The organism is Mycobacterium scrofulaceum (assembly GCF_002086735.1).
Lineage (GTDB): Bacteria > Actinomycetota > Actinomycetes > Mycobacteriales > Mycobacteriaceae > Mycobacterium > Mycobacterium scrofulaceum.
Genome location: NZ_MVIJ01000016.1, coordinates 57304 through 112447, shown reverse-complemented (window position 1 = coordinate 112447; position 55144 = coordinate 57304). Strand labels below are relative to the sequence as shown.

Sequence of the window (55144 nt, the reverse complement as noted above, 5' to 3'; positions counted from 1 at the left end):
CGCCCGCGGATCGAGGCCGGCCCATGGGAGCGCTCGCCAGACATAAACCATTGCGACTCGGCTCGGCGTGTCGTCGCGGCCGTTTATATGTCGTGGCCGGCGGGCGCCCGGCGGTACCGCGCTTGCAGTACCACTTGGCCCGATTGAGTGGTACCTGCTGCGCCCGGCGGTGCCGCGCTTGCAGTACCACTAGGCTGGCGGGGTGTTTGAATCGCTGTCCGACCGGCTGACCGGTGCCCTTCAGGGACTACGCGGCAAGGGTCGACTGACCGACGCCGACATCGAGGCCACCACCCGCGAGATCCGGCTGGCGCTGCTGGAAGCCGACGTGTCGTTGCCCGTGGTGCGGGCGTTCGTCACCCGCATCAAGGATCGCGCCAAAGGCGCCGAGGTTTCCGGCGCCCTCAACCCGGCGCAGCAGGTCGTCAAGATCGTCAACGAGGAACTCATCGGCATCCTGGGCGGCGAGACCCGCCGGCTGGCCTTCGCCAAGACCCCGCCGACCGTGGTGATGCTCGCGGGCCTGCAGGGTTCCGGTAAGACCTCGCTGGCCGGCAAGCTGGCCGCCTGGCTGCGCGGGCAGGGGCACACCCCGCTGCTGGTGGCGTGCGACCTGCAGCGGCCGGCCGCCGTGAACCAGCTGCAAGTGGTCGGCGAGCGCGCCGGTGTGCCGGTGTTCGCCCCCCATCCGGGCGAGTCCCCCGAATCGGGGCCCGGCGACCCGGTCGCGGTGGCTGCCGCCGGGCTCGCCGAAGCCCGGGCCAAGCACCACGACGTCGTGATCGTCGACACCGCCGGCCGCCTGGGCATCGACGACGAGTTGATGGCGCAGGCGGCGGCCATCCGGAACGCCGTCAATCCCGACGAAGTCCTGTTCGTGCTGGACGCGATGATCGGGCAGGACGCGGTGACCACCGCCGAGGCGTTCCGCGAGGGCGTCGGCTTCACCGGGGTGGTGTTGACCAAGCTGGACGGCGACGCCCGCGGTGGCGCCGCGCTGTCGGTCCGCGAGGTCACCGGCGTCCCAATCCTTTTCGCGTCCACCGGCGAGAAGCTGGAGGACTTCGACGTCTTCCACCCCGACCGGATGGCCAGCCGCATCCTGGGCATGGGCGATGTGCTGAGCCTGATCGAACAGGCCGAGCAGGTCTTCGACGCCGAGCAAGCCGAGGCGGCCGCCGCCAAGATCGGCACCGGCGAGCTGACGCTCGAGGACTTCCTGGAGCAGATGCTCGCCATCCGCAAGATGGGCCCGATCGGCAACCTGCTGGGCATGCTGCCCGGCGCGGGGCAGATGAAGGAGGCGCTGGCCCAGGTCGACGACAGGCAACTCGACCGCCTGCAGGCCATCATCCGCGGCATGACGCCGCAGGAGCGGGCCGACCCGAAGATCATCAACGCCTCCCGGCGGCTGCGCATCGCCAACGGCTCCGGCGTGACGGTGTCCGAGGTCAACCAGCTGGTCGACCGCTTCTTCGAGGCCCGCAAGATGATGTCGTCGATGCTCGGCGGCATGGGCATCCCCGGCATGGGCCGCAAGTCGGCGACTCGAAAGGCCAAGGGCGCCAAAGGCAAGAAGGGAAAGAAGGGCGGCCGTGGGCCGACCCCGCCCAAGGTGCGCAACCCGCTGGGCGCCGCCATGCCGGGAATGCCCGCGGGCTTCCCCGACCTCTCGCACATGCCCGAGGGCCTCAACGAGCTGCCGCCCGGGCTGGCCGACTTCGACCTGTCCAAGCTCAAGTTCCCCGGCAACCAGGGCAAGAAGTCGTGACGATCGCGAGCGTGGTGCCCCCGGGTCGTCACCGTCGGACGTAGCCGCGCCGTGCGGATGCACCTGCGAGGCGTCGGGCTGCCCGACGAGACCCGCACCGAGCTGTGGATCGTCGACGGGCGCATCAGCACCGAGCGCGTGACCGGGGCCGACACCGTCTTCGACGGTGGCTGGATCCTGCCCGGCCTGGTCGACGCCCACTGTCACGTCGGCCTCGGCGATCACGGGGAGATCCCGCTCGACGACGCGATCACCCAAGCCGAAATCGAACGCGACGTCGGCGCGTTGCTGTTGCGCGACTGCGGCTCACCCACCGACACCCGCAGCCTCGACGACCGCGACGACCTGCCGCGGATCATCCGCGCCGGAAAACATCTCGCCAGGCCCAAGCGCTATGCGGCGGGCTTTTCGCGGGAGCTGGAAGACGAGTGGCAACTGCCCGAGGCGGTGGCCGGGGAGGCGCAGCGCGGGGATGGCTGGATCAAGCTGGTCGGCGACTGGATCGACCGCACGGTCGGCGACCTGGCACCGCTGTGGTCCGACGACGTGCTCAAGGCCGCCATCGAGACGGCACACGCCCACGGCGCCCGCGTCACGGCCCACGTCTTCAGTGAGGACGCCCTGCCCGGGCTGATCAACGCCGGCATCGACTGCATCGAACACGGCACCGGGCTCACCGACGAGAACATCGCGCTGATGGTCGAGCACGGGACCGTGCTGGTGCCCACGCTGGTCAACATCGTCGAGAATTTCCCCGGCATCGCCGACGCCGCCGCCGCGAAGTATCCGGCCTATGCCGCCCACATGCGTGACCTGCACGCGCGCGGGCTGGGGCGGATCGCAGCGGCGCGTGAAGCGGGCGTGCCGATCTACGCCGGAAGCGACGCGGGCACCATGGTCGCTCCCGGCCGGATCGCCGACGAGGTCGACGCGCTCAAGCGCATCGGGATGAGCGCGACCGACGCGCTGGGCGCGGCGTGCTGGGACGCGCGTCGCTGGCTGGGCCGGCCCGCGCTCGATGACGGCGCGTCCGCCGACCTGCTGTGCTACTCGGACGACCCGCGGTCCGGCCGGGCCACGCTGCACCGTCCTGACCTGGTGATATTGCGCGGCAGGGTGTTTCGGCCCGCGGCGTAGCTGCACGCCGGACGGGCCGACACGCGCGTCCCAAGAAAAAGATTGCGAGCACTTGCTATCTATGTTACGTTGCGTGTCACACGACGACCTGGAGGCAGAAGTGGCGTACGACGTGATCATTCGCGACGGGCTGTGGTTCGACGGCACCGGCAGCGCACCGCAAACCCGCACGCTGGGCATCCGCGACGGCGTGGTCGCCACGGTGTCGGACGTGCCACTGGACGAGACGGGCTGCCCGGAGGTGATCGACGCGGCCGGCAAGTGGGTCGTGCCGGGGTTTGTCGACGTGCACACCCACTACGACGCCGAGGTGCTGCTGGACCCGGGCCTGGGCGAGTCCGTGCGGCACGGTGTCACCACCGTGCTGCTGGGGAACTGCTCTTTGTCGACGGTCTACGCCGGCTCCGAAGACGCCGCCGACCTCTTCAGCCGGGTCGAGGCCGTGCCGCGCGAATACGTGTACGGGGCCCTGCAGAACAAGACCTGGTCCACCCCTGCGGAATACGTCAAGGCGATCGACGCCTTGCCCCTGGGCCCGAATATCGGCTCGCTGCTTGGTCATTCGGACCTACGGGCCGCGGTGCTGGGGCTCGACCGGGCCACCGACGCCGACGTCTCGCCCACCGACGCCGAACTGACGCGGATGGCGGACCTGCTCGACGAGGCGCTCGAAGCCGGGTTGCTCGGCATGTCGGGAATGGACGCGGCCATCGACAAGCTCGACGGTGAACGCTTCCGGTCGCGGGCGCTGCCGTCCACCTTCGCGACCTGGCGCGAGCGGCGCCGGCTGATCAAGGTGCTGCGCAAGCGCGGCCGCATCCTGCAGAGTGCCCCCAACGTGGCAAAGCCGGCGACCGGGATGCTGTTCTTCCTGGCCAGCAGCCGGATACTCAACTGGGGCAAGGGCGTTCGCATGAGCATGCTGGTGTCCGCCGACGCCAAGTCGATGCCGCTCTCGGTATATGTCTTCGGCCCGGGTGCCCGCCTGCTGAACAAGCTGCTGGGCTCTTCCGTGCGATTCCAGCATCTGCCGGTGCCGTTCGAGTTGTACTCAGACGGGATCGACCTGCCCGTCTTCGAGGAGTTCGGGGCCGGAACGGCGGCCCTGCACTTACGGGACCAGTTGCAGCGCAACGAGTTACTGGCCGACAAGGAATACCGGCGCAAGTTCCGCCGCGAGTTCGACCGCATCAAACTGGGACCGTCGTTGTGGCATCGCGACTTCCACGACGCCGTCATCGTGGAATGCCCCGATGAGTCGTTGATAGGCAAGAGCTTCGGGGCCATCGCCGACGAGCGCAAGCTGCACCCGCTCGACGCTTTCCTGGACGTGCTCGTCGAGAACGGTGAGCGTAATGTCCGCTGGACGACCGTCGTCGCCAACCATCGCCCCAAACTGCTCGACGCGCTCGCCAACGAGGGCAGCGTGCACATGGGCTTCTCCGATGCCGGTGCCCACCTGCGCAACATGGCCTTCTACAACTTTCCGCTGAAGCTGCTCAAGCGCGTCCGCGACGCCCACCGGGCCGGCGCGCCGTTCATGTCGACCGAGCGGGCGGTGCATCGCCTGACCGGCGAGCTGGGGGAGTGGTTCGGCGTCGACGCCGGCACCCTGCGCCAGGGCGACCGCGCGGACTTCGTGGTGATCGACCCGGCCGGCCTCAACGAGGCCGTCGAGGGCTACTACGAGGAGGAGGTGCCGTTCTACGGCGGCCTGCGGCGCATGGTCAATCGCAACGACGACGCCGTCGTCGCGACCGGTGTCGGCGGCGCCGTCGTCTTCCGCGCGGGCCGGTTCCGCGACGGCTACGGCCAGACCGTCAAGTCGGGCCGCTACCTGCGCGCGGGGCAGCGGCACCTCGGCCGGACCGCCCTCAAAATCGGAGCCTGACGTGGCCAGGACCCAGCAGCAGCGCCGCGAGGAGACCGTGGGGCGGCTCCTCGACGCGTGCATCGACACCATCATCGAGGTCGGATACGCCAGGGCGTCGGCGGCCGCGATCACCAAACGCGCGGGGGTCTCCGTGGGTGCCCTGTTCCGGCACTTCGAGACGATGGGCGATTTCATGGCCGCCACCGCGTCCGAAGTGCTGCGTCGTCAGCTCGAGACGTTCACCAAGCGCGTCGCCGAAATCCCGCCCGGTCGGCCGGCGCTGGAAGCCGCCCTGGGCATACTCCGCGACCTCACCACCGCCCCGAGCAACGCCGTGCTCTACGAGCTGCTGGTCGCCGCACGCACTGACGAAAAGCTAAGGGCCACTTTGCAGCACGAGCTGCGCCAGTACTCCACCAAGATCCACGAGGCCGCGCGCACGCTGCCCGGCGCCGAGGGCTTCCCCGAGGAAACGTTCCCGGTCCTGGTGGCGGTGCTCACCAACGTGTTCGACGGGGCCGCGGTGGTGGAGGGGGTGCTTCCGCAGCCGCAGATCACCGAGCAACGGATTCCGATGCTGATGACGCTGCTGTCCGCGGCGGCGCCGGACGCGGGCCTATAGCGAGCCGATGCTGGACTGCGGGTTGAGCGCGAAACCCCAGTCGAACAACGTCGCCGCCTGGTCCCAGTAGCTCGGCCCGCCGGCCTTCACCAGGCCGTACATCATGGCGATGACCAGCCGCCGGCCGCCCCGGGCGGCCGCCCCGACGAAGGTTTTGCGGGCGGCGTCGGTGAACCCGGTCTTGCCGCCGATCGCGCCCGGGTAGCGCTGCAACAGTTCGTCCTGGTTGGTGATGAGGTGGTCGCCGTTATCGCCGGGGAACATCGCCGACGGCTCCGCGGTGATCTGTGCGAACACCGGGTTGGCCATCGCGGCGCGGAAGATGACGGCCAGGTCGTGCGCCGTCGAGGACCCGGATCCACCCGGCCCGTCCAGGCCGGACGGCGTCGCGGCGTGCGTGCTCGTCGCGCCCAGGGAGGCGGCCTTGGCGTTCATCTTGGCGACCGTCGCCTCGGGGCCGCCGAGCATGTGCGCCAGCGTGTTCGCGGCGTCGTTGCCCGAGACCAGCAGCAGGCCGTCGAGCAGTTGGCGCGCGGTGTAGAGGTGGCCCGGTTTGACGCCGACGCAGTTGCACTCCACCTGCGTGTCGGCGGTGTCGGCGACCACGGTGGAGTCCAGGCTCACCTGGTCCAGCGTCACCAACGCGAGCAGCACCTTGATGGTGCTCGCCGGCGGGTGGGCCACATTCTGGTCGCGGCCGGCCAGCACCTGACCGCTGTCCAGGTCGGCGACGATCCAGGTCTGGGCCGGCCCGTCGGGGATCGGCACCGAACCGACCGGCTGCATGCTGTCGGCCCGGGACGCGGGGGCGGTGGCGCCGCACGCACCGACGGTGAGCAGGGCCGCGACTCCGACCCTGAGGGCCATGACCTTGCGCATGAGCCGAAAGTCTAACTTCCGGGCCTTTTCGACGCCGATTTTCGTCTACTGTCCGATGCATGTTGAGCCTGGCCGAGATTTCCGACCGCTTAGAGATCCAGCAGCTGCTGGTGGACTACTCCACCGCCATTGACCAGCGCCGATTCGACGACCTCGACAACGTGTTCACCGAGGATGCGTACATCGACTACACCGCCCTCGGCGGCATCGAGGGCCGCTACCCGGAGGTCAAGAAGTGGCTGTCGGAGGTGCTGCCGAACTTCCCGGTGTACGCCCACATGCTGGGCAACTTCTCGGTGCGCATCGACGGGGACAAGGCCTCCTCGCGGGTAATCTGCTTCAACCCGATGGTGCTCGGCGGCGACAACGATCAGGTGTTGTTCTGCGGTCTGTGGTACGACGACGAGTTCGTCCGCACGCCCGAGGGCTGGCGAATGACCCGCCGGGTGGAGACAAAGGTCTTCCAGAAGGTCATGTAGGCCGGGCGGATCGGCCTCCTTCGCCGCGCTTGCGATCGCCGCGAGCTCGATGGCGGCGACCCGCAGCGCCCGGCTTCGCCGCGCTTGCGATCGCCGCGAGCTCGATGGCGGCGACCCGCAGCGCCCGGCTTCACCGCGCTTGCGATCGCCGCGAGCTCGATGGCGGCGACCCGCAGCGCCCGGCTTCGCCGCGCTTGCGATCGCCGCGATTTCTGGCGCGGCGTCCTGTTCTGGCACAATGGGCTGCTGTCCGCCTGGCGATTACGCATCGCTTCGTGGTCATACACGCGAGGCAAAACCGGATCCGGGCATCCCGCCCCGATCGCCGAATTGCAGCGTGACACACACAGGAGAGTTCGCTTAACCATGGCTGTGAAGATCAAGCTCACCCGGCTTGGCAAGATCCGCAATCCCCAGTACCGCATCGCCGTCGCCGACGCGCGCACCCGGCGCGACGGTCGCTCGATCGAGGTCATCGGCCGCTACCACCCCAAGGAAGACCCGAGCCTCATCGAGATCAACTCCGAGCGGGCCCAGTACTGGCTGTCCGTGGGTGCCCAGCCCACCGAGCCCGTCCTCAAGCTGCTGAAGATCACCGGCGACTGGCAGAAGTTCAAGGGCCTGCCGGGCGCCGAGGGCCGCCTGAAGGTGGCCCCGCCCAAGCCGAGCAAGCTCGAGCTGTTCAACGCGGCGCTGGCCGAGGCCGAGGGCGGCCCGACCACCGAGGCCGCGAAGCCGAAGAAGAAGGCCCCGGCCAAGAAGGCCGCGAAGGCCGCCGAGCCGGAGGCCGCCGCCGAGGCGCCCGCGGAGACCGCCGCCGAGATCGCGCCGGCGGAAACGGCTGCCGAGGGCGGCGAGCAGGCCGCGCCGAGCGAAAGCTGAACCGGCGATGAGCACGGTCGTCGTTGACGCGGTGGAGCACCTGGTCCGCGGAATTGTCGACAACCCCGACGATGTCCGGGTTGACATGGTGACCAGCCGTCGCGGCCGCACTGTCGAGGTCCACGTCCATCCCGACGACCTGGGCAAGGTGATCGGGCGCGGCGGGCGCACCGCGACCGCCCTGCGCACGCTGGTCGCCGGCATCGGCGGCCGCGGTATCCGCGTCGACGTGGTGGACACCGACCAGTAGCGGCCATGGAACTCCGTTGGAGTTGACCGTCGGGCGCGTCGCGAGGGCGCACGGGATCGGCGGCGAGGTCGTCGTCGAGATCCGCACCGACGATCCCGGCGCCCGGTTCGCACCTGGTAACACCCTGCGCGGCAGGGCATCCCGTGGCGGCGGGGAGCGCGACTTCGTCGTCGAGAGTGCGCGCGAACACGGTGGCCGGCTGCTGTTGCGGTTGGCCGGAGTGACCGACCGTGACTCGGCCGACGCGCTGCGCGGCACCGTGTTCGTCGTCGATTCCGACGACCTACCCCCCATCGACGAGCCGGACACCTATTACGACCACCAGCTCGAAGGGCTGCACGTCCGCACCGTTACTGGGCAGGACGTCGGCGTCGTCGCCGAGGTGTTGCACACCGCCGCAGGCGAATTGCTGGCGGTGCGCCGGGGCGACGGCGGGGAAGCGCTGGTGCCGTTCGTCGGCGCGATCGTCACGTCGGTGTCGCTGGCCGACCGCGTCGTGGAGATCGACCCGCCCGAGGGCCTGCTGGACCTGGCATGAGGATCGACGTCGTCACCATCTTCCCGGCCTTCCTCGACCCGCTGCGGCAATCGTTGCCGGGCAAGGCGATTCAATCGGGCCTGGTCGACCTGCGGGTGCACGACCTGCGTCGGTGGACGCACGACGTGCATCGCTCGGTCGACGACGCACCCTACGGTGGGGGTCCCGGCATGGTGATGAAGGCGCCGGTCTGGGGCCAAGCGCTGGACGAAATCTGCTCGGAGCAAACCGTTTTGATCGTCCCCACGCCTGCCGGTACGTTGTTCACCCAGGCCGACGCCCAGCGGTGGAGCGCCGAGCGGCACCTGGTGTTCGCGTGCGGTCGTTATGAAGGCATCGACCAGCGGGTCATCGAGGACGCCGCCCGGCGGATGCGGGTGGAAGAGGTGTCGATCGGCGACTACGTGCTGCCCGGCGGGGAGTCGGCGGCGGTGGTGATGATCGAAGCCGTGGTGCGCCTGATCGAGGGCGTGCTCGGAAATCCGGCGTCACACCGGGAGGACTCCCACTCGCCCGCGCTGGACCGGCTGCTGGAGGGGCCCAGCTACACGCGGCCGCCGACCTGGCGCGGACTCGACGTTCCCGAGGTGCTGTTGTCCGGCGACCACGCGCGCGTCGCCGCCTGGCGCCGTGAGGTCTCGCTGCGGCGCACCCGCGAACGCCGGCCCGAACTCCTGGACGCGCCCGAACGCCCGGATTAGAGCCCGCGCCGCAACGGGTCGACCCGGCCCTCGGGAAAGATCGTCTTGACCGCCCGGGTGATGGTGTCGCGGGCGGTGGCGTCGTCGGAGGGCTGCAGCGACTGCACCACCATGATGTAGCGGCGGTCCGTGCCGATCACGCCGGTCGACAGGTGCATCCAGTCGCTACCGATGCAGCACATCCAGCCCTGCTTCACGGCCACCGGTTCGGCGTAGAGGCCTTCCGGGATGCCGAAGCGCTGCGGGTAGCCGTCGAGCCCGTTCGGCGTGGACTGGGCCAGGTCGTCGACGATCACCTTCGCCTTGTCGGCCGGCAGCCCGCCCGTTCCGTCGAGCAGCATGTCGTAGTAGCGGACCAGGTCGGTCATCGAGCTCATGGTGTTCCACCAGCGGCCGTCGCTGGGCGGGGTGGTCGACGTGAGCCCGTAGCGGGCCGCGACCGCGCTGATGATCGCGTTCTCGCCGCCTTGGGCCCAGAACCTCTCGGCCGCGCCGTCGTCGGACGACTGCAACATGACGTCCAAAGCCTGGCGGTCGTCGGCCGTCAGCGCCGCCTTGCCCTCGGATTCGTGCAGCAGCAGGTCATCGGCGATGAACAGCTTGGCCACCGATGCCGTGCCGATGACCTGGCTGTTGCCGGTGGTCACCAGCTGATGGGTCTTGCGATCGAGGATCGCCACCGACAGCGCGGCGCCGCCGGCGGCCGCCTCGTCGGTCGCCTGCTGGACCCGCGCCTGCAGGCCGACGGGCCCCGCGCTCGTGGGCTGCGCTGCGGCCCGCGTCGGCTTGGCCGCCTCGAGCATCAGGTCGGCCAGCTGCGGGGGCGGTTGGCGCAGGCTGCTCTCGGGCGTGACGTAGACCGGGAAGTTGTAGGCCTTGGCCTGGACCTTCGCCTCGCACCCGGCGGCCACCACCAACGCCACCGCCGCCGTGGCGGTGAGCAAGAACAGCGGCCGAACGCGCATTCCTCTCCTCCGGTGTTCCCAACGTGATCGAGCACTGCTCGGACCGCGCGGTCAGCGCGTTCCGGTCCAGCTCATATGTACCATTCACCAGCGCCTTCGGCTCGCTGCAAACCGCGTCCGATGCTGTGATTTTCTCCGCACGCGTCCCGTCTGGCACAATTGACCAGTTGTCTCCAGCGGTAGCAGGCCGGCAGGGCCGCTGCCCGCCTGCTGCGAGATACGCGCAAGTTGCCCAAAACCATCGGCTTGGCGACCGCCTCACCCCTCGGTGAGGGCTGTTGCCGCAGGCCGCGACCGCAAGGAAGTGTCTTCTTACGATGAACCGCCTGGACTTCGTCGATCAAGCGTCGCTGCGCGACGACATCCCGGTTTTCGGCCCGGGCGACACCATCAACGTGCACGTCAAGGTCATCGAGGGCGCCAAGGAGCGCATCCAGGTGTTCAAGGGCGCGGTGATCCGCCGGCAGGGCGGCGGCATCCGCGAGACGTTCACCGTCCGCAAGGAGAGCTATGGCGTCGGCGTCGAGCGGACCTTCCCGGTGCATTCGCCGAACATCGACCACATCGAGGTGGTCACCCGTGGCGATGTCCGCCGCGCCAAGCTGTACTACCTGCGCGAGCTCCGCGGCAAGAAGGCCAAGATCAAGGAAAAGCGCTGAGCCGGGACGGCCGGGCGGCAGTCCCGGTCGGTTTACAGCGCCACAATCTGCGCTGGCTACTCTGATCTCGTGACCGATCCCACGGACTCATCTGAGCCCCAGTCCGCCCAGTCAGAGCCCAAGGTCTCCACCCGCATCCCGGACACGCCCGACGCCGAGTCGCCGAAGGCGGCCGAACCGGTTCCCGAGCCGGCCGATGCGCCCGAGGCGGGCACCCCGGAGCGCACCAAGCGATCCGCGGTGCGGGAATTCGCGCTGCTGGCGGTCATCGCGGTGGCGCTCTATTACGTCATGTTGACGTTCGTGGCGCGGCCCTACCTGATCCCGTCCGAATCGATGGAGCCGACGCTGCACGGCTGCGCCGGCTGCGTCGGCGACCGGATCATGGTCGACAAGGTCACCTACCGCTTCGAGTCGCCGCGCCCCGGCGACGTCATCGTCTTCAAGGGGCCGCCCAACTGGAACCTCGGCTACAAGTCGATCCGCTCCAACAACACCGCGCTCCGCTGGGCGCAGAACGCGCTGTCCTTCATCGGTTTCGTTCCTCCCGACGAGAACGACCTGGTCAAGCGGGTCATCGCGGTCGGGGGGCAGACGGTGCAGTGCCGGGCCGACACCGGGTTGACCGTCAACGGCAAGCCGCTCAAGGAGCCCTACCTGGACCCGGCCACGATGATGGCCGACCCCGCGGTGTATCCGTGCCTGGGCAGCGAGTTCGGGCCGGTCACCGTCCCGCAGGGCCGGCTGTGGGTGATGGGCGACAACCGGACGCACTCGGCGGACTCCCGCGCCCACTGCACCAGCGTCCCGGCCGAAGCGCTCAAGGGCGTGTTGTGCACGGGCGACCCGGCGTCGGGGACGGTGCCGGTGTCCAACGTGATCGGCAAGGCGAGGTTCATCGTCTGGCCGCCGGGACGGTGGGGTGGCGTGTCTTCGGTGAACCCGCAGCAGCATCAGTAGCCATGGTCACGACGTGGCCGCCGCGGACGGTGATCCGCAAGTCCGCGGGTTTGCGCACCCTGGAGTCGGCGCTGTACCGCAGCGGTCTGGGGCCGGTGGCCGGTGTGGACGAAGTGGGGCGCGGCGCGTGCGCGGGCCCGCTGGTGGTGGCGGCCTGCGTGCTTGGCCCAGGACGGCTGGAAAGCCTTGCGGCGCTTGATGATTCGAAGAAGCTCACCGAGAGTGCCCGGGAGAAGCTGTTCCCGCTGATCCGTCGTTACGCGCTGGCCTACCACGTGGTGTTCATCCCGCCGGCCGAGGTGGACCGCCGCGGCGTGCACGTCGCGAACATCGAAGGCATGCGCCGCGCCGTGGCCGGCCTGTCGCTGCGGCCCGGTTATGTGCTGAGCGACGGATTCCGGGTGCCCGGGCTGCCGGTGCCGTCGCTCCCGGTCATCGGCGGCGACGCGGTGGCGGCCTGCATCGCCGCCGCCAGCGTGCTGGCGAAGGTCAGCCGGGACCGGCTCATGGTGGCGATGGACGCCGACCACCCGGGTTACGGCTTCGCCGAGCACAAGGGTTACAGCACGCCGGCGCACAGCACGGCGCTGACGCAGCTGGGTCCGTGCGCCGAACACCGCCGTTCGTTCATCAACGTCCGTCGCGTGGCCCTAGGCTCGGCAAGGTCGGGAGGCCGGGTGGTGGCCGAATGCAGACCGGACCCTCCGCCCGCGCGCGGCGAATATCGGTGAGGAAAGATGGGGCCAGGATTCCCCGGGCGTAACGCCGGGGCAGTGTTTCTCCGAGAAGGACGTCTGAGCAGATGAGTGCCGAGGATCTCGAAAAGTACGAAACCGAGATGGAGCTCTCGCTGTACCGCGAATACAAGGACATCGTCGGCCAGTTCAGTTATGTCGTGGAAACCGAGCGGCGGTTCTACCTGGCGAACACCGTGGAGATGGTGCCCCGCAACGCAGACGGCGAGGTGTACTTCGAGCTGCGGCTGTCCGACGCCTGGGTGTGGGACATGTACCGGCCGGCGCGGTTCGTCAAGCAGGTCCGGGTCGTGACGTTCAAGGACGTCAACATCGAAGAGGTGGAGAAGCCCGAGCTGCGGCTGCCGGAATAGCCCGAGCTAGCCGTTCTCCTTGTCGTCCGGCGACGGCAGTTCGCCGCGCTTCTCGATGACCTCCCGCGCGACATCGGCCAGCTTGATGTTCAGCGCCTGGGAATGGCTGCGCAGCAGGTCGAACGCCTGCTCCTCGGTTATGTCGTGGAGCAGCATCAGCATGCCGACCGCCTTGCCGATCTCGCGGTTGCTCAGCAGCCCCCGGCGCAGGCTGGTGGCGTCCTCACCCTTGGCGGCCGCGTTGATGGCGACGCTGGCGAACGCGGCCAGCACCGCCGCGCGCCCGGCCGCCTCGGCGTCGAACACGCCTGCGGTATCGCTGAACAGGTTGAGCGCGGCGCCTTTGCGCTTGTCCACCAGCAGCCGGAAGCCCATCGCCCCGCGCACCGGCGTCTCGGCCACCAGGACCTTCGCCAGCTTGGGCCACAGCGACGGCGTCCTCAGGTCCGGGTCGATCTGCGGGGTCTCCTCCTCGATCGCGTCGATGCAGGGGCCGTCGCCGGACCGCCGTTCCAGCTCGTCGATCTGCTGCGCCAGCTGGTCACTCGCGCCAACGGTCACGTAGCGGTCGCCGTCGCGCACCAACAGGCTGGCGTGGTCACATCCGTGGACGACCAGGGTGGCAGCGACGCAGATGGCCGCGTACATCTGGCTGGTGTCCGAGCCCTGGTAGATGATCTCGGCCAGCGCGGCGAACACCGTCCCCGGGTCGGCCTTGTCCCCGCCGGGCGTCGGCCGGCCCGCGGCCGTCGATTCGTCCCCCATGTCGTTGTGCCCCGTTCCCTGCGCAAGCAGTGTGACCCCGCCTTCGATCGCCGTAGATTATCGGCCCTCGGCGCGGGCCTCACACGCTGATCGGTGCGATCGCGGCGAAATCCGGGCGCCTCGGCTGTCAGTCCCCGGACCAGCGGAAACCCTCCGCCGACAATACGGGTATGTGCGGTGTGGCGCTCAGGAATCGCGCCGGTTGGGCCAGCGCCGGTGGTGACGTTTCCCACCAGTGGTTTCGGCGGGCCCCAGGCGGGCTAGAGCCTTGGGGTGGGAATTACCGTCGCGGTGACCGGGCCGACCGGAGAGATCGGCATGTCCGCGGTGACGGCGCTCGAGCGTGAGCCCGCCGTGGACGCCGTCGTCGGGATGGCGCGCAGGCCGTTCGACCCGTCCTCGCGCGGCTGGGTGAAAACGACCTACCAGCAGGGCGACATCCTGGACCGCGAAGCCGTCGACGCCTTGGTGGCGCAGGCCGACGTGGTGATACACCTGGCGTTCATCATCATGGGCTCGCGGGAAGAGAGCGCCCGCATCAACCTGCAGGGGACCCGCAACGTGTTCGAGGCGACGGTCGCCAGCGAGCGGGTGCGGCGCCTGGTGTACACCTCGTCGGTGGCGGCCTACGGCTATCACGCCGACAATCCCAGCCCGTTGACCGAGGACGTCCCGGCGCGGGGCTCCCGCGAGCACTACTACTCGGCGCAGAAGGCGGCGTGCGAGGCGCTGCTCGGCGAGATCACGAAGGAATCCCCCCTGGAGGTGTTCGTGCTGCGGCCGTGCATCGTCGCCGGGCCCAACGCCACCGTCCTGGCGGACGCGATGCCGTGGAACCAGCTGCCCGGCCCGATGCGGGCCGTGGTCAAGGCGGTGCCGATTTTGAAGCCGGTCGTGCCGGACCCGGGCATCCCGTTGCAGCTGGTGCACCACGACGACGTCGCGAGCGCGATCGCGCTGGCGGCCACCACCCCGGCGCCACCCGGGGCGTACAACATCGCCGGTGACGGCGTGGTGACGGTGGGTGACGTGGCCAAGGCCCTGGGCGGCCGCCCGGTGCGGGTGCCGGCCGTCGCCGCCTCGGCGGCGTCGGCGGCGCTGTCGCGGGCGCCGCTGGTCCCGTCCATGCTGGAATGGCTGCACACCGCGCGCACCTCGATGGTCATGGACACCACCAAGGCGCGCACTCAACTCGGCTGGCGGCCGGTGCACTCCTCGGCGGAGACGCTGGCGGCGTTGGCCTCGGCGGTGTGACGCCCCTCGTGCGGCCGACGCGGCCGGTCGGCGACCAGGGTAGTTTGGCTGCGTGAGCTACCAGCGTTCCGCCGCGACCCCGACCCTCGGTGAAATCGCCTAGTGCGCCACGTGACTGCGCGACGGCGGGTGAAGCGTCTCACCGCCGGCAAAGCCATCAGCCGGCCGGAGACGCTGGTCGTCGAAGAACCGCTGGAGATCCGGGTGAACGGCGCCGCGGTCACCGTCACCATGCGGACTCCTGGTGCGGATTTCGAACTGGCGCAAGGCTTTCTGCTCACCGAGGGAATCATCTCCGGTCGCGACGACGTGCTGACGATCCGCTATTGCGGTGGTGCCGTCGACGGAACCAACACCTATAACGTCCTGGACGTGACGCTGGCCGCCAGCGTCGCGCCGCCCAGCCTCGACGTGACCCGTAACTTCTACACCACCTCGTCGTGCGGAGTCTGCGGCAAGGCGTCGCTGGACGCGGTCCGCGTGATCGGCCGATTCACGCCCGGCGCGGACCCCGCGACCGTCGCGGCGGCCACGCTCGAGGCAATGCCCGTCCAATTGCGCTCCGCACAAAAGGTTTTCGACAGCACCGGCGGCCTGCACGCCGCGGCGCTGTTCGGGGTCGACGGCACGATGCTGGCGGTGCGCGAGGACGTCGGCAGGCACAACGCCGTCGACAAGGTGATCGGCTGGGCGCTGGAAGGCCGGGGGGTGCCGCTGGCCGGTACGGTCCTGCTGGTCAGCGGGCGGGCCTCCTTCGAGTTGACGCAGAAAGCGGTGCTGGCCGGCATTCCGGTGCTGGCCGCCGTGTCCGCGCCGTCGTCCCTGGCGGTCTCGCTGGCCGAGGAGTCGGGGATCACCCTGGTGGCGTTCCTGCGGCAGGACTCGATGAACGTCTACACCAGGGCGGATCGGATCGGCTAGTCGGTTACGGCCCCCCGGCCTTACGGCCGGTTGTGCATGAACCCGGCACTGGGGATAACCGCTCCTCGTGGGCCCGCCGGACGGCTGGCGGTGACCGCCTTGTCGGGGGCCTCGCGCACAGTCGCCGGCATGACCACCGAAACGACGATGACCCGGGTGCAGCTCGGCGCGATGGGCGAGGCCCTCGCCGTGGACCACCTGACGAAGATGGGGTTGCGGATCCTGCACCGCAACTGGCGCTGCCGCTACGGCGAACTCGATGTCATCGCCTGCGACGAGGCGACCCGCACGGCGGTGTTCGTCGAGGTGAAGACCCGTACCGGCGACGGCTATGGCGGGCTGGCGTACGCGGTCACCGAGCGCAAGGTCGGCCGCCTGCGCCGACTGGCCGCGTTGTGGCTGGCCGGCCAGGACACGCGCTGGGCGGCGCTGCGCATCGACGTGATCCGGGTGCGGATCGGGCGCCGGCGCACCCCCGAAATCACCCACCTGCAGGGGATCGGCTGATGGCGCTTGGTCGCGCGTTCTCGGTCGCCGTGCGCGGGGTGGACGGACAAATCGTGGAGATCGAAGCCGACATCACCTCCGGGCTGCCCGGCGTGCATCTGGTGGGTCTGCCCGACGCCGCCCTGCAGGAATCGCGCGACCGGGTGCGGGCGGCGGTCGCCAACTGCGGCAACAGCTGGCCGCAGGCGCGGCTCACGCTCGCGCTCTCCCCGGCGACCCTGCCCAAGATGGGCTCCGTCTACGACATTGCGCTGGCCGCGGCCGTCCTGTCGGCGCAGCGCAAGAACCCGTGGGACCGCCTGGAGAAGACGGTCCTGCTGGGCGAGCTGTCGCTGGACGGTCGGGTCCGCCCGGTGCGCGGCGTGCTGCCCGCGGTGCTGGCCGCCAAACGCGACGGCTGGCCGGCCGTCGTCGTCCCGGTGGACAACCTGGCCGAGGCCAGCCTGGTGGACGGCATCGACGTCTGGGGCGTGCGCACGCTGGGGCAGCTGCAGAAGTGGCTGAGCGGGTGCGCCGCCCTGGACGACAGGATCACCGCGACGGCCCCCGCGCCGGAGCCGTCGGTGGATCTGGCCGATGTGGTGGGGCAGACGCAGGCGCGGTTCGCGGTGGAGGTGGCCGCCGCCGGTGCGCACCACCTCATGCTGACCGGTCCGCCGGGTGTCGGCAAAACCATGCTGGCGCAACGTCTTCCGGGCCTGTTGCCGCCGCTGTCTGAGAGCGAGTCACTGGAGGTCACCGCGATCCATTCGGTCGCCGGGCTGTTGTCGGGCGACACGCCGCTGATCACCACGCCCCCGTTCGTCGCGCCGCATCACAGCTCCACCGTGGCGGCGCTCGTCGGCGGCGGCTCGGGCATGGCGCGCCCGGGCGCGATCAGCCGCGCCCACCGGGGCGTGCTCTTCCTCGACGAATGCGCCGAGATCAGCGTCAGTGCGCTGGAGGCATTGCGAACTCCGTTGGAGGACGGCGAGATTCGTCTCGCCCGACGGGACGGGGTGGCCTGTTACCCGGCCCGGTTCCAGCTGGTCCTGGCGGCGAACCTGTGTCCGTGCGCGCCCGCCGATCCGCAGGACTGCATCTGCGCGGCGGCGGTCAAGCGTCGTTATCTGGGCAAGCTGTCCGGGCCGCTGCTCGACCGGGTTGATCTGCGGGTCGAGATGCATTCGGTGCGGGCGGGGGCGTTCTCCGGCGGCGAAGCGGAGTCCACGGCGCGGGTCCGCCACCGGGTGGCGCAGGCCCGGGCGGCCGCCGAGCAGCGGTGGCGCCCGTACGGATTCCGCACCAACGCCGAAGTCAGCGGAGCGCTGTTACGCCGAAAGTTCCGGCCCGGCAACGCCGCGATGACCCCGCTGCAACGAGCGCTCGACCGCGGGCTGCTCAGCATCCGCGGCCTGGACCGCACCCTGCGGGTCGCGTGGAGCCTCACCGACCTGGCCGGCGGGGTATCACCGGGGCCCGAAGAGGTCGGGGCCGCGCTCAGCTTCCGGCAGCCGGGAGCGCAGCGATGACCGCCGGCGGGGGGTCACCAATACGCCCTCGTCAGCCAGTCGTTGTGCCCGCCCCGGACCACGATGGCGGCGGTCACCAGGATGGCGAACGCCCTGGCGAACTGCGCCATCGCCCGGCCGCCTTCGCCGCGCTGTTCCATGTCGCGCAACGCGACCGACGCGAGGACGCCGCTCAGCACGGGAATCGGCAACCCGCACCAGCTGACCAGGCTCAGGGCGAACGACGCGATCGCCCACGGATTCAGCGGGCGGGCGGGCGCGGCGAGCTGCGTCGGCAGGCAGATGATCATTGTTCGCTCCTTCCGTTGCCGGCTGCGCGATGGCGAATGGGACCCGACGACAACACATTCGCGTACGGGGCTAAAGGGATCCTTGGCGAATCCTTGGGGCCGGGGACACCGCGATGCTGACCGCGGTCGACGATCCCGTGCTGCGCGCGTGGGCGTACCTGTCCCGCGTGGCCGAGCCGCCGTGCGCCGAGCTCGCCACCCTGGTGCGGTGCGTCGGCCCGCTGGAGGCGGCCGACCGGGTGCGCCGCGGGCTGGTCGACGGCGACCTCGCGCGGCACACCGAGGCGAGGCGCGAAATCGACTGCGCGGCGGCCGACCTCGAGCTGCTCGCCCACCGCGGCGGACGGCTGATCACGCCCGACGACGACGAGTGGCCGCGGCTGGCGTTTGCCGCGTTCGCGAACGCCTCGGCGAAGGCTCGTGCCGGGGCGCCGATGGTCTTGTGGGCGCAGGGCCCGGCCCGGCTCGACGAGGTGGCCCACCGCGCGGCCGCCGTGGTGGGAACCCGGGCGGCGACGTCATACGGCGAGCAGGTGGCCGAGGACTTGGCGGCCGGGCTGGCGCAACGCGAGGTGGCCGTCGTCTCCGGTGGCGCCTACGGCATCGACGGCGCGGCGCACCGGGCGGTGCTCAACGCCGACGGCATCACCGTGGCCGTCCTCGCCGGCGGCCTCGACGTTCCCTATCCGAGCGGCCACTCGGCGTTGCTGCACCGAGTGGGCCAACACGGTCTGCTGTTCACCGAGTACCCGCCCGGCGTGCGGCCGGCCCGGCACCGGTTCTTGACCCGCAACCGCCTGGTGGCGGCGGTCGCGGGGGCAGCGGTGGTGGTGGAAGCGGGCCTGCGCAGCGGCGCGGCGAACACGGCCGCCTGGGCGCGGGCGCTGGGACGGGTGGTGGCCGCGGTGCCCGGGCCCGTGACGTCGTCCGCGTCGGCCGGGTGTCACGCGCTGCTGCGCAACGGCGCCGAGTTGGTGACCCGGGCCGACCACGTCGTCGAGCTCATCGGCCGCATCGGCGAGCTGGCGGTCGAGGAAGCCCACCCGGCGACGCCGCTCGACGGGCTCAGCGACGCCGAGCGCCGGGTGTATGAGGCGCTGCCCGGCCGCGGCGCGGCCACCGTCGAGCAGCTCGCGATCGCGTCGGGCCTGGCGCCCGAGCGGGTGTTGGGACCGCTCGCGATACTCGAGCTGGCCGGGTTGGTGCAGCGCCAGGAGGGCAGGTGGCGGCTTGTCCGGGTGGTCGGCGACCACGTCGCATCGTCGAAACGCCTCGTATAGTCGACGGGGGTCGGGCGGGGACAGGAGGACAAGTGGCGGGTCGACCTCTGCAACGCTTCGAGGTTGTCGATACCAAGGAACTCACACCGCACATGGTCGCGGTGGTGCTGAGGGCCAACGATTTCGACGCCTTCGTGCCCAGCGAATTCACCGACTCCTACGTCAAGTTGGTGTTCGTCGCGGACGACGTCGACGTCGCGGGCTTGCCCCAGCCGTTGACACTGGACAGCTTCGCCGGCCTGCCGCCGGAGAAGAGGCCGTCCGTCCGGACGATGACCGTCCGCCGCGTCGACGCGGCGGCAGGCGAAATCACGCTGAACATCGTCGTGCACGGCGAGCACGGGACCGCGGGCCAATGGGCCGCGGCGGCCGAGCCCGGCGAGCGGATCTTCTTGATGGGCCCCAGCGGTGCCTACACGCCCGACCCCGCCGCCGACTGGCACCTGCTGGCGGGGGACGAATCCGCGCTGCCCGCCATCGCCGCGGCCCTGGAGGCGTTGCCCCCCGACGCCGTCGGCAAGGCGTTCATCGAGGTGGCGGGCCAGGAAGACGAGATCCCGCTGACCGCGCCCGACGGCGTCGAAGTGCACTGGGTGTACCGCGGGGGCCGCGCCGACCTGGTCCCCGAGGACCGTGCCGGCGACCACGCCCCGCTGATCGAGGCGGTCACCACCACGCCGTGGCTGCCCGGACAGGTGCACGTCTTCATTCACGGCGAGGCGCAAAGCGTCATGCACAACCTGCGGCCCTACATCCGCAAGGAGCGCGGCGTGGACGCCAAGTGGGCGTCGTCCATCTCGGGCTACTGGCGGCGGGGCCGCACCGAAGAGACGTTCCGGCAGTGGAAGAGGGAACTCGCCGAGGCCGAGGCCGGGGCGTCGTAGCCCGTTCGTGGGCCTGACGGCCGGCTGGCATCCTCTACTTCCATGGCGCATTTCGGCGATTACCAGAACGAGATCTACTTCAAGGGTCTGGGTGGGGTCGCGCCCGCGCTGCCGATGGCCTTCGCGGAGCTGGAGGCCCGGGCCGAGCGGGCGATGTCGCCGTCGGTGTGGTCCTACGTCACCGGTGGCGCAGGCGACGAGCGCACTCAACGGGCCAATCGCGAGGCGTTCGACCGCTGGGGTTTGATGCCCCGCATGTTCGTCGGCGCGGCCGAGCGTGACCTGTCGGTCGAAATGTTCGGCCTGACGCTGCCGTCGCCGATGTTCATGGCCCCGATCGGCGTCATCGGCATCTGTGCTCAAGACGGCCACGGCGACCTGGCCACCGCGCGCGCCGCAGCGGCCACCGGTGTCCCGATGGTCGTTTCCACCCTGACCGCCGACCCGCTGGAAGACGTCGCCGCCCTGTTCGGCGACACACCGGGCTTTTTCCAGCTGTACACGCCGAAGAATCGCGAGCTCGCCGCCAGCCTGGTGCACCGGGCCGAGGCCGCCGGCTACCAGGGCATCATCGTCACGCTGGACACCTGGGTTCCCGGGTGGCGCCCGCGCGACCTCAGCACGGCAAACTTTCCGCAGTTGCGGGGGCTGTGCCTGAGCAACTACACGAGCGACCCGGTCTTTCGCGCCGGCCTGCCGCGCCCGCCCGAGGAGGACCCGCAAGGCACCGTGCTGCAGTGGATCACGACCTTCGGCAATCCGTTGACCTGGGACGACCTGCCCTGGCTGCGATCGCTGACCAAGCTGCCGCTCATCGTCAAGGGCATCTGCCATCCCGACGACGCCCGCCGCGCCAAGGACGGGGGCGTCGACGGCATCTACTGCTCGACGCACGGCGGACGCCAGGCCAACGGCGGCCTGCCCGCGCTCGACTGTCTGCCCGGCGTGGTCGAGGCGGCCGACGGGCTTCCGGTGCTGTTCGACTCCGGGGTCCGCAGCGGCGCCGACATCGTCAAGGCGCTCGCGCTGGGCGCCACCGCGGTCGGCATCGGCCGGCCCTACGCGTACGGCCTGGCGCTTGGCGGCGTCGACGGCATCGTGCACGTGCTGCGGATGATGCTGGCCGAGGCGGACCTGATCATGGCCGTCGACGGCTATCCGACCCTGAAAGATCTCACCCCGGACACACTCCGGCGCGTCGACTGAGCCGAACCCGCGGCGCCTGCGAACGTTTGAGGCGTGGAGGCCATCCTCGAGGAGTTCGACGAGTACCTGTCTCTGCAATGCGGCCGCTCGGCGCACACCCGTCGGGCCTACCTCGGCGACCTGCGCTCACTGCTGACGTTTCTCGCAGACCGCGACGCCGGGCTGGACGGATTGAGCCTGCCCCTGCTGCGGTCCTGGCTGTCGGCCTCGGCCGGGGCCGGCGCGGCCCGCACGACCTTGGCCCGTCGCACCTCGGCGGTCAAGGCCTTCACCGCGTGGGCGGCGCGGCGTGGCCTGCTGGCCGGGGACCCGGCCGCCCGGCTGCAGGTGCCGAAGGCGCACCGCACCCTGCCGGCGGTGCTGCGCCAAGACCAGGCGCTCGATGCGATGGCTGCCGCGAAATCCGGTGCGCAGCAAGGCGATCCGATGGCACTGCGGGACCGACTGATCGTCGAGATGCTGTATGCCACCGGCATCCGGGTGAGCGAGCTGTGCGGCCTGGACGTCGACGACGTGGACACCGGCCACCGGCTGGTGCGGGTGCTCGGCAAGGGCAACAAGCAGCGCACCGTGCCGTTCGGGATGCCGGCCGCCGAAGCGCTGCGCGCCTGGCTCGACGACGGACGCCCGGCCCTGGTGACCGCGGAATCGGGCCCGGCCCTGCTGCTGGGCGCGCGGGGGCGGCGGCTCGACGTCCGCCAGGCCCGCACCGTCGTGCACCAGACGGTGTCCGCGGTGGACGGCGCCCCCGACATGGGTCCGCACGGGCTGCGGCACAGCGCGGCGACGCATCTGCTGGAAGGCGGGGCCGACCTGCGGGTCGTGCAGGAATTGCTCGGCCATTCCAGCCTGGCGACCACCCAGCTGTACACCCATGTCGCCGTCTCCCGGTTGCGGGCGGTGCACGAGCAGGCCCACCCGCGGGCGTGAGTGCGCTCACGGCCTTGGGCGTGCGTTGACGGCGCGGAATCCGCGAAATTCCCGCCCTGGACGCACACGGGAAGCCGTCAACGCACACGCGAAGAAGCTCTGACCGCGCACGCAAGGCCCTGGACGCACACTCATTCGTGAAGCGGCTTGAGCCGGATCGGAGTCGACTTCACCAGGCCGAGCGGATCGACATAGTGGGCGCCCGACGCGGGACCCCACATCGCGCCCCAGTGCAGGCACGCGGCGGCCCGGCAGCCGGCATGCCCGGGCTCCAACGAGCCGATCACGGTCCGGGCCGTCACCGGCTGACCCACCCGCACCGCGGCCCGCACCGGCTCGTAGCTGGTGCGCAACCCACCGGGGTGGGCCAGCGACACCACCGGTCGCCCGGCCAGCTGCCCGGCGAACACCACCGTGGCGCTGCCCGCCGCATATACCGGCTGACCGGGCGCGCCGGGCAGGTCCACGCCCCGATGCCCGGGCTTCCAGTCCGGTGAGGGGGCGTCGAATCCACGGCCGACGGCCGGCGCCGGGCGCAACGGCCAATCCAGCCGCGCGTCGTCCGCAACCGCCGGCGCCGCGCCGAGCACCGCCAGGCCCATCAAAAGCCAAAGAACCCGTCGCATCGGCTCAGTTCATTGCCGCGCGGGTGCCGGCACCACTCACGTGCGACCGGTGCTGTGCAAAACCACCTGCTGATTCGGTGTAAACTCCTGGTCGCAGCTCGTTCGCGGGCTGACTTCGCGCGTCTGCCCCGCGTCTCCCGTTCCACTAGGAGTTCGCACCGCATGCCGGGCGGTCCCTTAACTGGGTCCGGCATCGCAGCAGGCGCCAGGGCCCGGCTTCACCCGATGCCGGGCGACAACCGACACACAAAGGCATAAGCATGGCCGTAGTAACCATGAAGCAGCTGCTCGACAGCGGCACCCACTTCGGGCACCAGACCCGCCGCTGGAATCCCAAGATGAAGCGGTTCATCTTCACCGACCGCAACGGCATCTACATCATCGACCTGCAGCAGACGCTGACCTTCATCGACAAGGCGTACGAGTTCGTCAAGGAGACCGTCGCCCACGGCGGCTCGGTGCTGTTCGTCGGCACCAAGAAGCAGGCGCAGGAATCCGTCGCTGCCGAAGCGACCCGCGTCGGCATGCCGTACGTGAACCAGCGCTGGCTGGGCGGCATGCTCACCAACTTCTCCACCGTGCACAAGCGGCTGCAGCGCCTCAAGGAACTCGAGGCGATGGAGCAGACCGGCGGCTTCGAGGGTCGCACCAAGAAGGAAATCCTGATGCTGACCCGGGAGAAGAACAAGCTCGAGCGCAGCCTCGGCGGTATCCGCGACATGGCCAAGGTGCCGTCGGCCATCTGGGTCGTCGACACCAACAAGGAGCACATCGCCGTCGGCGAGGCCCGCAAGCTCGGCATTCCGGTCATCGCGATCCTCGACACCAACTGCGACCCCGACGAGGTCGACTACCCGATCCCGGGCAACGACGACGCGATCCGTTCGGCCGCGCTGCTGACCAAGGTGATCGCCTCCGCGGTCGCCGAGGGCCTGCAGGCCCGCGCCGGGGCCGGCCGCGGCGACGGCAAGCCCGAGGCCGAGGCCGCCGAGCCGCTGCCCGAATGGGAACAGGAACTGCTGGCCTCCGCCGCCGCCAGCGCCCCCGCCGACGCCGCTGCGGGCGCACCCGAATCCACCCCCACGGAAGGCTGATATGGCCAACTTCACCGCCGCCGACGTCAAGAAGCTTCGGGAGCTCACCGGCGCCGGCATGCTTGATTGCAAGAACGCGCTGGCCGAGAGCGACGGCGACTTCGACAAGGCCGTCGAGGCGCTGCGCATCAAGGGTGCCAAGGACGTCGGCAAGCGCGCCGAGCGCGCCACCGCCGAAGGACTGGTCGCGGCCAAGGGCGGCGCGCTGATCGAGCTCAACTCCGAGACGGACTTCGTCGCCAAGAACGCCGAATTCCAGGCCCTGGCCGACCAGATCGTCGACGCCGCGCTCAACGCCCAGGCCACCGACCTCGACGCGCTCAAGGCCGCCAGCGCCGGCGGCAAGACCGTCGAGCAGGCCATCGCGGACCTGTCGGCCAAGATCGGCGAGAAGCTCGAACTGCGCCGGGTCGCCCACTTCGGCGGCACCGTCGAGGCGTACCTGCACAAGCGCGCCGCGGACCTGCCGCCGGCCGTCGGTGTACTGGTCGAGTACGAGGGTTCGGACTCCGAGGCCGCGCACTCCGTCGCGCTGCAGATCGCCGCGCTCAAGGCGCGCTACCTGTCCCGCGAGGACGTTCCGGAGGACGTGGTGGCCAGCGAGCGCCGCATCGCCGAGGAAACGGCCAAGGCTGAGGGCAAGCCGGAGCAGGCGCTGCCCAAGATCGTCGAGGGCCGGCTGAACGGATTCTTCAAGGACGCGGTGCTGCTGGAGCAGCCGTCGGTGTCCGACAGCAAGAAGACGGTCAAGGCCCTGCTCGACGAGGCCGGCGTGACGGTGACGCGGTTCGTGCGCTTCGAGGTGGGCCAGGCCTGAGCCCCGCGCGCGGGCGGGCTAGCGTCGATACATGCGACACGTGCATGCGTTCGGCGACGACGCCCTCGGTGACCTGGATGCGGTCGGCCTCGCCCACGCGATACAGGCCGGCTGGGTCAGCCGCGCGGAGGTCATCGAGGCGGCGATCGCCCGTACCGAAGCCGTCGATCCGGTCCTGAACGGCCTCGCGTACGCGGCCTTCCAGCAGGCCCGCACCGCCGCCGCGGCAACCGGCTTCTTCGACGGCGTCCCGACGTTCGTCAAGGACAACGTCGACGTCGCGGGCCAACCGTCAATGCACGGCAGCGACGCGTGGACGCCGTTCGACGCGCCCGCCGACAGCGAGTTCGCGCGGGTGTACCTGGCCACCGGCCTGACGTCGATCGGTAAGACGCAGCTCTCGGAATTCGGGTTCAGCCCGTCCGCCGAACACCCACGGCTGGGGCCGGTGCGCAACCCGTGGAACACCGACTACACCGCGGGCGCCTCGTCGTCGGGCTCGGGTGCGTTCGTCGCCGCCGGCGTGGTGCCGATCGCCCACGCGAACGACGGCGGCGGCTCCATCCGCATCCCGGCCGCCTGCAACGGGCTGGTCGGGCTCAAGCCGTCGCGCGGGCGGTTGCCGCTGGACCCGACACTGCGCCGGATGCCGGTGGGCATCGTCGCCAACGGTGTGCTGACCCGTTCGGTGCGCGACACCGCGGCGTTCTACCGGGAGGCCGAGCGGATCTGGCGGAATCACAAGCTGGCGCCCATCGGCGACGTCACCGGTCCCGGCAGACAACGGTTGCGGATCGCGGTGGTGACCCGCTCGGTCCAGCGGGACAGCAGTCCGCAGGTGCGGGAGCTGACGCTCAAATCGGCGGGGCTGCTGGAAGAGCTGGGACACCGCGTCGAACACGTCGAGGAGCCCCCGGTGCCGGCCAGCTTCGTCGACGATTTCGTCTTGTATTGGGGCTTCCTCGCCCTGGCCCAGGTGCGCGGCGGCCGGCACATGTTCGGCAAGACGTTCGACCGAGCCCGGCTGGACAGCCTGACGCTCGGACTCGAACGGCACACGGCGCGCAACATCCACCGGCTGCCGTTGGCCATCACGCGGTTGCGCCGGATACGCAGGCGCACCGCGCGGTTCTTCGGCACCTACGACGCGGTGCTCACCCCGACCGTCTCCGACGAGACTCCACGCATCGGGTATCTGGCTCCCACCGACTACCGGCAGGTGCTCGATCGGCTGATCGATTGGGTCTCGTTCACCCCGCTGCAGAACGTCACCGGCGAGCCGGCCATTTCGCTTCCGTTGGCGCAGTCCGCGGAAGGCATGCCGGTGGGCATGATGCTCTCCGCCGACCTCGGCCAGGAGGCGCTGCTGCTCGAGCTGGCCTACGAGCTCGAAGAGGCCCGGCCATGGGCCCGGATCCACACCGTCTGAACTGGTCGGCGACCCGCTTCGCCCGGCTTCGCCGCGCTCGCGATCGCCGCGTGTCGATGGCGGCGACCCGCTTCGCCCGGCTTCGCCGCGCTCGCGATCGCCGCGGCGTCAGTCGGACCCCAGCTTGTCGAGCATCCGCTTGAAATCGCGCTGCTGGGTATCGGTCAGCTTGGCCAGGATGCGGGCATCGGCGGTCCGCACCGCGCCCTCGGCCCGCTTCAGCAGGGCGCGGCCCTGACCGGTCAGGGTGGCGGGCAGTGCGCGCCCGCTGGACACCGATGTCGGACGTGCCACGGCGCCAATGTCTTCCAGCTTGCGCAGCACCGTGTTCATCGCCTGCGGTGTGACGCCCGCCTGCCGGGACAGTTCGGCGCTCGACATTCCCGGGAGCATGGAAAGCATCCGCAGGCACACGAATTCGGGCAGCGTGAGGCCGAGCGGACCCAACACGGCGGAAACCTCCGGCCGCAGCAGGCTGGCCACCCGGTAGAGCAGGTAACCCAATGGGGCGTCTTCGGCCTGAACCATGTCAATCATATTGACATATTCCGGCCGTCCGGGCGCGACTTCGGGGGCAAACCCTGATTGCCGGCCCGGCAAAGGGGTAACCGCCCGCGGTAGTACGTCGGTCGCGATCAGGAGGTTTCCATGCCCAAGACGACGAAAAGCGGCAAGCCGAAGAAGGACGAGTTGCCCAGCACTTTGCGACGTTCCAACGCCAAGGCGCAACGCACGTTTGCGAAGACGCACGATTCGGCCGCGGACGAATACGGCAGCGAAGAACGCGCCCACCGGGTGGCGTATTCCGCCCTCAAGCACAGTTTCGAGAAGGTCGGCGACCATTGGGAGCCCAAGGAACAGAAGGGCCCGTCGGACCAGCGCGCCAAGAGCGGCGGTCCGCGAGCGTCCGGGCCCACCGCCGAGGGTGTGGACGCGAACGCGAGCAAGAAGCACTTGCTTGACGTCGCCCGACGGCTCGACGTCCGGGGCCGGTCCACGATGAATAAGGCGGAGCTGGTCGACGCGATCAAGAAGCACAATCGCCGCGTCCGGAACAGGTGATCGCGCCTCGGCGGAGCTTCTCAGCCCGTCGTGATCGGTTCGTGCGGCGCCGTGAGCAGCCCAAGTCGATCCGCGCCTGCGGACCGTCGGCAAGTGCGTCGTGCCGCCGGCGCGACGGGGGACGCGCGGAACCCCCAATCCTCTTGAGCGCGAACGCCGTTCGTGCCGGGGCATGCGTTGTCATCCCCTCAAACGGACGTGATGCCGGCCGTCGGGGACGGTGAAGGTTCGCCCGGCTCGTTGGCCGTCGCAGCGCACCTCCATAGCGGGCGGCAGCCCTTCCAGCGTCACCTCGGCGGCGCCGTCGGTGGTGATGGTGATCGTGGAACGGGGCAGCGCGGCAAGTCCGGCGCGAGCGATGTCGACGGTCAGCCTCGCGACCCCAGTGAGCTCGAGTGTCAGGTGCGGCCGGGCCCCGGGCGCCCGCCCCGGCTGCCACGTCTGCTCAGCGTATGTGCCCGGCATGGGTCGGAAGCTCAGCACTAATCCGCCGCGTCTCCGTACCCGGTGCGGAGCGTCGGGGCGTGCCAGCGAGCGTGCCTCCACGGTGGCGACAGCGCCCCGGCGCGACGCGGTTTCCGGAGTGGCGGCCAGTCCCGAAATCCACCAATTCCGTTGTGGCCCAAGGCCTAGGTCCGCTCGCTCGAGCTGGGGATACCAACTGAAGCTGATGTGGCCGGGATCGGCTTTGCGCGGTTGGGTCGACATGTGGGCGACCGAGTCCGCGAATTTGCCCTGCACCGCCATGGCCACGTGGTCTTCGAAGGGGTAGAGGGTGAAGTGGTAGCGGTAGCCGAGCCGATGAAGCTTGAGCAGCTGCTGCGCGACGGCGAAGAACGGCACGAATTCGTCGAGCAGACCATGGGCGATCACGAGTGGAAGCCACCGGGCGTTGCGCAACAGCGGCCAGGTTTCGCCCTCGCGTGCGCAGTGCGAATCGGGGTCCACGTCAGCGGGCACGGCGACGCCGGGCAGCAACCGGATGCCGCACGTCGGGGAACCGGCCAGGATGACGGCCTGCGAGAAGACTGCGGGATACGTCAGTCCCAGCCGATAAGCCGCGTAGCCCCCCATCGAATAACCCACGACCACCGTGCGGTTCGGGTCGGTGCCGAGCTGTTCGGCGACACGAGCCCAGACCTCCCACACGTCGAGCTCGCCCTCGTCGAAGTACCAACATGCCGGGCCGCGCCCGAGCGGACTCGCGATCACCGCGTCTCGCTTGTCGCACATCTGGTCGAGCAGGCGGTGATTGACCGCGGCGAACTGGTTCTGGCCCATCGCGATCGAGTGCAGCAAGAGCGTCAGGGGCAGCGATTTCCCGGGCGCGAACGACTTGGGCAGGCACACCGAATACGGTTGCACCCGGCCGAGGAACTGCGGTTCGGTGGCGAGTAAACCGGTCTGAGCCAGTCCCTGGCCCAATTCGATCGAGGAGACGTACCACCGCGTCGACGTGCCGGGCACAACCGGCTCGTCGGTGGTCATGCCAGAGGCAAGGTCGTGCCAGGACACGTTGACCGAGAACTGCGAGATGTCGCCATCTGCCAGCGCCGCCGCCTGCGCCCGTTCCGAGAAGAAGTTGTGGTACGCGGCCTCCTGGTCACACCTGCGGAAGGCGACGTTGTAGACGTTGGGTTGCCCGGACTGCGCCCCGCGCTCACGCGGAACGTCGGCGAATCCGTCACCTGACCCGTTCGCGAGACCGGCCACCATGCGCACCGTCCAGGTTCCCGTCGGCTCGATGAGCGCGCGCGGTATCCGCGCCAGGAATGACCGCGCTTGCATGTCGACCGTGTGGGGGACCGGGATCGCGGTCTGCGCCGACAGGTCCATCAGCTTCGCCCCCGCGCCACCGAGGAGCAGTGCCAAGTCGATCCCCGTGGACCGAAGGCCGGCCCCGGCGGGCCACTGCCTGCAGGCGGCGCTTTCGCGCCCGGTGTCGAAGGCGAACAAACCGAGCGGTATCGAGGGATCGATCAACGTGTTCCAGTCGATCCGCCACCAGGTGTCGCTTTCGGTGAGCCCGATCGCGACGCGAAAGATGTCGGCGCCGTTGCCGGCGGCAGGCCCATCCGGGTAGATGTATGTCCCCTTGGGGGGAACGACCCGCCCCTCGGGCAATTTGACTCTGGTGCCGGCCGCGCCGTGGTCGTCATAGACGAAGTCGGTCCAAAAGAATGCGCCGTGGGCCAGCCGGCCGGTCCCGCAGGTGCGTGGGAAATCCTCGCCGAACGGCCAGCCGGCCGGCGCGGGCAACCGCGGTTCCGGTCGCAGGGCAGCGGGCGGCACGCCCTCCGGCATCCCGTTCTCGACGACCAGGCCCGATTCGGGCGCGTTCGCGCGCACCTCGTCGGTGTTGCCGCCGGCAAAGCGAAGCGCCGTGCGCAGAGGCGACAACGCGATATCGAGTAATGACACGGGTGCCCCTTCCGTCAGTCCGTCAACGAAGGCGCTGGCCATCCCATTCGGCTACTCATCTTGGGGAGCATTACCCGGGGTGCGGCCGTCGTATCCAACTCGGGCCCGGAAGCTCCAATCGATGTGTTCGCGGGTGGCTCCCGTTTGTCGTCCGGCCGTCTGGGTAGTCATGGGCTGGTCGATGCCGAGGCTGTGGGAGGCAGATGCTGGAGCGAACCACCGAGTTCGTCGCCGTCGAACCCGGCGTCGAGCTTTCGGTGCAACGATTCGGCGAAGGCCCCGCCGTTCTCCTCATCGGCGGCCTCGGCATGCCGAGCCTGACATGGGAGATCTGCGGGCTTCCCCAGTCGCTCGTCGACGCGGGATTCCAGGTGATCGCGTACGACGCGCGCGGGCTGGCACCGTCCTCTGCGCCGCCGGCGCCGTACTCGGTGGCCGATCTGGCCGGCGACGCCGCCGCCATCCTCGACCATTTCCAGGTGCGGCAGGCCACGGTCGTCGGTTACTCGATGGGCTGTTACACCGCGCAGATGCTGCTGCGCCACCGGCCCGATGTGGTGCGTGCACTCGTGTTGTTCGCCGGGCTTCAGCCCTCACCGGTGGGGGCGATGGTCGGAGAGATGGAGCTCGCACTGATCGAGCGCTACGGCGAGATGCCGCGCGAGGTGCTGGTGGTGGAGCAGTTGCTGACCACCCTTCACCTCCCGATGCTGCAGGATCCGGCGACCGTGCGGGGTTGGCAGCAGGCGCTGTCGGCGGGCTACGAAAGCGCATGGGCGGGACCCGACGGCTTCAAGGGGCAGCTGACGGCGTCGCAGCAGTGGATCTCGGCCGGCGAACCGACCCGCGAGCATCTCGGCGCGATCGAGGTGCCCACGCTGGTCCTGGCGTTCGAATACGACCTGTTCTTCCCCCCGGCGCTGTGTGAGGAGACGGCTCGACTCATCCCCGCCGCCGAGTTCGTGCAGATCCCGGGCGCCGGTCATGGCGGCATCTTCACCGGACCAGGAGACAGCGTCATCCGCATCACGGGTTTCTGCCGAGCGCACCGCGGCGGTTGATCGTCAGGCCTCGCCGCGAATCGCACGCGCCCGCAAGTCATCCGCAACCGCGATCCTCATCGGTCGGGGCGCCGTCCCACTCGTGGTCATGCATGAAGGCCTCGGGGATGTTGACTCGATAGCGGGCGGCCTCGGCCAGGATGTTTCCCATCGCGATGGGCAACGCGAGGCCGGGCGCGGGATCACGGCGGGTGAAGATGACGCCGTCGGTTTGTAGGTAGTCGCGCACGAATCCGCGGAAGGTGTTGCCCTGCAGGGACGACTCGCGCCATCCGTACATCAGCATGCCGGGTTCCAGCATCTTGCGCGCGCCGGGCTCGGGGACGATGACGTCGTCGTTGACCCCGAAGAAAGCCCTGTCGACCCGGGTTTGCGGATCGAACAACAGGATGCCGCTGGTCGCCCGCGGATTGCACTCGAGGGCAAACAGGCCCCGTCCGGGCACCTCGATGAAATCGAACGCGGCCTGCCCGGTGATCCCGAGCGCTTTGACGCAGTCACGCACCCATGCGGTGATGCCGTCGTGCCGAACGGATTCGAAGGTCAGAGCCGATGTGCCCTCGATCGCGTAGCGGACCGGATAGACGGCGTGGGCCTTCACCTGACCGTGGTGGCACACGGAATACGAGCAATATAGGGCGCCGTCGGCCCATTCCTGCGCGATCCACGGATTGCCCACGTTGAACTTCACGTCACGGGGGAGATGCCCAGGAGTCACTTTGTGGATGTCCTGTGAGCCGCGCGAATAGACGGGCTTGAGCGCGAACGGCTTGTCGAAATCCAACGCCTCGAGTTCCCGCTGGTTGCGCACCAACTTGAAGTCGAGGGTCGGAATGCCCAGCGACTGCAGTGTGGCCTGGAATTCGTATTTGTTCTCCAGCCTGGCCTCGAGGTCGAAGTCGGCAACGAACAACGCGCAACTCTCGTCGAACAGATCGGGAAATCGCTTGATCGTGTTGGCCAGGATCTCGGTGCCCTCGTGGATCGGCACGACGAGGTCTACGCCTTCCTCGTGGGTGATCCGGGCGAGGGCGCGGGTCCACTCGACCGGTTCGTGTCTCGGCCTGGGCGTGCGGAACGTCCTGTTGACCGCCGAAGAGAACCTCGTGATCGGAAAGGGCACCGAGTCCGCGGTCAGCACATTGTGTCCGGCGGCGTCCATCAAGCGGGCCAGGTGCAGTGACAGAAATGACCGGCCGAAGGTGATCAGCACCGTCTTTCGGTTACTTCCGGACATCGGACCTCCCGTCGGGGACAACCGCCGGTTCAAGGGTCGCCAAGTCTTCCTGCGCATGATGCGTCGACGCGGCCTGGTCACCGGTGGCGCCGCCGGCGCCGGGCCAACGAAAGCCTCTGGGCCCGTTCCTCGACGGCCGCAGCAGGACCGCACAGCCCGTCGGCCGGCCTGGCGAAGTACTACCCGCCGTCTCGCGGGAAAAACATGAGAGGACGCCGCCGGCGAGAGGAATCTGCGAGACCCGACGGGGCTTTTTCGTTCGGCGAGGGCGACGCCGGGGCTGACGACCGAAATCCCTTGGCGCTGAATCGCCGCGCCCCGGACGTTTATCCTCAGGCGGGTCGGGCATCCCGACAGCCATGGTTGCGTCCACCACCCCCAGTCAGTTGCGCCAATGCCTCAACGATGTGGACTTTCCGGCGAACAAGCAGGACCTGCTCGACGCCGCCGGTCGCAACGGTTGCGACGATGACACGGTCCGCGCCTTGCGGGGCATTCCCCCCGAGACCTACAACAACGCCGCCCAGGTCGCCGCGTCGGTCACCATCGCCGACGATCGCGACGTCCAGGACGGCGACAAAGCCACCGCGCGTCGCTCCCACACCAAACCGGGACTCGCCGAGAATGCGAAGGACATCCCCGTCCAGAGCCCGATCGTCGACGAGCTGGGCGAGAATCGCGGCTCCTGAGCCGCGGCGTCTGCGGTGCGCCCCAGCCTAGGCCCCCCGGCGCCTGCGCAGGGGATGCTCGGCGTCGATCAACTTTTCGGCCAGCTCAACCACGGGCGTGTTCGATTCCTGGGATAGACGCTTGAGCAGATCAAAAGCGCCGACCGAATCGATCTCGAAGCGCTCCATCAGGATTCCCTTGGCCTGGCCGATGATGTCGCGTGAGGCCAGGGCATCACGAAATTGCCTGGCGCGCTGCAGAATATCCCATGCGACGGCCGCATGGGCGGCAACCGCCAGCCCCGCCCGCAGCGAGTCATCGTCGAATGCAAGGGCGTGCTCGGCGTAGAGGTTGAGGGCGCCCGCCGTCTGGCTGTCCCTGAAGAGCTTGAACGAGAGGACCGAGCGGATCGGGGTGTGCTGCAGCGCTCCCCGCCGGTAACGGGGCCACCGGCCGTCCTTGTCCAGGTCGTCGATCCGAATGGTGTTGTGGTCCCACGCGTCTCCCACGCAGGGTCCTTCACCTGCTTGGTTCTGGATCTCGTCGAGCATGATCGGGTACCGGCCCGTCGCGGCCGGGGTCTCGAGGCATCGGCGGCCGGCAATCGTGATGCCGGCATACCGCGCCCCGGGCACGGCTTCGGCGACATGGAGGATGAGGCCATCGAGCGTCGCCAGACCATCGGGCGGGGTTTTCTGCTGCAACTCCCGAACAAGTTCGGCCAGCCGAAGCAGCTCATAGCACGAGTTCATCGGTTGTCCTTAAAAACGGTTGCACTGAGTGATTGTTTACCACGGTACGAATCTGCCGGACAAGCCAAAAAACGCAGCTGGGACGGCTCAGGGAGGCCATCGCCGTAGTGACACGGCAGGCCGGCTCTGCTATAACGAAGAGGTCAGGTCCGTCTTCAGTCCGCAGGGCGGCCATCCATCACGGGCCGTTGCGGCCTGCCCCTCCTCCTCTCCGAAAGCGTTGCCTTTCAGCCGAATTCGCGCTGAGCCTGTTACGGCAGCGCTAACCGCGAGTGGCTGGTCCTGGCGGCGATCGGCCGGCGCAACGGTTCAGCGCCCAACGCCTTAGGCCGACGGCAGCCGCTCCTGCCGGCCGTGAGTTGGCGCAAAAGCGAAGAGGTCATGGCATGAAGTGGCCGGAGTTCAGCGAGCTGGCACGAAGGCTCGGAATAACCGCGGGAGACAAGGTCGCGCTCATCAATGCTCCGCCGGAATACGCCCACACGATTCCCGGAGTGGACGGGTCAAGCCCCGAGCTCGCCGACGCGGTAATCGGTTTCACCGCGCGGCGTGCGGACTTGGATCAGCTGACCGCCGTGTACGTAGCCGCGCTCGCCGGCCGGCGGGCCTGGATCGGCTACCCCAAACCGGGCCGGTTGGCCACGGACCTGCGTCGCGACGAGCTCGCGCGCGACGTCCGCAGATACGGGGTCCAATCGGTCGAAAGCGTGTCGATCGACCGCATCTGGTCCGGCCTGCTGCTGCATCCACTCGAAACGGCTGAAAGCGCCGTCCAGGCCGACATCGACATGGCATGGCCCGGCGGTTAGCCACTCAAATCAATACTGCAACAAGGAAAGTGAGCCACGATGGCAATAATTCACTGGGCACGTCGAGTGATGGTCGCCGCAGTCGCGGCGGCGGCCCTGCCCGGCTTGGCGGGCGTCGTGGGCTGCGTTGCCCCCGCACGGGCCGCTCAACCGGAGTTCTTGCACGTGCCGTCGCCGTCGATGGGTCACGACATCACGGTCGAGTTTCAGAAGGGCGGAGCGCCGGCCGTGTACCTGCTCGACGGGCTGCGCGCCCGCGACGACCGCAGCGGCTGGGACATCAACACCAACGCGTTCGACCAGTACGCCGGCTCCGGCATATCGGTGGTCATGCCGGTCGGCGGCCGATCGAGCTTCTACACCGATTGGTACGGGCCGGCCACCAACAACGACGGCCCGCCGCAAACATACAAATGGGAAACCTTCCTGACCAACGAGTTGCCCGGGTACCTCGCGAGCAAGGGCGTGCGTCGAACGCGTAACGCCATCGTGGGTATCTCCATGTCGGGATCGTCGGCACTCATCCTGGCGGCCTATCATCCGCAGCAGTTCAGTTACGCGGCTTCCCTTTCGGCATACCTCACGCCCTCGAGCGGTCAGGGGCCGATGTTGATCGGGCTGGCCATGGGCAACGAGGGCGGGTTCAAGCCGCAGGAGATGTGGGGGCCCGACGGCGGTCCGGGCTGGCAGCGCAACGATCCCACCGTCCAGGTCGGCAAACTCGTGGCCAACAACACGCGACTGTGGATCTACAGCGGCAACGGCACACCATCGGAGATCGGCGAGGGCAGCCTGCCCGGCCAGGTGATCGAGCAGACGGTGCTCAACAGCAATGTCGCATTCGAGAACGCCTACAAGGGCGCCGGGGGTCACAACGCGACGTTCAACATCGATCAGAACGGCGTGCACAGCTGGGGCTATTGGGGCGCCCAACTTTCGGCGATGAAGCCGGACATGCAGAACTCACTGGGCGCCGGCGGAGGCTCGGCCTCCTAGAGAACCGGCCGGCCTCCGGTCACGGCCACCCGTGCGCCCGAGATGTAACTCGCGTCGTCGGAGGCCAGCAGCACATAGATGGGGGCGAGCTCGGACGGCTGGCCCGCGCGCCCCAGCGGCGTGTTGTCGCCGAAAGACTCCACGCTCTCCGGCGGCATGGTGGACGGGATCAGCGGCGTCCATATCGGCCCGGGCGCCACGCTGTTCACCCGAATGCCCTTGTCGCCCAGCAGCTGAGCGAGGCTGGCCGAAAAGTTGGCGATGGCGGCCTTGGTCGCCGCGTAGGGGGCCAGCGTGGGATTGGGCGTGTCGGAATTGACCGACGAACTGCCGATGATCGACGACCCCGGGTTCATGTGCGGCACGGCCGCCTTGGCGAGGTGAAAGTATGCGCCGATGTTCAGCCGGAACGTGTAATCCCATTCCTCGTCGCCGATTTCGTCGAGGCTTTTATGCATCATCTGGTAGGCGGCATTGTTGACCAGGATGTCGATGCCGCCGAATTCTTGAACGGCCCGCTCGACGACCGCCCGACAGTGCGCCGGATCCGAAAGGTCACCGGAGACCAGTACGCATTTCCGCCCGGCATCTTCCACGAAACGGGCGACCTCGCGGGCGTCGTCGTCCTCGTTGAGATAGGAGATCAGTACGTCGGCGCCCTCGCGGGCGAAGGCGATCGCGACCGCGCGGCCGATGCCGCTGTCGCCGCCGGTGATGATCGCCCGTTTACCGGTGAGCTTTCCCGCGCCCCGATAGGTGTTTTCGCCGCAGTCGGGAACGGGGTTCATCCGGGACTGCACACCCGGGGCCGCCTGCTGCTGAGGCGCGAAGCCCATGTTTCTCCTCTTTCGTGGTCGCGTCGTTTTCGCGGAAATGCGCCGCGCCGCTAGGAGTCGCGGGGCAGCGGACCGGCCGTCGGTACGTCGGGGTCGTCGTCGGCCGGCGGCTCGGGATCCCGCCATTCCTCCGCGCGACTGGGACGGTTGCCGCGCAGCGTGCCGTCCAATTCGTGCTTGAGTTCGTCGTCCTCGCGCGGACTGTGCTTAGAGCTCCCGCGTTCCACGGACGGCCCCTTTCGTCCTCGTCGCCTTCGTTCCGCTCCGACTACCCACCAGGAGGGGCGCTAATCGCTCGGCCGGCCCCGCCGCGCGGCGGGCCGCAAGAATGGTGCAGGACGTGAATATCGATACAGATGTTAAGAACTGATGCGAAAGTTGCTGCCTGGCAAAGCAACCCCGTTTCGGCAGTTAGCAGAGCAAAAAAGTCGATTCAGGCGGGCACCTATGTTTAGGGTGGCCCACGAATGGCTATTTGCGGCCTGTGTGCGTATTGCCCTTCTGGGGGGCGATTGTTCGACACGAAAGGAATGAACAATGAAGGTCACCAAGAGGGCCATTAAGACAGCCGCCGCTGCCGGGGGTATTGCGGTGGCAAGCGTTTTCGCCGCTTCGTCGGCTGCCGCGGCGCCGCCGCCCAATATTCAGGGCTTCGGCACCAGCGAAAAACTCGTCGACGGGTCGCTGATCACCGACTACACGGTCAGCAACCTGCAGCCGAGCAACGCCACGATTCCCGGCTACACGCCAAAGGGAACGCTGTACCAGGCGGACGTCACCGCCCGGTCGGACGGCGGGCTCGTGACGCCTATGGTCAACGATTTCATCGCCCGGGGGCCCAACGGCCAGAACTACCGGGTCATCGACAAGGTGGGGGCCCCGAACGGCCTCAACCCCGCGCCGATCCCGCAGGGTAGCGAGTCGACCGGAACTCTGTACTTCGACGTGACTGGCGCGCCCCCGAACGGTGTCGTCTACAACGACGGGATGCAGGACATCCTGATCTGGACGTCGAACGTGCCGGCTGGCTCGGCCCCTGGCGCGCCGAACGCCAGCCCGGCGCCGGGTGCTCCGCCCAGCCCGGCCCACACCTAGTAGGTCCTTGCGGATACCTCCCCGCGTCGCGCGTGCGACGCGGGGAGGTCCGCTTTTGGTGGCCGGTTGCTGCATCGTGCGGGCACGAATCGGGTACACCGCATCCATGAGTAATCCAGATCACAGGCCGGCCGACGTGCGTAGGCAGGCGCGACGGAATGCCGAGCAGGCGCGGGCGACCATGGAGGACCGGCGCAGCGGCCAGAGTGGCGGAGTGAGCGGCTGGGTCGCCGAACGGGCCGGCAAATGGGATCTCAGCGGCCAGGACGAGACCACCCTTCAGCGGCAGAAGTATCTGTGGAATGTGTTGGTTGACTATTGGTTTCGTATGGAGATCGACGGCTGGGAGAACATTCCCGCGCCGCCGGCGTTGCTGGTGGGGATTCACTCCGGGGCCCCGTTCGTCTGGGACGCCTGGACCGTCGGCCTGCAGTGGTGGCGCCGCTTCGGGCAGGAACGGCCGCTGCACGGCACGGCCCACGACGCGCTGATGGCGATTCCGGTGATCGGCCGGTACTTCCGTTCCATGGGTGTGCTGCCGGCCGCCCCGGACGCGATCGCCACCGCCCTGGCCGAAGGCCGCGACGTTGCGCTGTGGCCCGGCGGGGAGGTCGACTCACTGCGGCCGTGGACCGAGCGTGACCGGGCCAACCTGGCGGGGCGAAAAGGCTTCGTGAAGATGGCGATCCGGGCCGGCGTGCCTGTGGTGCCCATCGCCACGGTTGGCGGTGCCGACGCCATGCCCGTCCTGATCCGCGGTGACAAATTGTCGAAAGCCCTGCAGCTGGACCGCCTGCTGCGGCTCAAGGTGTTCCCCTTGGCGATCTCACTGCCATGGGGGATCGCGCCGGCGGCGCTTCCGCAGTTGCCGCTGCCGGCCAAGATCAGGACCCGATTCATGCCTGCCGTAGAGCTCGACAACGATCCCGCCCGCGCCGAGGACGAGGCGTACGTCGACCGCAAGTACCGGGAGGTCCAAGACGCCATCCAGGAGGGCATGGACGCGCTCGCGCGCAAGCGCGCCTTCCCGCTCTTCGGCTGATCTAGGCGCTAAGCCGCCGTGCGGCAACAGTTTTCGGAATCATGGTGCAGGCGTGACCGCGTCGGACGAGGCGGGACTCGCCGTCATCGGCGTCAGCGTCGACTCGCTGACGATCCATTCCGGGTGCGGTGGCGTGGCCGCCATGTAGCCCACGCCGCGGACGGTGTCGACCATTGACTGATAACGGGGACCGAGCTTGGCGCGGAGCCGCCGGACGTGGACGTCGACCGAACGGACGCGGCCGTTGCAGTCGTAGCCCCACGCCTCGTGCATCAGGCGGGTGCGGGTGAAGGGCCGACCGGCATGCTGCACAAGGAAACTCAGGAGTTTGAATTCCGTCAGCGTCAGGCCCAGGTCCTCGCCCTCGAGCGACGCGGTGAAACTGGTCGGGTGCAACAGCAAGGCGCCGAATCTCAAGCTGCCGTTGATCGCACTGCGCCGCTGGACGATTGCCCGCCGCAGCCGGTCGTACAGATCGACCGTGTTGGTGCCGGGCGCCATGACGTCGTCGATGTTCCCGTCGCCGTCGGTCAGCCCCCAGTCGGCCGGTGCCACAAGGGCCACCACTGCGGTGGCGGGGGCATCGGTCGCCAGGCGGCGGCAGGCCGCCCGGGCCGCCGCCTGGTCGCGGCGCGCGTCGATGATGGCGACGTCGGCGGAATCGGCCGTCGTCCGGGCGCTATCGGTCAGCGGCACCCGGCGCATGATTCGGGCAAACGGGGTCAGGGGCGGCAGAGCGCGATCGAAGTCGTCCGCGTCGGTCAGCAGTAGAACGTCCAACGACATCTCCCGGAACTTTTGTTGGATCTGCTTTGCCCCCCGGCGCTGGGCACCTCCTGCGGAGATGTCTGCAGCGCACCGCTGATTACCCGTTCGCGGCGCGATCAATCGGACCGGTTATCCGGAAAAGTCGATGGGCCCGGTCCGTTTTCACAGACCGAGCCCATCCTCCCGGCAAGCTACTGATTGGCCTTCTGGCGCTCCTCAGCGGCCTCGGCGCCGCCGCGGGCCGCCTCGGCCTCGGCTTCTTTCTTCGCCGCGTCGCGCTGTGCCTCCGCCTTGTCCTGCTGGGCCTGGCCCTCACGGGTGAGGTCGTCCTGACCAGTCACCGCACCGACGGCCTCCTTTGCCTTGCCCTTGACGTCCTCGACGACGCCCTTGACGGCTTCAGCAGGTCCCGAGTTGTTGTCCGCCATGGATCAGTTCCTCTCGTAGGCGTACCTTGAGCGTTCGCGCTCACTGCCAATCGCCGAGGCGACCGGCCCGGTCAAACGGCGAGGCTGGCCCTTATTCTCAAGACCGTGAATTCCCGCCGCGATGGTGCGGATTCCCCCTGGCGGGCATCGCTCAAACATTCCCCGCTCAACGGACGCGAAGGCGGTGCCGGCGCCGGCGTCACCTGGGCCGAACCCCCCGAAAAGCCCTCCGCTTCGCGGACTCCGCGCATAATGCACCCCGCTGGGGCTGCGTTGTGCTGCGATGAGGCAGGATGTGAAATGCCGTTCCGGATGTTTTCACCCCGGGATGGCACTCTCATGCGAGGAGCCTGATGACGGAGTCCAGGGAGCCCCAAGCCGCCGGTGCGGCGGCTCCGCAGCCGCGGCCCACCGCACCGGAGAACGGATCGACCGCCGGGCAGCCGCGGGCGCGGCCCAGGTATTCCCGGGTGTTGCTGAAGCTGGGCGGCGAGATGTTCGGTGGGGGGCAGGTCGGCCTCGATCCCGACGTCGTCGCGCGCGTCGCACGCCAGATCGCCGAGGTGGTCCGCGACGGCGTCCAGGTGGCGGTCGTGATCGGGGGTGGCAACTTCTTCCGCGGCGCGCAGCTGCAGCAACGCGGCATGGAGCGCACCCGGTCTGACTACATGGGCATGCTGGGCACGGTGATGAACAGCCTCGCGCTGCAGGACTTCCTGGAGAAGGAGGGCATCGTCACCCGCGTCCAAACCGCGATCACCATGGGTCAGGTCGCGGAGCCCTACCTGCCGCTGCGCGCCGTCCGCCACCTGGAGAAGGGACGGGTGGTGATCTTCGGGGCCGGCATGGGCCTGCCGTACTTCTCCACCGACACCACGGCCGCGCAGCGTGCGCTGGAGATCGGCGCCGAGGTGGTCTTGATGGCCAAGGCGGTCGACGGCGTGTTCTCCGCGGATCCGCGGCTGAATCCGCACGCGGAGCTGATCGCCGCGATCAGCCATCGCGAGGTCATCGACCGGGGACTGAGAGTGGCCGATGCGACGGCGTTCAGCCTGTGCATGGACAATGGCATGCCGATCCTGGTGTTCAACCTGCTGACCAATGGCAATATCGCCCGCGCGGTCGCCGGTGAGAAAATCGGGACACTGGTCACCACCTGACGGGAAGAGCGAACGAATGATTCGCGCTGGCGACGATGCAGAACGCAGTGATGTGGGGGTACCTCCCGCTTGCGGGGGAGAGGAGCGGCGCAATGATTGACGAGGCTCTCTTCGACGCGGAAGAGAAGATGGAGAAGGCCGTAGCGGTGGCCCGGGACGACTTGTCGACCATCCGGACCGGCCGCGCCAACCCGGGCATGTTCTCCCGGATCGTCATCGACTACTACGGCGCCACCACCCCCATCACGCAGCTGGCCAGCATCAACGTCCCCGAGGCCCGACTCGTCGTGATCAAGCCCTACGAGACCAGCCAGCTCGGCGCGATCGAAACGGCGATCCGCAACTCCGATCTGGGCGTCAACCCGACCAACGACGGCACCCTCATCCGCGTGGCGGTGCCGCAACTCACCGAGGAGCGGCGCCGGGAGCTGGTCAAACAGGCCAAGGGCAAAGGGGAAGACGCCAAGGTGTCGGTGCGCAACATCCGCCGCAAGGCGATGGAAGAGCTGCATCGCATCCGCAAGGACGGCGAGGCCGGCGAGGACGAGGTCGGCCGCGCAGAGAAGGATCTGGACAAGACCACGCACCAGTACATCACCCAGATCGAAGACCTGGTCAAGCACAAAGAAGGCGAGCTGCTGGAGGTCTGACGGCCGCTCAGCAGCTAAGTTCACCCAGGTCCGTGGCAACCACCGGCGCAGCCAGCCCGCCCGACGAGCCGGCGCGCGAGGGCAGGAACACCGTGCAGCAGCCCGCCAAGAAGACCTCCCGCGCGGGACGCGACCTGCGGGCCGCCATCGCCGTGGGCGCGGGGATCGGCGGCGTGCTGATCGTGACGTTGATCTTCGCGCCGCGCTTCTGGGTTCCCATCGTCGCCCTCGCCATCCTGGTCGCCACGCACGAGGTGGTGCGACGCCTGCGCGAGGCCGGGTACGTCATCCCGCTCATCCCGTTGCTGATCGGTGGCCAGGTGACCCTGTGGCTGACCTGGCCGTTCCACGCCGCCGGCGCCCTGGCCGGCTACGGCGCCACCGTGGTGGTCTGCAACGTCTGGCGGCTGTTCATGCAGGACAACAGCAAGCGGCCCGAGCCGTTCGCCGGGTCACCGTCGGCCAACTACCTGCGCGACGCCTCTGCGACCGTGTTCCTGGCCGCGTGGGTGCCGCTGTTCGCCTCCTTCGGCGCCCTGCTGGTCTACCCCCACGACGGCGCGGGCCGGGTCTTTTGCCTGATGGTCACCGTCGTCGCCTCCGACGTGGGCGGCTACGCCGTGGGGGTCCTGCTCGGCAAGCACCCGATGGTTCCGGCGATCAGCCCGAAGAAGTCGTGGGAGGGTTTCGCCGGTTCGCTGTTCTTCGGCATCACGGCGGCGATCCTGACGGCGACCTATCTGGCCGGCAAGCCGCCCTGGATCGGCGCGTTGCTGGGCGTCATCCTGGTGCTGACCTGCACGCTCGGCGATCTGGTCGAGTCCCAGATCAAGCGTGACCTGGGCATCAAGGACATGGGCCGCCTGCTGCCCGGCCACGGCGGCCTGATGGACCGCCTGGACGGCGTGCTGCCGTCGGCGGTCGCCGCGTGGACGGTGCTGACGCTCGTTCCCTGAGAGGGCCGATACTGGACTGGTCATGGTCCAACAATTGGTTTTCACCGAACCCCGCCCCAGCAGGCCGCCGCGACACCTGGCCGACCTCGACGCGGAAGGCCGCGCCTTGGCCGTCGCCGAGCTGGGGCTGCCGGCGTTCCGCGCCAAGCAACTCGCGCATCAGTACTACGGCCGTCTGATCGCCGATCCCCGCGAGATGACCGATCTACCGGCGGCCGTGCGGGAGCGGGTCGCCGAGGCGATGTTCCCCCGGCTGTTGACCGCGGCAGCCGATGTGGCCTGCGACGCCGGGCAGACCCGAAAGACGTTGTGGCGCGGGACCGATGGGACGACCTTCGAGTCGGTGCTGATGCGCTACCCGCAGCGCAACACCGTGTGCATCTCGTCGCAGGCCGGTTGCGGCATGGCGTGCCCGTTCTGCGCGACCGGGCAGGGGGGCCTGACGCGGAACCTGTCGACCGCGGAAATCGTGGAGCAGGTCCGGTCCGCGGCCGCCGCCCTGCGGGACGATTTCGGTGATCGGCTCTCCAACGTCGTCTTCATGGGGATGGGGGAGCCGCTGGCCAATTACGCCAGGGTGGTGGCTGCGGTGCGGCGCATCACCGAACCCCCGCCGCAAGGGTTCGGCATTTCGGCCCGCTCGGTCACCGTCTCGACGGTTGGGCTGGCCCCGGCCATCCGCAAACTCGCCGACGAACGGCTCGGCGTGACGCTGGCCCTGTCGTTGCACGCGCCCGACGACGAACTGCGCGACACCCTGGTGCCGGTCAACAACCGCTGGAAGATCAGCGAGGCGCTCGACGCGGCCCGGTATTACGCCGACGTCACCGGCCGGCGGGTGTCGGTGGAGTACGCGTTGATCCGCGACGTCAACGACCAGCCGTGGCGCGCCGACCTGCTGGGCAAGCGCCTGCATCGGGCGCTCGGCCCGTTGGTGCACGTCAACCTGATCCCGCTCAACCCGACTCCGGGCAGCGAGTGGGACGCCAGCCCCAAGCCGGTGGAGCGCGACTTCGTGCGGCGGGTCCGGGCGCAGGGCGTGTCGTGCACGGTGCGGGACACCCGCGGTCGCGAGATCAGCGCCGCCTGCGGACAGCTGGCCGCCGAAGGCGGGTAGCTGGAGCGCGGGCGATTGGGCGCCGCCTGCGGACAGCTGGCCGCCGAAGGCGGGTAGCTGGAGCGCAGGCGATTGGGCGGGGCCTGCGGACAGCTGGCCGCCGAAAAGGCGTAGTGGGCGGGTGGGGCCTACCTGATCCAGCCGCGCCGGCGGCCCCACAGGTCGCGGACCAGGACGAACAGCACCACTGCGGCGAACCCGATCAGGTACCAGTTCTCGACGTTGCCGACATGGTTGCCGCGCAGCATGGCGAGCAGGAACCCGAAGACGACCAGGCCGGTGATGTGCCAGGTGCGGTGATTGATCCTGCTCCATCCCCACCGTGCGGACGGCACCTCGGCGACGTCGACGCCGTTGACGTAAGGCTCAACCTCAGTACTGGCCACGCGAATCCCTTTCGTGATCGGGTTGTACGGAGATTCTGGCATACCCGCGGTCGCGACCGGCAGCCATCGCATCGTCTCCGGGCGGGGCACAATGAGTGGGTGACAAACGCGACACCCGGGGGCCGCCTTCGCGTACTGGTGCTGGGCAGCACCGGCTCGATCGGCACCCAGGCGCTGGAGGTCATCGCGGCACACCCCGACCGCTTCGAGGTGGTCGGCCTGGCCGCCGGTGGCGCGAACCTGGAAACGCTGCAACGGCAGCGCGCCGCAACCGGCGTCACCAACATCGCCGTAGCGGACGAACGCGCGGCGCGGATCGTCGACGTCCCTTACCGCGGCCCCGACGCGGTGACCCGCCTGGTCGAGGACACCGAAGCCGACGTCGTCCTCAACGCGCTGGTGGGGGCGCTCGGGCTGCGGCCGACGCTGGCCGCGCTGGCATCGGGCGCCCGGCTGGCGCTGGCCAACAAGGAATCCCTGGTCGCCGGCGGCCCCCTGGTGGTGCGGGCGGCGCGGCCGGGCCAGATCGTGCCCGTCGACTCCGAACACTCCGCGCTGGCCCAATGCCTACGCGGCGGCGCGCCCGGGGAGGTCGCCAAGCTGGTGCTGACCGCATCCGGCGGGCCGTTCCGCGGGTGGTCCGCCGCCCGGCTCGAGGGCGTCACACCGGAACAGGCCGGAGCCCACCCGACGTGGTCGATGGGCCCGATGAACACACTGAACTCGGCGTCGCTGGTCAACAAGGGGCTCGAGCTGATCGAGACGCACCTGCTGTTCGGCATCCCGTACGACCGCATCGAGGTCGTCGTGCACCCACAGTCGATTGTTCACTCGATGGTCACGTTCGTAGACGGCTCGACCATCGCCCAGGCCAGCCCGCCGGACATGAAGTTGCCCATCTCGCTGGCGCTGGGCTGGCCCGATCGGGTCCCGGGCGTGGCGGCGGCGTGCGACTTCAGCACCGCCTCGAGCTGGGAATTCGAGCCGCTGGACAGCGAGGTCTTTCCCGCGGTCGAACTGGCCCGGTATGCCGGCCAGACCGGCGGGTGCATGACCGCCGTCTACAACGCGGCCAACGAAGAGGCGGCGGAGGCGTTCCTGCAACGCCGGATCGGCTTCCCCGTCATCGTCAAAACGGTCGCCGACGTGCTGCACGCCGCAGACCAATGGTCGGTTTCACCCGCTAACGTGGATGAGGTACTAGACGCGCAGCGCTGGGCGCGGGAGCGGGCGCAGCGTGCTCTCGCGGACGCGAGCGCCCACAGAGTCTCCGGAATGGTGTGAGAAAGGTCCTGGCAGCCTGATGATGTTCGTTATCGGCATTGTGCTGTTCGCGCTCGCCATCCTGGTTTCGGTGGCCCTGCACGAGTGCGGCCACATGTGGGTCGCCCGCGCCACCGGCATGAAGGTCCGTCGTTATTTCGTCGGATTCGGGCCGACGCTGTGGTCGACGCGGCGTGGCGAGACCGAGTACGGCCTCAAGGCGGTGCCGCTGGGTGGCTTCTGCGATATCGCCGGGATGACGTCGGTCGAGGAACTGGCGCCCGACGAAGCCGACCGGGCGATGTACAAGCAGGACGTCTGGAAGCGCGTCGCGGTGCTGTTCGCCGGCCCGGCCATGAACTTCGTCATCTGCCTGGTGCTGATCTATGGCATCGCGCTGGTCTGGGGGCTGCCGAACCTGCACCCGCCGACCAGGGCGGTGATCGGCGAAACCGCCTGTGTCGCACCGGAAGTGGCTCCCGGAAAGCTCTCGGAGTGCACCGGCCCCGGTCCGGCCGCGCTGGCCGGCATCCGCGCCGGCGACGTGGTGGTCAAGGTCGGCGATACCCCGGTGTCCACCTTCGACGACATGGCCGCCGCGATCCGCAAGGTGCATGGCACCGTGCCGGTCGTCGTCGAGCGTGGCGGCAAGACGATCACCACCTCCGTCGACGTCACGCCCACCCAGCGCTTCCTGAGCGGTGGGCAGGGCGGTCAGGCGACACCGTCGACGGTCGGCGCGATCGGCGTCGCCGCCGTCAAGCTCGCGCCGACGCACTACGGGGTGCTCTCCGCGGTGCCGGCCACCTTCGCGTTCACCGGCGACCTGACCGGCGAGGTGGGCATGGCGCTGGTCACCATCCCCACCAAGGTGGGGGCGCTGGTGCACGCGATCGGCGGCGGGCAGCGCGACCCGCAGACCCCGATGAGCGTGGTCGGCGCCAGCATCATCGGCGGCGACACCGTCGACCACGGGCTGTGGGTGGCGTTCTGGTTCTTCCTGGCTCAGCTGAACCTCATCCTGGGCGCGATCAACCTGGTGCCGCTGCTGCCCTTCGACGGCGGCCACATCGCGATCGCGGTGTTCGAGAAGATCCGCAACCTCGTCCGGTCCGCCCGCGGCATGGTCGCGGCCGCACCGGTGAACTACCTCAAGTTGATGCCCGCCACGTACGTGGTGCTGGTGTTCGTCGTCGGCTACATGCTGCTGACCGTGACCGCTGATCTGGTCAATCCGATCAGGCTCTTCCAATAGTTAGGGAATCAAGACAGTGACTGTTGGCCTGGGCATGCCGGACGCTCCGGCGCCCACGCTCGCCCCCCGGCGCCCGACGCGCCAACTGATGGTCCGCGACGTCGGGGTGGGTAGCGACTATCCGATTTCGGTGCAATCCATGTGCACCACCAAGACCCACGACGTCAACACGACGCTGCAGCAGATCGCGGAACTGACCGCCGCCGGCTGCGACATCGTCCGGGTGGCCTGCCCGCGTCAGGAGGACGCCGACGCGCTCGCCGAGATCGCGCGGCACAGCCAGATCCCGGTGATCGCCGACATCCACTTCCAGCCGAAGTACATCTTCGCCGCCATCGACGCGGGGTGCGCCGCGGTGCGCGTGAACCCCGGCAACATCAAGGAATTCGACGGCCGGGTCGGCGAGGTGGCCAAGGCCGCCGCCGCGGCCGGGATTCCGATCCGCATCGGCGTCAACGCCGGCTCGCTGGACAAGCGGTTCATGGAGAAGTACGGCAAGGCCACGCCGGAGGCGCTGGTCGAGTCCGCGCTGTGGGAGGCGTCGCTGTTCGAGGAGCACGGCTTCGGCAACATCAAGATCAGCGTCAAGCACAACGACCCCGTCGTGATGGTCGCCGCCTACGAGCAGCTGGCCGCCCAGTGCGACTACCCGCTGCACCTCGGCGTCACCGAGGCCGGCCCGGCGTTCCAGGGCACCATCAAGTCCGCGGTGGCCTTCGGCGCGTTGCTGTCGCGGGGGATCGGGGACACCATCCGGGTGTCCTTGTCCGCGCCGCCGGTCGAAGAGGTCAAGGTCGGCATCCAGATTCTCGAGTCGCTGAACCTGCGGCCGCGCGGGCTGGAGATCGTGTCCTGCCCGTCCTGCGGTCGCGCGCAGGTCGACGTGTACACCCTGGCCAACGCGGTCACCGCCGGGCTGGACGGGCTCGACGTGCCGCTGCGGGTCGCCGTGATGGGGTGCGTGGTGAACGGCCCGGGGGAGGCGCGCGAGGCCGATCTGGGTGTGGCGTCGGGAAATGGCAAGGGGCAGATCTTCGTTCGCGGCGAGGTGATCAAGACCGTGCCGGAAGCCCAGATCGTGGAGACGCTGATCGAGGAGGCCATGCGGCTGGCCTCGGAGATGGGGACCGATCACGGTCCTGACACAACATCCAGCGGTTCGCCGATCGTGACCGTAAGCTGATGGGGGCCGGTTCCCTCTTGCAAGTCCTTTAGTTCGCAACACAGAGAGTTCGTCAGATGTCGGCTCCGCCCCTCTTCCGCCTTGTCGGTGAGCGACGGGTGTCCGTGGTGCGCGACGCCGCTGCCGTCTGGCGCGTGTTCGACGAGGATCCCGTCGGGTCGTGCATGGTGGCGGCCCGGGTGGCGGATCACGGCATCGAACCCAACTCCATCGGTGGGGAGCTGTGGACTCTGCGCGGCGCGCAGGAGTCGCTGTGCTTCGCCGGCGCCAACCTGATCCCGCTGCGCGGCGCGCCGGAGGACATGGACGCCTTCGCCGACGAGGCGATGAGCGGGGCGCGCCGATGTTCTTCGCTGGTCGGCCGGGCCGACCTGGTGATGCGGATGTGGGAGCGGCTCGAGTCGGCGTGGGGCCCGGCGCGAGACGTGCGCGACCACCAGCCGCTGCTGGCGCTGTCACGCCACCCCGACTGCGAGATCGACCCCGGAGTGCGCCAGGTCCGGCCGGACGAGCTGGACGCCTATCTGGTGGCCGCCGTGGACATGTTCATCGGCGAGGTCGGCGTCGACCCCCGGATCGGTGACGGCGGTCGGGGATACCGGCGGCGGGTGGCCAGCCTGATCGCGGCCGGCCGCGCCTGGGCGCGCTTCGAGCAGGGCCAGGTCGTCTTCAAGGCCGAAGTCGGCTCGCAGTCGCCGCGCGTCGGCCAGATCCAAGGGGTGTGGGTGCACCCCGAGTGGCGCGGGCTGGGCCTGGGCACCGCCGGCACCGCGACGGTGGCCGCCGTGGTCGTCGGGAGCGGGCGCACCGCCAGTCTCTACGTGAACAGCTTCAACACGGTGGCCCGCGCCGCCTACGCCCGCGTGGGCTTCGCCGAGGTGGGCAACTTCGCGACCGTGCTGCTGGACTAACGCGCCCGCGCGCCCGGCTGGCCGGGCGCTGGGCGGCGAACGCGCGGCTGGCCGGGCGCTCGGGCGATCGCCGGCGTGGATCACGATCCGATCTCGGTGTGTCGATACCCATGCGGCAGCCATACTTCATAACATCTGTACCAATGGTCACAAAAACCCCACTGGTCATGGCTGCCTCAGGGCTGTTGCTCCTCGCGGCGATCGCGCTGTCCGGCTGCACGCCGCGACCCGACGGTCCTGGCCCGGCCGCCGAGAAGTTCTTCGGCGCCCTGGCCGTCGGCGACACCGCGACGGCCGCGCAGCTGACCGACAGCCCCAACGACGCCCGCGAAGCGCTCAACGCGGCATGGGCGGGGCTGCAGGCCAGTCACCTCGACACGCAGATCCTCAACGCCAAGTACGCCGAGGACACCGGCACCGTCGGCTACCGCTTCAGCTGGCGCCTACCCAAGAACCGGACGTGGACCTACGACGGGCAGCTGAAAATGGCGCGCGACGAGGGGCGCTGGCAGGTCCGGTGGACCAGCACCGGCCTGCACCCCAAGCTGGGCGAACATCAGACGTTCGCGTTGCGGGCCGACGCGCCGCGGCGTGCGTCGGTAAACGAGCTCGGCGGCAGCGACGTGCTGGTGCCGGGTTACCTGTACCACTACACGCTGGACGCCACCCAGGCCGGATCCGGGACCGCCCTGATCGGGACGGCGCACGCGATCGTCGACGTCCTGCACCCGTTCAACGGCGTGCTGAACGACCCGCAGTTGCTCGCCGAGCAGGCCAGCTCGGCGACCCAGCCGGTGGACCTGGTGACGCTGCATCCCGACGACAACGACAAGGTCTTCCCGGCCATCGGCCGGCTGCCCGGCGTCGTGGTGACCCCCCAGCCCGAGATGCTGCCGACCGACCCGCATTTCGCGTCCGCGGTGGTGACCGAGGTGAAGAAGGCCGTCGCCGACCAGCTCGACGGCGAGCCGGGCTGGCGGGTGGTCAGCGTCAACCAGAACGGTGTCGAAGTCGAAGTCCTGCACGAGGTGCCGGGGTCACCGGCGCCGTCGATCTCCATCACGCTGGACCGGGTGGTGCAGAACGCGGCCCAGCGCGCGGTGGACACCCGCGGCGGCAAGGCGATGATGGTCGTGATCAAGCCGTCGACCGGCGAGATCCTGGCGATCGCGCAGAACGGGGGCGCCGACGCCGACGGCCTGATCGCCACCACCGGCCTGTTCCCGCCCGGGTCGACGTTCAAGATGGTGACCGCGGGCGCGGCTGTCGACCGCGACATGGCGACCCCCAACACCATGCTGGGCTGCCCGGGCCATCTCGATATCGGGCACCGCACCATCCCCAACTACGGTGGCTTCGACCTCGGGGTGGTGCCGATGTCGCGGGCGTTCGCCAGCTCCTGCAACACCACGTTCGCCGAGCTCAGCAGCAAGATGCCGCCGCGCGGTCTGACGCAGGCGGCCAGCCGGTACGGAATCGGGCTGGACTATGACGTGGACGGCATCACCACGGTGACCGGGTCAGTGCCCCCGACGGTGGATCTCGCCGAGCGCACCGAAGACGGCTTCGGCCAGGGCAAGGTGCTGGCCAGCCCGTTCGGCATGGCCCTGGTGGCGGCGACCGTCGCGGCCGGCAAGACCCCGACGCCGCAGCTCATCGCGGGCCGGCCGACCGCGGTTCAGGGCGACACCACCCCGATCAGCCCGAAGATGGTGGACGCCCTGCGGCCGATGATGCGGCTGGTGGTGACCAACGGGACCGCCAAGGAGATCGCCGGCTGCGGCGCGGTCTACGGGAAGACCGGTGAGGCCGAGTTCCCGGGCGGATCGCATTCCTGGTTCGCCGGCTACCGCGGCGACCTGGCCTTCGCCTCGCTGATCGTCGGGGGCGGCAGCTCGGAGTACGCGGTCCGGATGACCAAGGTGATGTTCGAGTCGCTGCCGCCGGACTTCCTCGCCTAGCGCCACTCGCAAGCGCGGGGCCGCTTCAGCGGTAAATTGCGAACATGACGGATATCGGCGGCGACATGGTTGCGCTGCGGATCTCGGACGCCGACCGCAACGGCACGATGCGGCGACTACACAATGCCGTCGCGCTCGGGCTGATCGATATCGAGGAGTTCGAGCAGCGCTCGTCGCAGGTGTCCTACGCGCGCACCAGGGGAGAGCTGGACGGGCTCGTCGGTGACCTGCCCGGGCCGGGCGCGATCGTCACCTCGGCGGCCGATCGGGTCGAGCTGCGCGGCTGGGCCGGTTCACTCAAACGGCGGGGGGAGTGGACGGTACCCACCCGCCTGGCGCTGGTGCGCCGGCTGGGCTCGATCGAACTCGACCTCACCAAGGCCCGGTTCGCGGGCCCGGTGGTGGTCATCGAACTCGACATGCGGTTCGGATCGGTGGAGATCAGGCTGCCCGACGGCGCCAGCGCGTCGATCGACGACGTGGAGGTCTATGTGGGCAGCGCCAGCGATCGCCGCAAGGATGCGCCCGGCGAAGGCCGCCCGCACGTCGTGCTGACCGGACGGGTGGTGTGCGGCTCGGTGATCATCCGGGGCCCGCGGCGCTCGTTGATCCGCGGCCGGGTGAACCTGGTACGCCGGCCCTGAGCCCGCAGAAGAAGCGGCCCCCGAATCTATCGGCTGGGCGACGGCGCCGCCCGGTGAGCGTCGCTAAGCTGGCCCCATGCCCGCTCGCACCGCGCTTGCCCCCGGAGAGTTGTCCCCGACTCTGCCGGTGCCCAGTCGCATCCCCCGTCCGGAATACGCCTGGAAGTCAAGCGTTCGCGAGGGCAGCGAGCCGTGGGTGCAGACACCGGAGGTGATCGAGAAAATGCGCGTCGCCGGCCGGATCGCGGCCGGCGCGCTGGCCGAGGCGGGCAAAGCGGTCGCGCCCGGGGTGACGACGGACGAGCTGGACCGGATCGCCCACGAGTACATGGTCGACCACGGTGCCTACCCGTCGACGCTGGGCTACAAAGGCTTTCCGAAGTCGTGCTGCACGTCGCTGAACGAGGTCATCTGCCACGGCATTCCGGACTCCACCGTGATCGAAGACGGGGACATCGTCAACGTCGACGTCACCGCCTACATCGACGGCGTGCACGGCGACACCAACGCGACCTTCCTGGCCGGCAACGTCGCGGAGGAGCACCGGCTGCTCGTCGAGCGGACCCGGGAGGCGACGATGCGCGCGATCAACGCCGTCAAGCCGGGGCGGGCGCTCTCGGTGGTCGGCCGCGTCATCGAGGCGTACGCGAACCGGTTCGGCTACAACGTGGTTCGCGACTTCACCGGGCACGGCATCGGCACCACGTTCCACAACGGCTTGGTCGTGCTGCACTACGACCAGCCCTCGGTCACCACGATCATGCAGCCCGGGATGACGTTCACCATCGAACCGATGATCAACCTCGGCGGCCTGGACTACGAGATCTGGGACGACGGCTGGACGGTGGTCACCAAGGACCGCAAGTGGACCGCGCAGTTCGAGCACACCCTGCTGGTCACCGACACCGGCGTCGAGATCCTGACGCTGCCGTGACGCTGCTCCCGCGAGCAGTCGCAAAATCGCATGATTCGGCCCGAAAGAGTGCGATTTTGCGACTGGTGGCCGGGCGGGGCCCGGCGAACACCGCTATAGGATGAGCGGCGCGCTGCTGGTCGCCGGCACCAGCTCCGACGCCGGCAAGTCGGTGGTGGTCGCGGGCCTGTGCCGGTTGCTGGCACGGCGCGGCATCCGGGTAGCCCCGTTCAAGGCGCAGAACATGTCCAACAATTCGGTGGTCACCGTCGAGGGCGGCGAGATCGGGCGGGCCCAGGCGCTACAGGCCCGGGCGGCCGGGCTGCAGCCCAGCGTGCGGTTCAACCCGATCCTGCTCAAACCGGGCAGCGACCGGACGTCGCAGCTGGTGATCCGGGGCCAGCTCGCCGAATCAGTCACGGCGGCAAGCTATGTGCGGCACCGCGACCGACTCGCGGGGATCGTCGCGGACGAATTATCCTCCCTGCGTGACGAATTCGATGCCGTCATCTGTGAGGGGGCCGGTTCGCCCGCCGAAATCAACTTGCGAGCGACGGATTTGGCCAACATGGGCCTGGCCAGGGCGGCGAACCTGCCGGTGATCCTGGTCGGCGACATCGACCGCGGCGGGCTGCTGGCCCATCTTTTCGGGACGGTCGCGGTGCTCGAGCCCGACGACCAAGCGCTGATCGCCGGCTTCGTCGTCAACAAATTCCGTGGCGACCCCGCGCTGCTGGCACCCGGACTGCGGCAGTTGCATGCGATGACGGGCCGCCCGACCTACGGGGTGCTGCCCCACGCGGACGAGCTGTGGCTCGACGCCGAGGATTCGTTGTCGGTGGTGGCGAGCCGCGTCGTCGGCGCCCCGGCACCACCGCGCGGGAGCGAGTGGTTGCGGGTGGCCGCGATCCGGCTGCCGCGGATCTCCAACTCCACCGACGTGGAGGCGCTGGCGTGCGAACCGGGTGTCATGGTGCGCTGGAGCGCCGACCCCGCCGACCTGGCCGACACCGACCTGGTCGTGATCCCCGGCAGCAAATCGACCGTCGCCGACCTGGCCTGGCTGCGCGATCGTGGTCTGGCCGGCGCGATCACCGCGCACGCCGCGGCCGGCAAGCCGGTGCTGGGCATCTGCGGGGGCTTTCAGATGCTGTGCCGGCGCATCGACGACACCGTCGAATCCGGGGCCGGCGAAGTCGCCGCGCTGGGGTTGCTGGACGCCGATATCACGTTCGGCGAGACCAAAGTTCTCCGCCGGTGGCCACGGCCGGTCGCCGGGTACGAAATCCATCACGGCCGGGTGTCGCGGTGTGCGGAGGAGAGTTGGTTCGGCGCGGAGGGCGGGCGCGACTGCCAGCCGCACGGCCTTCGGCGCGGCGCGGTGTTCGGTACGCACTGGCACGGCCTGCTCGACAACGACGACTTCCGGCGCGCATGGCTCACCCGGGTCGCGGCCGCGGCCGGCCGCGCCGGGTTCGTGGCCGCCGACACCGACGTCGCCGCGCGACGCGACGCGCAGTTGGACGTGATCGCCGATCTGCTGACTTCGCATCTCGACGTCGACGCCGTCCTCGGCCTGCTCGACGGTCCGCCGCCACGCCGGCCGCACATCGCAACGCAGTTGCGGCCGTAGGGCGTTCGCCGGTATGTGCACGTTCGACGGTCGAATTTACGGTGGTGCAAAACCCGTTGCGCGCGCACAGGATTCAAGATTTCGTCGCGCGTGCGGGCCGATCGGCTGTAGCGTGCGTAGATGCCCTCCATGATGACCACGCTCGACGGATTCCCCGTCCCGGTAGCCGTGGCCGGTCCGGAGCAGGGCGTCGTGGTCGTCATCCTGGGTGACGAGGAGCGCGCGCCCGCCGCGTACGACGCGGTCTGCGAGCGGCTGCACACGGCTTCGCTGCGGACGGTCGTCATCGGTCTCGACCCGCGCCTGACCCCCAAGTCGGTGGTCGGCATCCTCGACGCACTGGGGATCGGCTGGGCCGTGGTGGTCGGCGACCGCGCCGGCGGCGATTTGGCCTGGGAGTTGGCGGCGACCAAGCTGGGCCGGTTCGTCGGCCTGGTGGTGATCGACCGCGGCCATCCGCGGGCGGTGGACCGCGACGGCGTGGTGCGTGACGAACACTGTCCGCCGGTGGAGATCGGCACCACCGTCCTGGTCAGCTCGCCGGCCGCACGGGCGGTGGCACGCGCCAGCCAGCAGTACGTCTACGCGGAATACCGTGTGGTGCACCTGGGGCGGCGCACGGTGCAGGAGTCGACGGCACAGCTGGCCGCCGAGATCGTGTTGCGCACCAGCACCTGGTAGTCCCGGTTGGTGTTTCAAAGCTCAACCGCCGCAATCCGATTGCCGACGCCTCGCGCGCGGCGCTGATCGGCCCGCCGCTGTACCGTGTCCAGCGGAGCCGGAAACCTCCGGCGCCGAGCGGCTGCTCAGCGCGCCGGCCGATGCGCGGGAGCCACGATCGGAAAGGATGCTCGGCTTGTGAACGCCTCTGGGCGCCCGGTGGTGGGCCTGACCTCGTACCTGGAGCGGGTGCAGACCGGGATCTGGGACATCCCGGCGGGCTACCTGCCCGCGGATTACTTCCAGGGCGTCGTCGCTGCCGGCGGGGCCGCGGTGCTGCTACCGCCGCAGCCGGTGCACCCCGAAACCGTCGGCGCGGTGCTCGACAACCTGGACGCGCTGGTGATCACCGGCGGTTACGACGTCGACCCCGCCGCATATGGCCAGCAGCCGCATCCGAGCACCGACCAGCCGCGACCGGATCGCGACGCCTGGGAATTCGCCTTGCTGCGCGGGGCGCTGGACCGCTGCCTGCCGGTGCTGGGCATCTGTCGCGGCGCGCAGGTGCTCAACGTGGCGCTCGGCGGCACCCTGCACCAGCACCTGCCCGACGTGCTCGGGCACGACGGGCACCGGGCCGGCAACGGGGTGTTCACCAGGTTGCCGGTGCGCACCGCGGCGGGCAGCCGGCTGGCCGCGCTGGTCGGGGAGTCCACCGCCGCGCCGTGCTACCACCATCAGGCGATCGACAAAGTCGGCGAGGGACTGATGGTCAGCGCCTGGGGCCCCGACGGTGTGGTCGAGGCGCTGGAGCTGCCCGGCGCACCGTTTGTGCTTGCGGTGCAATGGCATCCGGAGCAATCCCTCGACGACGTGCGCCTCTTCGCGGCGATCGTCGACGCCGCGCGGTCGTATGCCGCGGGCGCGCGCTGAGTCGG

57 protein-coding genes and 2 pseudogenes are annotated in these 55144 nt (G+C 69.3%); 45 read left to right on the top strand and 14 right to left on the bottom strand.

All coding sequences use genetic code 11. The annotated features are described in order from the left end of the window. The first annotated feature begins 202 nt into the window (after positions 1–202). The 4 genes from ffh (at position 203) to BST44_RS13055 (ending at position 5403) form a co-directional block, all read left to right on the top strand. Positions 203–1771: a signal recognition particle protein gene (ffh, locus tag BST44_RS13070; RefSeq protein WP_083177539.1), complete on the top strand. Its 1569-nt coding sequence runs from the start codon at positions 203–205 to the stop codon at positions 1769–1771. A gap of 57 nt (positions 1772–1828) precedes the next feature. Further along, complete coding sequence (locus BST44_RS13065) at positions 1829–2908, top strand: amidohydrolase family protein (RefSeq protein WP_142274479.1); 1080 nt, start codon at positions 1829–1831, stop codon at positions 2906–2908. Between the two features lie 61 nt (positions 2909–2969). Beyond that, positions 2970–4799: an N-acyl-D-amino-acid deacylase family protein gene (locus BST44_RS13060; RefSeq protein ID WP_083177537.1), complete on the top strand. Its 1830-nt coding sequence runs from the start codon at positions 2970–2972 to the stop codon at positions 4797–4799. Between the two features lies 1 nt (position 4800). Beyond that, a complete protein-coding gene (locus tag BST44_RS13055; RefSeq protein ID WP_083177536.1) occupies positions 4801–5403 on the top strand; it encodes a TetR/AcrR family transcriptional regulator in 603 nt (200 codons plus the stop codon). On the opposite strand, the gene BST44_RS13050 is transcribed toward BST44_RS13055, so the two are convergent. Then, the gene (locus BST44_RS13050; RefSeq protein ID WP_083177535.1) at positions 5398–6282 is read right to left on the bottom strand and encodes a D-alanyl-D-alanine carboxypeptidase family protein; all 885 of its coding nucleotides are present in this window, start codon (positions 6280–6282) and stop codon (positions 5398–5400) included. The two genes, BST44_RS13055 and BST44_RS13050, sit on opposite strands and share 6 nt — an antisense overlap. Positions 6283–6341: 59 nt before the next feature. Between BST44_RS13050 and BST44_RS13045 the strand changes: the two genes are divergently transcribed. From BST44_RS13045 to trmD, 5 genes are all read left to right on the top strand, one after another. Continuing rightward, on the top strand, positions 6342–6761 hold the full coding sequence (locus BST44_RS13045; RefSeq protein ID WP_083177534.1) for a nuclear transport factor 2 family protein: 420 nt from the start codon (positions 6342–6344) through the stop codon (positions 6759–6761). Between the two features lie 366 nt (positions 6762–7127). Continuing rightward, complete coding sequence (rpsP, locus tag BST44_RS13040; protein WP_083177548.1) at positions 7128–7643, top strand: 30S ribosomal protein S16; 516 nt, start codon at positions 7128–7130, stop codon at positions 7641–7643. Positions 7644–7650: 7 nt separating this feature from the next. Next, a complete protein-coding gene (locus BST44_RS13035) occupies positions 7651–7893 on the top strand; it encodes an RNA-binding protein (RefSeq protein WP_003878715.1) in 243 nt (80 codons plus the stop codon). A gap of 16 nt (positions 7894–7909) precedes the next feature. Beyond that, positions 7910–8431: a ribosome maturation factor RimM gene (rimM, locus tag BST44_RS13030; RefSeq protein ID WP_083177533.1), complete on the top strand. Its 522-nt coding sequence runs from the start codon at positions 7910–7912 to the stop codon at positions 8429–8431. Continuing rightward, on the top strand, positions 8428–9132 hold the full coding sequence (gene trmD, locus BST44_RS13025) for a tRNA (guanosine(37)-N1)-methyltransferase TrmD (protein WP_083177532.1): 705 nt from the start codon (positions 8428–8430) through the stop codon (positions 9130–9132). The genes rimM and trmD overlap by 4 nt, the downstream gene beginning before the upstream one ends. Here the strand turns inward: trmD and BST44_RS13020 are convergent. After that, positions 9129–10097 carry a serine hydrolase gene (locus tag BST44_RS13020; RefSeq protein WP_083177531.1) on the bottom strand — a complete coding sequence of 323 codons (969 nt, stop codon included), beginning with the start codon at positions 10095–10097 and terminating at the stop codon, positions 9129–9131. The genes trmD and BST44_RS13020 overlap by 4 nt on opposite strands. A 317-nt stretch (positions 10098–10414) precedes the next feature. On the opposite strand from BST44_RS13020, the gene rplS reads away from it, so the two are divergent. The 4 genes and pseudogenes from rplS to BST44_RS13000 all read left to right on the top strand — a co-directional run bounded on the left by rplS (position 10415) and on the right by BST44_RS13000 (position 12824). Next, complete coding sequence (rplS, locus tag BST44_RS13015; protein WP_007171386.1) at positions 10415–10756, top strand: 50S ribosomal protein L19; 342 nt, start codon at positions 10415–10417, stop codon at positions 10754–10756. Positions 10757–10825: 69 nt separating this feature from the next. Next, on the top strand, positions 10826–11716 hold the full coding sequence (gene lepB / locus BST44_RS13010) for a signal peptidase I (protein ID WP_083177530.1): 891 nt from the start codon (positions 10826–10828) through the stop codon (positions 11714–11716). A 2-nt stretch (positions 11717–11718) separates the two neighbouring features. Beyond that, positions 11719–12514: pseudogene (locus BST44_RS13005) on the top strand (ribonuclease HII). A gap of 4 nt (positions 12515–12518) precedes the next feature. Then, on the top strand, positions 12519–12824 hold the full coding sequence (locus BST44_RS13000; RefSeq protein ID WP_068227230.1) for a DUF2469 domain-containing protein: 306 nt from the start codon (positions 12519–12521) through the stop codon (positions 12822–12824). A 6-nt stretch (positions 12825–12830) separates the two neighbouring features. Here the strand turns inward: BST44_RS13000 and BST44_RS12995 are convergent, their stop codons facing one another. Further along, a complete protein-coding gene (locus BST44_RS12995) occupies positions 12831–13589 on the bottom strand; it encodes a GAF and ANTAR domain-containing protein (RefSeq protein ID WP_083177528.1) in 759 nt (252 codons plus the stop codon). Between the two features lie 273 nt (positions 13590–13862). Between BST44_RS12995 and BST44_RS12990 the strand changes: the two genes are divergently transcribed. The 4 genes from BST44_RS12990 (at position 13863) to BST44_RS12975 (ending at position 17782) form a co-directional block, all read left to right on the top strand. Further along, positions 13863–14843, top strand: coding sequence for an SDR family oxidoreductase (locus BST44_RS12990; protein WP_083177527.1), 981 nt, complete (start codon positions 13863–13865; stop codon positions 14841–14843). Between the two features lie 102 nt (positions 14844–14945). Then, positions 14946–15764 (top strand): formate dehydrogenase accessory sulfurtransferase FdhD, encoded by an 819-nt coding sequence (gene fdhD, locus BST44_RS12985; protein WP_083177526.1) that lies wholly within the window; start codon positions 14946–14948, stop codon positions 15762–15764. A 129-nt stretch (positions 15765–15893) separates the two neighbouring features. Continuing rightward, positions 15894–16271: a YraN family protein gene (locus BST44_RS12980; protein WP_083177525.1), complete on the top strand. Its 378-nt coding sequence runs from the start codon at positions 15894–15896 to the stop codon at positions 16269–16271. Then, positions 16271–17782, top strand: coding sequence for a YifB family Mg chelatase-like AAA ATPase (locus tag BST44_RS12975; protein ID WP_083177524.1), 1512 nt, complete (start codon positions 16271–16273; stop codon positions 17780–17782). Before BST44_RS12980 ends, BST44_RS12975 begins: the two co-directional genes overlap by 1 nt. 14 nt (positions 17783–17796) lie before the next feature. Here BST44_RS12975 and BST44_RS12970 read toward each other — a convergent pair whose 3' ends face one another. After that, positions 17797–18072, bottom strand: a complete 276-nt coding sequence (locus BST44_RS12970; protein WP_083177523.1) for a DUF4190 domain-containing protein — start codon at positions 18070–18072, stop codon at positions 17797–17799. A 113-nt stretch (positions 18073–18185) separates the two neighbouring features. On the opposite strand from BST44_RS12970, the gene dprA reads away from it, so the two are divergent. The 4 genes from dprA to BST44_RS12950 are packed head-to-tail and all read left to right on the top strand — an operon-like array spanning position 18186 to position 22372. Then, positions 18186–19352: a DNA-processing protein DprA gene (gene dprA / locus BST44_RS12965; RefSeq protein WP_083177522.1), complete on the top strand. Its 1167-nt coding sequence runs from the start codon at positions 18186–18188 to the stop codon at positions 19350–19352. Positions 19353–19384: 32 nt separating this feature from the next. Continuing rightward, a complete protein-coding gene (locus BST44_RS12960) occupies positions 19385–20236 on the top strand; it encodes a siderophore-interacting protein (protein ID WP_083177521.1) in 852 nt (283 codons plus the stop codon). A 42-nt stretch (positions 20237–20278) separates the two neighbouring features. Next, positions 20279–21442 carry an alpha-hydroxy-acid oxidizing protein gene (locus tag BST44_RS12955; protein WP_083177520.1) on the top strand — a complete coding sequence of 388 codons (1164 nt, stop codon included), beginning with the start codon at positions 20279–20281 and terminating at the stop codon, positions 21440–21442. 33 nt (positions 21443–21475) lie between these two features. After that, positions 21476–22372 carry a tyrosine recombinase XerC gene (locus BST44_RS12950; protein ID WP_083177519.1) on the top strand — a complete coding sequence of 299 codons (897 nt, stop codon included), beginning with the start codon at positions 21476–21478 and terminating at the stop codon, positions 22370–22372. Between the two features lie 140 nt (positions 22373–22512). Here BST44_RS12950 and BST44_RS12945 read toward each other — a convergent pair. Beyond that, positions 22513–22998, bottom strand: a pseudogene (locus BST44_RS12945) (M23 family metallopeptidase); the annotation flags it as partial. Positions 22999–23258: 260 nt separating this feature from the next. Here BST44_RS12945 and rpsB point away from each other — a divergent pair. From rpsB to BST44_RS12925, 3 genes are read left to right on the top strand one after another with little or no spacing between them, the layout of a single operon-like run. Beyond that, on the top strand, positions 23259–24092 hold the full coding sequence (rpsB, locus tag BST44_RS12935; protein ID WP_083177517.1) for a 30S ribosomal protein S2: 834 nt from the start codon (positions 23259–23261) through the stop codon (positions 24090–24092). A 1-nt stretch (position 24093) separates the two neighbouring features. Beyond that, complete coding sequence (gene tsf, locus BST44_RS12930; protein ID WP_083177516.1) at positions 24094–24909, top strand: translation elongation factor Ts; 816 nt, start codon at positions 24094–24096, stop codon at positions 24907–24909. Between the two features lie 31 nt (positions 24910–24940). Beyond that, on the top strand, positions 24941–26338 hold the full coding sequence (locus tag BST44_RS12925) for an amidase (RefSeq protein ID WP_083177515.1): 1398 nt from the start codon (positions 24941–24943) through the stop codon (positions 26336–26338). Between the two features lie 108 nt (positions 26339–26446). Here the strand turns inward: BST44_RS12925 and BST44_RS12920 are convergent, their stop codons facing one another. Next, the gene (locus BST44_RS12920) at positions 26447–26866 is read right to left on the bottom strand and encodes a MarR family winged helix-turn-helix transcriptional regulator (RefSeq protein ID WP_142274478.1); all 420 of its coding nucleotides are present in this window, start codon (positions 26864–26866) and stop codon (positions 26447–26449) included. Positions 26867–26986: 120 nt separating this feature from the next. Here BST44_RS12920 and BST44_RS12915 point away from each other — a divergent pair, with 120 nt between their 5' ends. Further along, positions 26987–27400 carry a ChaB family protein gene (locus BST44_RS12915; protein ID WP_083177513.1) on the top strand — a complete coding sequence of 138 codons (414 nt, stop codon included), beginning with the start codon at positions 26987–26989 and terminating at the stop codon, positions 27398–27400. Positions 27401–27580: 180 nt separating this feature from the next. Here the strand turns inward: BST44_RS12915 and BST44_RS12910 are convergent, their stop codons facing one another. Further along, complete coding sequence (locus BST44_RS12910; RefSeq protein WP_439330719.1) at positions 27581–29863, bottom strand: alpha/beta hydrolase-fold protein; 2283 nt, start codon at positions 29861–29863, stop codon at positions 27581–27583. A 161-nt stretch (positions 29864–30024) separates the two neighbouring features. On the opposite strand from BST44_RS12910, the gene BST44_RS12905 reads away from it, so the two are divergent. Next, on the top strand, positions 30025–30882 hold the full coding sequence (locus BST44_RS12905; RefSeq protein ID WP_083177511.1) for an alpha/beta fold hydrolase: 858 nt from the start codon (positions 30025–30027) through the stop codon (positions 30880–30882). A gap of 37 nt (positions 30883–30919) precedes the next feature. Here BST44_RS12905 and BST44_RS12900 read toward each other — a convergent pair whose 3' ends face one another. Next, the gene (locus BST44_RS12900; RefSeq protein WP_083177510.1) at positions 30920–32119 is read right to left on the bottom strand and encodes an ATP-grasp domain-containing protein; all 1200 of its coding nucleotides are present in this window, start codon (positions 32117–32119) and stop codon (positions 30920–30922) included. Positions 32120–32478: 359 nt separating this feature from the next. On the opposite strand from BST44_RS12900, the gene BST44_RS12895 reads away from it, so the two are divergent. Further along, a complete protein-coding gene (locus BST44_RS12895; protein WP_083177509.1) occupies positions 32479–32808 on the top strand; it encodes a DUF2795 domain-containing protein in 330 nt (109 codons plus the stop codon). A 27-nt stretch (positions 32809–32835) separates the two neighbouring features. Here the strand turns inward: BST44_RS12895 and BST44_RS12890 are convergent, their stop codons facing one another. After that, positions 32836–33540 carry a GAF and ANTAR domain-containing protein gene (locus tag BST44_RS12890; RefSeq protein WP_083177508.1) on the bottom strand — a complete coding sequence of 235 codons (705 nt, stop codon included), beginning with the start codon at positions 33538–33540 and terminating at the stop codon, positions 32836–32838. Positions 33541–33926: 386 nt separating this feature from the next. Here BST44_RS12890 and BST44_RS12885 point away from each other — a divergent pair, with 386 nt between their 5' ends. Together BST44_RS12885 and BST44_RS12880 are read left to right on the top strand one after the other, a co-directional pair. Next, positions 33927–34349 carry a hypothetical protein gene (locus BST44_RS12885; RefSeq protein ID WP_083177507.1) on the top strand — a complete coding sequence of 141 codons (423 nt, stop codon included), beginning with the start codon at positions 33927–33929 and terminating at the stop codon, positions 34347–34349. A 39-nt stretch (positions 34350–34388) separates the two neighbouring features. After that, positions 34389–35345, top strand: coding sequence for an esterase family protein (locus BST44_RS12880; protein ID WP_083177506.1), 957 nt, complete (start codon positions 34389–34391; stop codon positions 35343–35345). Here the strand turns inward: BST44_RS12880 and BST44_RS12875 are convergent. Then, positions 35342–36181: a glucose 1-dehydrogenase gene (locus BST44_RS12875; RefSeq protein WP_083177505.1), complete on the bottom strand. Its 840-nt coding sequence runs from the start codon at positions 36179–36181 to the stop codon at positions 35342–35344. The two genes, BST44_RS12880 and BST44_RS12875, sit on opposite strands and share 4 nt — an antisense overlap. Before the next feature lie 50 nt (positions 36182–36231). Next, a complete protein-coding gene (locus tag BST44_RS30405; protein WP_167380197.1) occupies positions 36232–36408 on the bottom strand; it encodes a hypothetical protein in 177 nt (58 codons plus the stop codon). Between the two features lie 310 nt (positions 36409–36718). On the opposite strand from BST44_RS30405, the gene BST44_RS12870 reads away from it, so the two are divergent. Continuing rightward, on the top strand, positions 36719–37276 hold the full coding sequence (locus BST44_RS12870) for an MPT63 family protein (protein ID WP_083177504.1): 558 nt from the start codon (positions 36719–36721) through the stop codon (positions 37274–37276). Positions 37277–37382: 106 nt separating this feature from the next. Beyond that, on the top strand, positions 37383–38318 hold the full coding sequence (locus BST44_RS12865) for a lysophospholipid acyltransferase family protein (protein ID WP_083177503.1): 936 nt from the start codon (positions 37383–37385) through the stop codon (positions 38316–38318). 39 nt (positions 38319–38357) lie between these two features. Here the strand turns inward: BST44_RS12865 and BST44_RS12860 are convergent, their stop codons facing one another. Together BST44_RS12860 and mbp1 are read right to left on the bottom strand one after the other, a co-directional pair. Next, positions 38358–39104 (bottom strand): winged helix-turn-helix domain-containing protein, encoded by a 747-nt coding sequence (locus tag BST44_RS12860; protein WP_083177502.1) that lies wholly within the window; start codon positions 39102–39104, stop codon positions 38358–38360. Between the two features lie 173 nt (positions 39105–39277). Continuing rightward, the gene (gene mbp1 / locus BST44_RS12855; RefSeq protein WP_007171420.1) at positions 39278–39514 is read right to left on the bottom strand and encodes a microaggregate-binding protein 1; all 237 of its coding nucleotides are present in this window, start codon (positions 39512–39514) and stop codon (positions 39278–39280) included. Between the two features lie 353 nt (positions 39515–39867). Here mbp1 and pyrH point away from each other — a divergent pair, with 353 nt between their 5' ends. The 4 genes from pyrH (at position 39868) to rlmN (ending at position 43397) form a co-directional block, all read left to right on the top strand. Next, complete coding sequence (pyrH, locus tag BST44_RS12850) at positions 39868–40674, top strand: UMP kinase (protein WP_083177501.1); 807 nt, start codon at positions 39868–39870, stop codon at positions 40672–40674. 92 nt (positions 40675–40766) lie between these two features. After that, the gene (gene frr / locus BST44_RS12845; protein ID WP_068040603.1) at positions 40767–41324 is read left to right on the top strand and encodes a ribosome recycling factor; all 558 of its coding nucleotides are present in this window, start codon (positions 40767–40769) and stop codon (positions 41322–41324) included. Positions 41325–41356: 32 nt separating this feature from the next. Further along, entirely contained in the window at positions 41357–42280 is a 924-nt protein-coding gene (locus tag BST44_RS12840) for a phosphatidate cytidylyltransferase (protein ID WP_083177500.1), read from the top strand. A 22-nt stretch (positions 42281–42302) separates the two neighbouring features. After that, on the top strand, positions 42303–43397 hold the full coding sequence (gene rlmN, locus BST44_RS12835; protein WP_083177499.1) for a dual-specificity RNA methyltransferase RlmN: 1095 nt from the start codon (positions 42303–42305) through the stop codon (positions 43395–43397). Positions 43398–43525: 128 nt separating this feature from the next. Here the strand turns inward: rlmN and BST44_RS12830 are convergent, their stop codons facing one another. Further along, positions 43526–43783 carry a DUF2631 domain-containing protein gene (locus BST44_RS12830; RefSeq protein WP_083177547.1) on the bottom strand — a complete coding sequence of 86 codons (258 nt, stop codon included), beginning with the start codon at positions 43781–43783 and terminating at the stop codon, positions 43526–43528. A 99-nt stretch (positions 43784–43882) separates the two neighbouring features. On the opposite strand from BST44_RS12830, the gene dxr reads away from it, so the two are divergent. The 10 genes from dxr to BST44_RS12780 all read left to right on the top strand — a co-directional run bounded on the left by dxr (position 43883) and on the right by BST44_RS12780 (position 55139). Next, positions 43883–45067, top strand: coding sequence for a 1-deoxy-D-xylulose-5-phosphate reductoisomerase (gene dxr, locus BST44_RS12825; RefSeq protein ID WP_083177498.1), 1185 nt, complete (start codon positions 43883–43885; stop codon positions 45065–45067). 19 nt (positions 45068–45086) lie between these two features. Further along, a complete protein-coding gene (locus BST44_RS12820) occupies positions 45087–46301 on the top strand; it encodes a M50 family metallopeptidase (protein ID WP_083177497.1) in 1215 nt (404 codons plus the stop codon). Positions 46302–46317: 16 nt separating this feature from the next. Then, entirely contained in the window at positions 46318–47484 is a 1167-nt protein-coding gene (gene ispG, locus BST44_RS12815; protein ID WP_083177496.1) for a flavodoxin-dependent (E)-4-hydroxy-3-methylbut-2-enyl-diphosphate synthase, read from the top strand. A 56-nt stretch (positions 47485–47540) separates the two neighbouring features. Then, positions 47541–48395: a GNAT family N-acetyltransferase gene (locus BST44_RS12810; protein ID WP_083177495.1), complete on the top strand. Its 855-nt coding sequence runs from the start codon at positions 47541–47543 to the stop codon at positions 48393–48395. 143 nt (positions 48396–48538) lie between these two features. Beyond that, positions 48539–50356: a penicillin-binding transpeptidase domain-containing protein gene (locus BST44_RS12805; protein WP_083177494.1), complete on the top strand. Its 1818-nt coding sequence runs from the start codon at positions 48539–48541 to the stop codon at positions 50354–50356. Positions 50357–50400: 44 nt separating this feature from the next. Next, on the top strand, positions 50401–51000 hold the full coding sequence (locus BST44_RS12800; RefSeq protein WP_083177493.1) for a DUF1707 SHOCT-like domain-containing protein: 600 nt from the start codon (positions 50401–50403) through the stop codon (positions 50998–51000). Positions 51001–51076: 76 nt separating this feature from the next. Further along, the gene (gene map, locus BST44_RS12795; RefSeq protein WP_083177492.1) at positions 51077–51934 is read left to right on the top strand and encodes a type I methionyl aminopeptidase; all 858 of its coding nucleotides are present in this window, start codon (positions 51077–51079) and stop codon (positions 51932–51934) included. Positions 51935–52034: 100 nt separating this feature from the next. After that, positions 52035–53546 carry a cobyric acid synthase gene (locus BST44_RS12790; protein WP_083177491.1) on the top strand — a complete coding sequence of 504 codons (1512 nt, stop codon included), beginning with the start codon at positions 52035–52037 and terminating at the stop codon, positions 53544–53546. Between the two features lie 120 nt (positions 53547–53666). Then, positions 53667–54227 (top strand): alpha/beta hydrolase, encoded by a 561-nt coding sequence (locus tag BST44_RS12785; protein WP_208619787.1) that lies wholly within the window; start codon positions 53667–53669, stop codon positions 54225–54227. 156 nt (positions 54228–54383) lie between these two features. After that, entirely contained in the window at positions 54384–55139 is a 756-nt protein-coding gene (locus BST44_RS12780) for a gamma-glutamyl-gamma-aminobutyrate hydrolase family protein (protein WP_244184806.1), read from the top strand. The last annotated feature ends 5 nt before the right edge of the window (positions 55140–55144 follow it).

Excerpts from the sequence above, each read along its gene's own strand:
- BST44_RS13065 (WP_142274479.1), top strand. The coding sequence starts at position 1,829 with ATGCACCTGCGAGGCGTCGGGCTGCCCGACGAGACCCGCACCGAGCTG.
- BST44_RS13060 (WP_083177537.1), top strand. The coding sequence starts at position 2,970 with ATGTTACGTTGCGTGTCACACGACGACCTGGAGGCAGAAGTGGCGTAC.
- BST44_RS13050 (WP_083177535.1), bottom strand. The coding sequence starts at position 6,282 with ATGCGCAAGGTCATGGCCCTCAGGGTCGGAGTCGCGGCCCTGCTCACC.
- BST44_RS13045 (WP_083177534.1), top strand. The coding sequence starts at position 6,342 with ATGTTGAGCCTGGCCGAGATTTCCGACCGCTTAGAGATCCAGCAGCTG.
- rpsP (WP_083177548.1), top strand. The coding sequence starts at position 7,128 with ATGGCTGTGAAGATCAAGCTCACCCGGCTTGGCAAGATCCGCAATCCC.
- BST44_RS13035 (WP_003878715.1), top strand. The coding sequence starts at position 7,651 with ATGAGCACGGTCGTCGTTGACGCGGTGGAGCACCTGGTCCGCGGAATT.
- trmD (WP_083177532.1), top strand. The coding sequence starts at position 8,428 with ATGAGGATCGACGTCGTCACCATCTTCCCGGCCTTCCTCGACCCGCTG.
- BST44_RS13020 (WP_083177531.1), bottom strand. The coding sequence starts at position 10,097 with ATGCGCGTTCGGCCGCTGTTCTTGCTCACCGCCACGGCGGCGGTGGCG.
- rplS (WP_007171386.1), top strand. The coding sequence starts at position 10,415 with ATGAACCGCCTGGACTTCGTCGATCAAGCGTCGCTGCGCGACGACATC.
- BST44_RS13000 (WP_068227230.1), top strand. The coding sequence starts at position 12,519 with ATGAGTGCCGAGGATCTCGAAAAGTACGAAACCGAGATGGAGCTCTCG.
- BST44_RS12995 (WP_083177528.1), bottom strand. The coding sequence starts at position 13,589 with ATGGGGGACGAATCGACGGCCGCGGGCCGGCCGACGCCCGGCGGGGAC.
- BST44_RS12980 (WP_083177525.1), top strand. The coding sequence starts at position 15,894 with ATGACCACCGAAACGACGATGACCCGGGTGCAGCTCGGCGCGATGGGC.
- BST44_RS12975 (WP_083177524.1), top strand. The coding sequence starts at position 16,271 with ATGGCGCTTGGTCGCGCGTTCTCGGTCGCCGTGCGCGGGGTGGACGGA.
- BST44_RS12970 (WP_083177523.1), bottom strand. The coding sequence starts at position 18,072 with ATGATCATCTGCCTGCCGACGCAGCTCGCCGCGCCCGCCCGCCCGCTG.
- dprA (WP_083177522.1), top strand. The coding sequence starts at position 18,186 with ATGCTGACCGCGGTCGACGATCCCGTGCTGCGCGCGTGGGCGTACCTG.
- BST44_RS12955 (WP_083177520.1), top strand. The coding sequence starts at position 20,279 with ATGGCGCATTTCGGCGATTACCAGAACGAGATCTACTTCAAGGGTCTG.
- rpsB (WP_083177517.1), top strand. The coding sequence starts at position 23,259 with ATGGCCGTAGTAACCATGAAGCAGCTGCTCGACAGCGGCACCCACTTC.
- tsf (WP_083177516.1), top strand. The coding sequence starts at position 24,094 with ATGGCCAACTTCACCGCCGCCGACGTCAAGAAGCTTCGGGAGCTCACC.
- BST44_RS12925 (WP_083177515.1), top strand. The coding sequence starts at position 24,941 with ATGCGACACGTGCATGCGTTCGGCGACGACGCCCTCGGTGACCTGGAT.
- BST44_RS12920 (WP_142274478.1), bottom strand. The coding sequence starts at position 26,866 with ATGGTTCAGGCCGAAGACGCCCCATTGGGTTACCTGCTCTACCGGGTG.
- BST44_RS12915 (WP_083177513.1), top strand. The coding sequence starts at position 26,987 with ATGCCCAAGACGACGAAAAGCGGCAAGCCGAAGAAGGACGAGTTGCCC.
- BST44_RS12910 (WP_439330719.1), bottom strand. The coding sequence starts at position 29,863 with ATGGCCAGCGCCTTCGTTGACGGACTGACGGAAGGGGCACCCGTGTCA.
- BST44_RS12905 (WP_083177511.1), top strand. The coding sequence starts at position 30,025 with ATGCTGGAGCGAACCACCGAGTTCGTCGCCGTCGAACCCGGCGTCGAG.
- BST44_RS12900 (WP_083177510.1), bottom strand. The coding sequence starts at position 32,119 with ATGTCCGGAAGTAACCGAAAGACGGTGCTGATCACCTTCGGCCGGTCA.
- BST44_RS12895 (WP_083177509.1), top strand. The coding sequence starts at position 32,479 with ATGGTTGCGTCCACCACCCCCAGTCAGTTGCGCCAATGCCTCAACGAT.
- BST44_RS12890 (WP_083177508.1), bottom strand. The coding sequence starts at position 33,540 with ATGAACTCGTGCTATGAGCTGCTTCGGCTGGCCGAACTTGTTCGGGAG.
- BST44_RS12885 (WP_083177507.1), top strand. The coding sequence starts at position 33,927 with ATGAAGTGGCCGGAGTTCAGCGAGCTGGCACGAAGGCTCGGAATAACC.
- BST44_RS12880 (WP_083177506.1), top strand. The coding sequence starts at position 34,389 with ATGGCAATAATTCACTGGGCACGTCGAGTGATGGTCGCCGCAGTCGCG.
- BST44_RS12875 (WP_083177505.1), bottom strand. The coding sequence starts at position 36,181 with ATGGGCTTCGCGCCTCAGCAGCAGGCGGCCCCGGGTGTGCAGTCCCGG.
- BST44_RS12870 (WP_083177504.1), top strand. The coding sequence starts at position 36,719 with ATGAAGGTCACCAAGAGGGCCATTAAGACAGCCGCCGCTGCCGGGGGT.
- BST44_RS12865 (WP_083177503.1), top strand. The coding sequence starts at position 37,383 with ATGAGTAATCCAGATCACAGGCCGGCCGACGTGCGTAGGCAGGCGCGA.
- BST44_RS12860 (WP_083177502.1), bottom strand. The coding sequence starts at position 39,104 with ATGTCGTTGGACGTTCTACTGCTGACCGACGCGGACGACTTCGATCGC.
- mbp1 (WP_007171420.1), bottom strand. The coding sequence starts at position 39,514 with ATGGCGGACAACAACTCGGGACCTGCTGAAGCCGTCAAGGGCGTCGTC.
- pyrH (WP_083177501.1), top strand. The coding sequence starts at position 39,868 with ATGACGGAGTCCAGGGAGCCCCAAGCCGCCGGTGCGGCGGCTCCGCAG.
- frr (WP_068040603.1), top strand. The coding sequence starts at position 40,767 with ATGATTGACGAGGCTCTCTTCGACGCGGAAGAGAAGATGGAGAAGGCC.
- rlmN (WP_083177499.1), top strand. The coding sequence starts at position 42,303 with ATGGTCCAACAATTGGTTTTCACCGAACCCCGCCCCAGCAGGCCGCCG.
- BST44_RS12820 (WP_083177497.1), top strand. The coding sequence starts at position 45,087 with ATGATGTTCGTTATCGGCATTGTGCTGTTCGCGCTCGCCATCCTGGTT.
- BST44_RS12810 (WP_083177495.1), top strand. The coding sequence starts at position 47,541 with ATGTCGGCTCCGCCCCTCTTCCGCCTTGTCGGTGAGCGACGGGTGTCC.
- BST44_RS12805 (WP_083177494.1), top strand. The coding sequence starts at position 48,539 with ATGGTCACAAAAACCCCACTGGTCATGGCTGCCTCAGGGCTGTTGCTC.
- BST44_RS12800 (WP_083177493.1), top strand. The coding sequence starts at position 50,401 with ATGACGGATATCGGCGGCGACATGGTTGCGCTGCGGATCTCGGACGCC.
- map (WP_083177492.1), top strand. The coding sequence starts at position 51,077 with ATGCCCGCTCGCACCGCGCTTGCCCCCGGAGAGTTGTCCCCGACTCTG.
- BST44_RS12790 (WP_083177491.1), top strand. The coding sequence starts at position 52,035 with ATGAGCGGCGCGCTGCTGGTCGCCGGCACCAGCTCCGACGCCGGCAAG.
- BST44_RS12785 (WP_208619787.1), top strand. The coding sequence starts at position 53,667 with ATGCCCTCCATGATGACCACGCTCGACGGATTCCCCGTCCCGGTAGCC.